This window comes from Actinopolymorpha pittospori (assembly GCF_014873875.1).
Classification (GTDB): Bacteria; Actinomycetota; Actinomycetes; order Propionibacteriales; family Actinopolymorphaceae; genus Actinopolymorpha; species Actinopolymorpha pittospori.
Genome location: NZ_JADBEM010000001.1, coordinates 6,398,911 through 6,454,955 on the forward strand (window position 1 = coordinate 6,398,911; position 56,045 = coordinate 6,454,955).

Here is a 56,045-nt window from a genome sequence, read left to right on the forward strand (position 1 = left end):
TCCGACGGCTACTCCGGCATCACCGCCAACCCCGCGCTCGGCGCGGCCGCCGACCTGCTGGTCGCCCACGGTGGGACCGCGGTGTTCGGTGAGACGCCGGAGATCTACGGCGCCGAGCACCTGCTGGCCCGCCGGGCCGCGACCACCGAGGTCGGGGAGAAGCTGATCCGGCGCATCCACTGGTGGGAGGACTACACCGCGAAGCACTCCGGCTCGATGGACAACAACCCCTCGCCCGGCAACAAGGCGGGCGGGCTCACCACCATCCTGGAGAAGTCGCTCGGCGCGGCCGCCAAGGGCGGCACCACCAACCTCGCCGACGTCGTGGAGTTCGCGGAGGCGATCACCGCCAAGGGCCTGGTGTTCATGGACACCCCGGGCTACGACCCGGTCAACGCGACCGGCATGGTGGCCGGAGGCTCGCAGGTCCTGTGCTTCACCACCGGGCGCGGCTCGGCGTTCGGCTGCAAGCCGACCCCCTCGGTCAAGCTCGCCACCAACACCGACGTCTACCAGCGGATGACCGACGACATGGACATCAACTGCGGCGTGATCGCCGACGGTGAGGCGTCCGTCGCCGAGATGGGTCGGCAGATCTTCGACCACGTGCTGGAGGTCGCCTCCGGCAAGCAGACCAAGAGCGAGGAGCTCGGCTACGGCGACGAGGAGTTCGTGCCGTGGCAGCTGGGCGCGGTGATGTAGTGATGCGGGCGACTTTGCGTAGGACCGTGCGAAGGACCCTGGAGAGAACGCAGGAGGTGGGCGGACGATGACGCCGACGACGAGCGAGCCGACCGGGCTCGGACCGTTCGAGCGGGTACGAGACCTGGCGCCGCGGGCGCCGTTCCCGCGGCTACTTCCGGTGCGGCAGCACTACGACGTACCCGTCGAGGACGACGTGGCCGCCGCGACCGCTCGCGAACTGGAGCCGCTGCGAGCCCGGATCCGTCCGGGCATGAGCGTCGCGGTCACCGCGGGCAGCCGGGGCATCCACGACCTGGCCCGGGTCGTCCGGGCGGCGTGCGACTGGCTGCGCGCGGCCGGCGCCGAGCCGTTCATCGTCCCCGCGATGGGGTCCCACGGTGGTGCGACGGCGGCTGGCCAGCTCGCCGTCCTCGCGTCCTACGGCGTGACCGAGGAGACCATGGGCGTCCCGCTGCGGGCGACCATGGACACGGTGGTGCTCGGCAGGGTGCCGGACGGGCCGGAGGTCCACCTGGACGCCAACGCCGCCCAGGCCGACGGGATCCTGCTGGTCAACCGGATCAAGCCGCACACCGACTTCCACGGCGACGTGGAGAGCGGCCTCGCGAAGATCGCCGCCATCGGCCTCGGCAAGCAGCGCGGCGCGGAGGGCATCCACATCTACGGCTCGGCGGGGCTCGCTCGCTGGGTGCCGGCCGTCGCTCGGCACATCCTCGACACCGGGCGGGTGCTCGGGGGTCTCGGAATCGTGGAGAACGCCCACGAGCACACCGCACGGGTGGCGTTCGTCGAGCCCGACGGGATCGCGGGGCCGGCCGAGACCGCGCTCCTGCGCGAGGCGGGCCGGCTGCTCGGCCGGCTGCCCTTCGACGAGATCGACGTGCTGGTCGTCGACGAACTCGGCAAGGACAAGTCCGGCTCCGGCATGGACACCAACGTCATCGGCCGGATGTGGATCGCCGGTGTCGCCGAGCCCGAGCGGCCGCGGATCACCAACATCACCGTCCACGCGATCAGCAAGGCCTCCTACGGCAACGCGGTCGGCGTGGGCCTCGCCGACTTCGTGCCCTTCCGGGTTCTCGAGGACATCGACCTGAACGCGTTGTACGTCAACGCGATGACCTCCGGGATCGGCGGCGTACGGCGCGCCAAGATGCCCATCGCGCTTCCCACGGACCGGGACGCCCTGGCCGCCGCGATCCTCATGTGCGGGCGGCCCGATCCGGAGAACGTCCGCCTGGTCCGGGTGCACGACACCCTGGACACGGTCCAGCTACTCGTGGCCGAGAGCATGCGCGGCGAGGTCGAGGCCCAGTCCAACCTCGAGATCGTCGGCGAGCCGGTGCCGTTCGCCTGGACCTCCGAGGGGGCACTGCCGGACTGGCCGACCATGAGCTGACCGGCCCACCCCGAATGCGGCGACTTCCTTCCATGTCACCCGATTGGGGTGAGAAAGGGACAAATCGCCTTCGCCGCTGAACCACCTGCTCCCGTGCCGCGTGTCATGAGGGAACATCGGCAGGACTCATGACCCGACGGAGGAACACGTGGAGACATCGAAGCGCGACACGCCGGAGAACCTTGGCCCGCTGACGCGCCGACGCGTCCTGAGTGGTGTTGCCGCGGTTGGTGCCACCGTTCCGCTCCTCGCGGCATGCGGCGGAAGTGACACCGGCGCGGGCAGCGGCGACACAACAACCACGACGGACGACTCGAGCCCCACGCAGACGCCGAACGACGCGGCCGCGCCGGGCGACGACGCGACCAAGGGCGGTGGTGGTGACGCGCTCGCCACCACCTCGCAGGTCCCCGTCAACGGCGGCATGGTGTTCAAGGACCAGAAGGTCGTCGTGACGCAGCCCAGCGCGGGCACCTTCAAGGCGTTCAGCGCCGTCTGCACCCACATGGGCTGCACGGTCGCGGGTGTGCAGGACGGCACCATCAACTGCCCGTGCCACGGCAGCATGTTCAGTGCCGCCGACGGCTCGGTGAAGGGTGGCCCGGCGACGAAGCCGCTCGCCGCCGTCAAGATCCAGGTCGACGGCGACTCGATCAAGCTGGCCTGACACCAGCCGGCCGCCGGCTTCGTCACCGTTCGGCCGATCCGACCCGGAAGGTCGTGAACTGTCCGGTCCGAAGCACCGGACGGTTCGCGGCCTCCGCGGCGATCCGCCCCGGCTCACTCCGCAGAACGAGGCGTGGGCCGGCCTCCGGTCGGGGGTGGCGTCGCCTAGGCTCGGAAAAGTGGCAGATCCCGCGACCTATCGACCCACACCCGGCTCGGTTCCCGACGCGCCGGGCGTCTACCGATTCCTCGACGCCCGCGGCAGGGTCATCTATGTCGGCAAGGCCAAGAGCCTGCGTTCCCGGCTCGCGTCCTACTTCCAGGATCTCGCCGCCCTTCACCCCCGCACCCAGGCCATGGTCCAGACGGCCGCCAAGGTCGAGTGGACGGTGGTCAACACCGAGGTGGAGGCGCTGCAGCTCGAATACTCCTGGATCAAGGAGTTCGACCCCCGCTTCAACGTCAAGTACCGCGACGACAAGAGCTACCCGTGGCTCGCGGTCACGCTCAACGAGGACTACCCGCGCCTGCAGGTGATGCGCGGCGCGAAGCGGAAGGGCGTCCGTTACTTCGGGCCCTACTCCCACGCCTGGGCGATCCGGGAGACGCTCGACCTGCTGTTGCGGGTCTTTCCGGCCCGCACCTGTTCGAAGGGCGTCTTCAAGCGCGCCGGTCAGATCGGCCGCCCGTGCCTGCTCGGCTACATCGGCAAGTGCTCCGCTCCCTGCGTCGGTCGGGTGAGCCAGGAGGAGCACCGCGAGATCGTCGAGGACTTCTGCGACTTCATGGCGGGCCACGCGGCGCCCTACATCAAGCGGGTCGAGCGTGAGATGAGGCAGGCGTCCTCCGAACTCGAGTTCGAGCGGGCGGCGAAGCTCCGGGACGACCTCAAGGCGCTCGAGCGGGCACTCGAGAAGAACACCGTGGTCCTGGCCGACGGCACCGACGCCGACGTGATCGCGCTCGCGGAGGACCAGCTCGAGGTCGCCGTCCAGGTCTTCCACGTCCGGGGCGGCCGGATCCGCGGCCAGCGCGGCTGGGTGGCCGACAAGACCGACGACGCCGAGACCGGTGAGTTGGTCGAACGCCTCCTCACCCAGCTCTACGGCGGCGAGGCGGGTGAGTCGGTTCCGCGCGAGGTGCTGGTCCCGGCCGTGCCGGCCGACGACGAGGCACTGGTCACCTGGCTGAGCGAGCGCCGGGGCGCCCGGGTCGACCTGCGGGTCCCGCAGCGCGGAGACAAGCGCGGCCTGCTGGAGACCGTCGCGCGCAACGCGACCGAGGCCCTCGGCCTGCACAAGACCAAGCGGGCGAGCGACCTGACCACCCGCAGTCGGGCCCTCCAGGAGATCCAGGAAGCGCTCGGCCTCGACGACGCGCCGCTGCGGATCGAGTGCTACGACATCTCCAACCTGCAGGGCTCGGACGTGGTGGCCTCGATGGTGGTTTTCGAGGACGGCCTGCCTCGCAAGGGCGACTACCGCAGGTTCACGGTGAAGGCACGCGGCCGGGGCGATGGCTCCAACGACGTCGCCTCCATCCACGAGGTGATCACCCGCCGGTTCCAGCGCTACCTCGACGAGCGGGCCGAGACCGGTGAGCTCGGCGGCGGAGGACCCGAAGGCGTCGGCGACGCCGACCCGGCGGACGCGGAGGCCGCCGGTGCCGAGGTCAGCGATACGGACGTCAGCGGTACGGACGTCAGCGGTACGGACGTCAGCGGTACGGACGTCAGCGGTACGGACGTCAGCGGTACGGACGTCAGCGGTACGGACGTCAGCGGTGAGACGGTCAGCGGCGCTGGGGTGACTGACAGCCGGGGAGCCGGCGTCGCGGCGTCCACCGGGAGCGCGGCCCGCACCGGGGTCCCCGAGGCGCGGGACGCGAGCGATGGCGGTGCCACCTCGGGCGTGCCTGTCGGCATCGACCCCGAGACCGGCCGGCAGCGGAAGTTCTCCTACGCCCCCGGCCTGCTGGTGGTCGACGGCGGCCCGCCACAGGTCGCCGCCGCGCAGCGGGCAATGGACGAGCTCGGCATCGACGACGTACCCGTGTGCGGGCTCGCGAAGCGGCTGGAGGAGGTCTGGCTGCCCGGCCAGGAGGACCCGGTGATCCTCCCTCGTACCAGCGAAGGTCTCTACCTTCTGCAACGGGTCCGTGACGAGGCGCACCGGTTCGCGATCACCTTCCACCGGCAGAAGCGCTCGAAGTCGATGGTGGAGAGCCTCCTCGACGAGGTGCCCGGCCTGGGGGAGACTCGGCGCAAGGCCCTGCTCCGGAAGTTCGGCTCACTCCGGCGGCTCCGGGCCGCGACCGTCGAGGAGGTCTCCGAGGTGCCCGGTATCGGTGCCCGCACCGCCGAGGCCGTGGTCGCGGCGTTGCAGGGCGTACGGCGTACGTCGCGTCCGGCCATCAACACCGCGACCGGCGAGATTCTCGAGGAGGAGGACCCGCCGTCGACCTCCTCCGACGATGAGGGCAGTATGCGACCTCTCGCACACACACGGGGAGCAAGCCATGGCGACACGACCACCTGAGCTGGTACTCGTCTCCGGCATGTCCGGCGCCGGGCGCAGCTCGGCGGCAGACGTGCTGGAAGACCTGGGATGGTTCGTCGTCGACAACCTCCCGCCGGAGCTGCTCCCGACGATCGTGAAGCTGGTCGGGGGAGGTGACCGATCGGTCTCGCGCATCGCGGTGGTCGTCGACGTGCGGTCCGGTTCGTTCTTCGCCGCGCTGCAGGGTGCGCTGGAGGCGCTGCGCGCTCGTGGCGTACGTCCGATGCTGCTGTTCCTCGAGGCCGGTGACGAGGTGCTCGTCCGCCGGTACGAAAGCGTCCGCCGACCCCACCCCCTGCAGGGCGACGGCCGAGTCCTGGACGGCATCGCCCGCGAGCGCGAAGCCCTGCGCGAGCTGCGGGCCGACGCCGACCTGGTCATCGACACGTCCACCCTCAACGTCCACCAGCTCGCCGCGAAGCTCGTCAACGCCTTCGGAGGCGAGGACGACCACGCGCTGCAGGCCACCATCGTGTCCTTCGGCTACAAATACGGCATCCCGGTCGACGCCGATCTCGTGGTCGACTGCCGGTTCCTCCCCAACCCGCACTGGCAGCCCGAACTGCGCGGACAGACGGGCCTTGATCCCGACGTCCGCGAATACGTCATGAAGCAGGACGACGCGATTCCCTTCCTCGACCAGTACGAAGGTCTGGTCACCCTGCTGGCCCGTGGCTATCTGCGGGAGGGCAAGCGGTTCGCCACCATCGCGGTCGGCTGTACCGGTGGCAAGCACCGCAGCGTGGCCATGGCCGAGGAGCTGGGCACCCGACTGCGCGCCCGCGGCATCGGCAACCTCGTCCTGCACCGTGACCTGGGGCGCGAATGAGCGCGCCGTACGCCGAGTCCGCCGGGCCGAAGATCGTCGCCCTCGGCGGCGGGCACGGGCTGGCGGCGTCGCTCTCGGCGTTGCGGCAGGTCACCGAGCGACTCACCGGGGTGGTGACGGTCGCCGACGACGGCGGTTCCTCCGGGCGGCTGCGTTCGGAGTTCGGCGTCCTGCCGCCCGGCGACCTCCGGAAGGCGCTGGCGGCGCTGTGCGGCGACGACGAGTGGGGCCGCACCTGGGCCGAGGTGCTCCAGCACCGGTTCACCAGCGACGGTGACCTCGCCGGCCACGCGGTCGGCAACCTCCTCATCGTGGCGCTGTGGGAACGCCTCGCGGAGCGCGCGACCGGGCCCCTCGCCGACAGCCACGTCGCTGGGCTGGACTGGGTGGCGAGCCTGCTCGGCGCCCGCGGCCGGGTCCTTCCGATGTGTTCGGTGCCCCTCGAGATCACCGCCCAGGTCGAGGGGCTCGACCCGACGGACCCCGCTGGGGTTCGCACCGTGCGCGGCCAGTCCGAGGTGGCCCGAACCACCGGACGGGTCCGCAGCGTGGCCCTGGAGCCGTCGGACCCGCCGGCCTGTCCGGAGGCGGTCGAGGCCATTCGCGGCGCGGACGGGGTCGTACTCGGGCCGGGGTCGTGGTTCACCAGCGTGCTCGTCCACCTGCTGGTCCCCGAGCTCGCGAAGGCCTTGCACGAGACCAGGGCCCGCCGGGTCCTGACCCTCAACCTCGCCCCACAGGCGGGGGAGACCCGGGGCTTCTCACCGGAGCGGCATCTGGAGGTCCTGGCCGCGCACGCGCCCGACCTGCGCATCGACGTCGTGGTCGCCGACGACGCGTTCGTCGCCGATCAGCCTGCGCTCGCCGCGGCCGCCGCCCAACTCGGGGCCGAACTCGTGGTCGCGGACGTAGCCTGGGCGGACGGCTCCCCTCGTCACGATCCGCAACGGCTGGCGCGGGTGTATGCCAAAGTGTTATCTGGGTGACTCTCCGTGGCCGATTTGATCCCAAGAAGACTCACCGGCTCGACCCATTCGCGGTAAGGATTCCCCATTCGTGGCAGGATCGGGCCATGGCGATGACGGCTCATGTCAAGGCGGAGCTTACGAGTGCGACAGTCACAAAGCCCTGCTGCCGCAAAGCGGAGGTGTCGGCGACCCTGCGTTTCGCCGGCGGCCTGCACATCGTCAGCGGCCGGATCGTCATCGAAGCCGAGCTCGACACCGGGGCGTCCGCGCGCCGACTACGCAGAGAGATCGCCGAGGTTTTCGGGCATCCCAGTGACGTGCTCGTCCTCGCTCCCGGCGGCCTGCGCAAGTCGAACCGATTCGTCGTACGCGTCGTCAAGGAGGGCGAGGCACTCGCCCGCCAGACCGGTCTGCTCGACGGACGAGGTCGGCCGGTCCGGGGTCTTCCGCCGCAGGTCGTCAACGGCTCCACCTGCGACGCCGTCGCCGCCTGGCGTGGCGCGTTCCTCGCGCACGGCTCGCTGACCGAGCCGGGGCGCTCCGGAGCGCTCGAGGTGACCTGCCCCGGCCCGGAGGCGGCGCTCGCGCTCGTCGGCGCGGCCCGCCGGATCGGGATCGCCGCGAAGGCGCGCGAGGTGCGTGGCATCGACCGGGTGGTGATCCGCGACGGTGACGCGATCGGCGCCCTGCTCACGCGGCTCGGCGCACACGAGAGCCTGATGGCCTGGGAGGAGCGCCGGATGCGGCGCGAGGTCCGGGCGACCGCCAACCGCCTCGCCAACTTCGACGACGCCAACCTGCGGCGTTCGGCCCGGGCCGCGGTGGCCGCCGGGGCGCGGGTGCAGCGGGCGCTGGAGATCCTCGGCGAGGAGGTACCCGATCACCTGAAGCTGGCGGGTCGGCTCCGCCTCGAGCACCGCCAGGCGAGCCTGGAGGAGTTGGGCCAGATCCACGAGCCGCCGCTGACCAAGGACGCGATCGCGGGTCGGATCCGGAGACTCCTCGCGATGGCGGACAAGCGCGCCACCGATCTCGGGATTCCCGGGACCGAGGCCAACCTCACCCCGGAGATGATGGGTTCCTGACCTGCGGGTCTGTGGCTGGTCCGCCCCCATGAGGGCTGGTCACGTTGGGTTGGGAGAGACGAGATAGTCTCCCGTTCGGGATATGCCTCGGCGCACGCAGGGAAAGCCCGCCAGGCGATGAGGCCAGGCCCCTGTCCGCTGCGCGGATGCAATATGAGCAACGACCCATGCGAGGGAGCGTCCTGTGACCATTCGGGTTGGAATCAACGGCTTCGGCCGGATCGGCCGTAACTTCTTCCGGGCGGTACTCGCCCAGGGTGCCGACATCGAGATTGTCGGGGTCAACGACCTCACCGGCAACGACGTGTTGGCCCACATGCTGAAGTACGACTCGGTGCTCGGCAAGCTTGACGCCGACATCAGCTACGACGACACGACCCTGACGGTCGACGGCAAGTCGTTCCGTGCGACCGCCGAGACCGACCCGGCCGCGCTGCCGTGGAAGGAGCTCGGTGCCGACATCGTCATCGAGTCGACGGGCCGGTTCACCAAGGCCGAGGACGCCCGCAAGCACGTCGCCGCCGGGGCCAAGAAGGTGATCATCTCCGCGCCGGCCACCGGTGAGGACATCACGCTCGTGCTCGGCGTCAACGACGACAAGTACGACGCGTCGAAGCACACGATCATCTCCAACGCGTCCTGCACCACCAACTGCGTCGCGCCGATGACCAAGGTGCTGCTGGACAACTTCGGGATCGTCAAGGGCCTGATGACGACGATCCACGCCTACACCAGCGAGCAGCAGCTGCTCGACCAGATCGCGGTCAGCCGCAAGGGCGCGGTCAACCTGCGCCGCATCCGCGCCGCCGCGATCAACATCGTCCCGACCACCACGGGCGCCGCGAAGGCGACGAGCCTCGTGATCCCCGAGGTCAAGGGCAAGCTCGACGGCATGGCCTTCCGGGTGCCGGTGCCGACGGGTTCGGTGACCGACCTCGTGGTCGACCTCGAGCGCGAGACGACCAAGGAAGAGGTCAACGAGGCGTTCAAGGCCGCCGCCGATGGCCCGCTGAAGGACATCCTCCTCTACACCGAGGACGAGATCGTCTCCTCCGACATCGTCAACACCGCGCCGAGCTGCACGTTCGACTCGTCGCTGACGATGGTCAACGGCAACCAGGTCAAGGTCGTCGGCTGGTACGACAACGAGTGGGGTTACTCCAACCGCCTCGTCGACGTCGCCGGCCTCGTGGGTCGGTCCCTGTGACCGTCGCGAGTATCGACGATCTCGGCGATCTCCGCGGCAAGCGGGTCCTGGTCCGCTCCGACCTGAACGTTCCGCTCGACGGTGACAAGATCACCGACGACGGTCGGATCCGGGCCAGTGTCCCGACGATCCGTGCGCTCTCCCAGAAGGGCGCACGGGTCGTCGTCACCGCCCACCTCGGGCGGCCCAAGGGCGAGCCCGACCCGCGTTACTCGCTCGGTCCGGTGGCCGGGCGGCTCAGTGAGCTGCTCGGCGCGCCGGTCGCCTTCGCCACCGACCTGGTGGGCGAGAGCGCGCAGGCGACGGTTGACGGTCTCCAGGACGGCCAGGTCGCCCTCCTCGAGAACGTCCGCTTCGACGCCCGCGAGACCAGCAAGGACGACGCCGAGCGCGGCGCCCTCGCCGACGAGCTCGCGGGGTTCGCGGACGCGTTCGTCTCCGACGGTTTCGGTGCCGTCCACCGCAAGCACGCGAGCGTCTACGACGTCGCGCGCCGGTTGCCGCACGCGGCCGGTGGGCTCGTGCTCGCCGAGGTCGACGTCCTCCGCAGGCTGACCGAGGACCCCGAGCGGCCCTACGCGGTCGTGCTGGGCGGGGCCAAGGTCTCCGACAAGCTGGGCGTCATCGAGAACCTGCTCGGCAAGGCCGACATGTTGCTGATCGGCGGCGGAATGGTGTTCACGTTCCTCGCCGCGCAGGGACACGAGATCGGCAAGAGCCTGCTCGAGGCCGACCAGATCGAGACGGTCAAGGGATACCTCGCCCAGGCGGGCGACCGGATCGTGCTGCCGGTCGACGTCGTGGCCGCCACGGCCGTCTCCGGCGACGCCGACCACGACGTCGTTTCGGTCGACTCGATTCCGGCCGACCGGCTCGGTCTCGACATCGGCCCGGAGTCCGCTCGGCTCTTCGCCGACCGGCTCGCCGGTGCCCGCACGATCTTCTGGAACGGCCCGATGGGCGTCTCGGAGATCCCGGCTTTCGCGGAGGGCACCCGCGCCGTCGCCGACGCGCTCACCAAGGTCGACGGCCTGTCGGTCGTCGGTGGCGGTGACTCGGCGGCCGCGGTACGTTCCCTCGGATTCGCCGAGGACGCGTTCGGTCACATCTCGACCGGTGGTGGTGCGAGCCTCGAGTACCTCGAGGGCAAGACCCTGCCGGGCATCGCGGTCCTGGAGGACTAGACAGTGGCGACGAAGCAGGCCGGCCGCAGGGTTTTGATGGCCGGCAACTGGAAGATGAACCTCGACCACCGCGAGGCCGTCCACCTGGTCCAGAAGCTCACCTGGATCCTGCAGGACAAGAAGCACGACTACGAGCGGGTGGAGGTCGCCGTTCTGCCGGCGTTCACCTCGATCCGGTCCGTGCAGACACTGATCGACGGTGACAAGCTCCGGTTGCGGCACGGTGCCCAGGACATCAGCCAGCGCGACAGCGGCACCTACACCGGTGAGGTGTCCGGCGGCATGCTGGCGAAGCTGGGGTGCGCCTACGTCCTGGCCGGCCACTCCGAACGCCGGCAGTACCACGACGAGGACGACCAGGTCGTCAACGCCAAGGTGCAGGCGGCGTTCCGGCACGGTCTGACGCCGATCCTCTGCGTCGGCGAGGGCCTCGACGTACGCCGCGAGGGCCGGCAGGTGGAGCACACCGTCGGACAGGTGCGGGCGGCTCTGGAAGGTCTGAAGGCCGAACAGGTCGCGGAGACCGTCATCGCCTACGAGCCGATCTGGGCGATCGGCACCGGCGAGGTCGCCACGCCGGCGGATGCGCAGGAAGTGTGCGCCGCCATCCGTGCGGCCGTCGCCGAGGCGTACGACGCCGACATCGCCGCCGCCGTGCGGGTGCTCTACGGCGGCTCGGTGAAGTCGTCCAACGTCACCGGCATCATGGCGCAGGACGACGTTGACGGCTGCCTGGTCGGTGGCGCGAGCCTCGATCCGGAGGAGTTCGCCGGCATCTGCCGCTACCACGAGCTGCCGAACCTGCCGTCCTGACCGGCGGGTGATCGGCATGCCCCGTCGCCCGTACGTCGTCGCGAGTGCCGCGATGTCCGTCGACGGCTACCTGGACGACGGCGACGTTACCAGGTTGCTGCTGTCCAACGACGCGGACTTCGACCGGGTGGACGACGTACGGGCGAGTTGTGACGCGATCCTGGTCGGCGCGGAGACCATCCGCCGGGACGACCCGCGGTTGCTGGTGCGCTCATCGCTACGCCGGCAGGCGCGGGTCGCCGCGGGGCGGCCCGCCAATCCGTGGAAGGTCACCCTCACCGGAAGCGGCGACCTCGACCCGAACGCGGCCTTCTTCACCGCGGGTGAGGCGGGCCGGATCGTCTACGCCGCGGGCGGTACGGCTGGGTCGCTCACCGACCGGCTCGGCGATCTCGCCGTGGTCGTCGACCTGGGGGAGCGGCTGGACCTGTCGGCGCTGCTCGCCGACCTGTGGGTGCGCGGCATCCGGCGGCTCCTGGTCGAGGGCGGCAGCCGGATCCACACGGAGTTCCTGACCGCGGGCCTGGTCGACGAGCTACATCTGGTCGTCGCGCCCTTCTTCGTCGGCGATCCGGACGGTACCCGCTTCGTCGGCGCGGGAACGTTTCCGCACGGCCCCGACCAGCGGATGCGGCTCGCCGAGGTGCGTCAGATCGGCGACGTCGTCCTCGCTCGCTACCTGCTCGCCGCCGCCGACCACTTCTGGCTTCGCGAGGCGATCGAGCTGTCCCGCCTGTGCCCGCGTACGGAGTCGGCGTACGCCGTCGGCGCGGTGATCGTGGACGCGGAGGGACGCGAACTCGCCCGCGGCTACTCCCGCGAGACCGACCCCAACGACCACGCCGAGGAGGTCGCGCTGAGCCGGGTCCCCCCGGGCGACCCTCGGCTCGCCACCGCGACGCTCTACTCCAGCCTGGAGCCCTGCACCAGCCGGGCCTCCCGCCCCCGCCCATGCGCCGAGCTCACCCTCGCCGCCGGGATCCGGCGCGTCGTGATCGCCTGGCGGGAACCCGCGTTGTTCGTCGACTGCCATGGCGTCGAGCAGTTGCGGGAGGCGGGGGCGGAAGTCGTCGAGATCCCCGAGTTGGCTCCGCTGGTGCGAGAGATCAACGCGCACCTCTTCACCGCTGACCGCTGACCGTCCGCTGGTGGGCGCTGGCCGGCGTCGGTGCTGGTCAGTGTTGGTAGGTGCCGGTCGGTGATGGCCGGTCAGAACATGCCGTGCGGGTTGACCGGCGTCTCGGGGACCGGCTGTACGACGTCCCAGTGCTCGGCTATCCGACCGTCCTGGACCCGGAAGATGTCCACCGCTGCCACCTCCGGAGGCCGGCCGGGGACGATGCGGTGGTGGACGACGACGTACTCGCCGTCGCAGATCACCCGGCGTACGTCGGAGGTGGCAGCGAGCAGGGCCTGACCAACCGGGCCCTCGAAGAACGCGGTGAAGGCGTCGCGCCCACTCGAGGTCGCCGGGTCGTGCGGCACGCGTGGGTTGTGGGACACGAACTCGTCGTGCAGCAGGTCAGCCGCGCCGTCGAGGTCACCCGCGCCGAATCGCGCGAGCAGGTCGAGGACCAGGGCGCGGTTGTCGACCGGCCGTGCGCGATCGGTGCTCGTCGTCGGTGTCGAGGTCATGAGAGGTTTCCTTCCGTTCGGCCTGCCCCTACGACGGACGCCGTGTCGGAAACGTCACGCGTGACGTTCGCCGCGCCGCGAGCGTCGTAGGTGGGGCACCGAGACGAGGAGGGGGACGACCGTGGCGATGGTGGGACGGGACGGGATGCCGGACGAGGTGGTGGACGAGGTGGTCGAAGCGCAGGACGCACGGCCGCCAGGTCGGGAGGCGGAGGGGACGGACGTCGCGGGGGAGTTCGCGAGGCGGCGGGAGTCGCTGTTCGCGGTGGCGTACCGGATCCTCGGGACTCGTGCCGACGCCGAGGACGTCGTCCAGGAGGCGTGGCTGCGCTGGAGTCGGGTCGACCCCGGTGAGGTGGAGGATCCGCGCGGCTACCTGTTCCGGCTGGTCACCAACCAGGCGATCGACCAGCTCCGCCGGGTGCGGGCGCGCCGTGAGTCCTACGTCGGGCCGTGGCTGCCCGAGCCGCTGCTGACGGCCTTCGAGGTGTCTGACCCTTCTGGTGCGGACGGCGGTCCGGACGTGGGGCGTCAGGTCGAGCTGGCCGAGTCGGTGTCGATGGGGCTGCTCGTCGTTCTCGAGACGCTCGCTCCGGTCGAACGCGCGGTCTTCGTTCTGCACGAGGCGTTCGGGTACACCTACGCCGAGATCGGCGCCATCCTCGGGCGGACCGAGCGGGGCGTACGGCAACTGGCCTACCGCGCCCGTCAGCACGTGCAGGCGCGGCGACCGCGGCAACGTCCGACGGCGAGTCAGCACCGGGAGATCACCGAACGTTTCCTGGCCGCTGCCGTCGGCGGTGACCTGGGCGCGCTGATGGACCTGCTCGCTCCGGACGTCACCATGTGGGCCGACGCGGACGGCCGGTCGGAGACCCCGAGGGAGGCCCTGCACGGCGCGGTCGTCGTCGCCCGCTATCTCGCCTCGGTGCGGGAGTTCTGGCCCGACGGGCTGGGCGTCGAGGTCGTCGAGGTCAACACCGGGCCGGGTGCCGTGGTGCGCGCGAACGACCACCCGTACCTCGTGTTCGCACTGGAACTGGACGGGCAGCGGGTCCAGACGATCCGCGCCGTGCTGAACCCGGACAAGCTCGCCCACCTGCGCTGATGGGCGGTGTCACATGTCCCGGGACCAGGCTCAGCGATCGGTGTCGGCGTGGCCTTCGACGACGTCGGCCAGGGTCTGGGAGAGCAGCCCCGCGACCGGCAGTTGGATCCGGGCCGCGCGGGCCGCCGCCACGATCTCCCAGAGGTCCTTGCTCCACGGGCGGGAGTGGACGGGTACGTCGGCCGCGTCGTACGCACCGGTCACCCGGTCGAAGAACCCCCACTCACGGGCGACCCAGGAGTCGCCGGTGCTCGTGTGGGCGACCTCGAGCGCCGTCTTCGGGTCGACGTCGTAGGCCTCGGCGAGACGGAGCGCCTCGTGGGTGCCGGCGAGCGCGGCGAACATCATCAGCTGGTTGGCGAGCTTGGCGGCTGCGCCCGCTCCCGGTGGACCGACGTGGACGACATCCGCGGCGATGGTGTCGAGGTAGGGCGCGGCGCGCTCCAGCGCCGGTTCGTCCGCACCCACCATGACGGTGAGCGTGCCCTGCTCGGCGCGTTCCGCCCCGCCGCTCACCGGTGCGTCGAGGAAGGTGAGAGCCCGCTCGCGGCCGGCCTCGCCGAGAGCCCGAGCGGTCGCGGGCAGGACGGTGCTGTGGACGAGGACCACCGGGTCGGGGGCGAGTCGGTCGAGCAGTTTCGGCGCGTGGAGGGTGGCGGTGACCGTCTCGTCGTCGGGTACGGCGAGGGCGAGGACCTGGCACCCGGCGAGGGCGTCGAGCGAGTCGGCGCCGTCCGCGCCGGCCGCCACCGCCGCGTCGACGGCCTTCCGGCGGACGTCGTAGGCCGTGACCGGCCAGCCCGCCCGGACCAGCGCGGTGGCCATCGGGAGGCCGAGGTTTCCCAGGCCGACAAAGCCGATCCGGGCCGTGCGCTCGAGCGGAACCATGGCCGTCTCCTCTGGTAGCCGCCGATCGATTTGACTATTGTCTACAGCAGGCAAGCGTCTTCCACAACGCACGATTCGCAGGACGCACGAATCGCAGGACGCAGCAGCGCAGCACCCACACACGGCGTTCACCGCGCAGCAGTTCGCCCGACCACATCGCCTCGCGCGGCACCTTCGCCACGCAGTAGTTCGCCACGCATGAGTCGAGCCCGCGAGGAGTGGCGCGTGTCCGCAGCCGAGCAGGGAGCCGAGGCGGCATCGCGGCCCGGGCGTGGGGTGCTGGACCCGCCGAGCCTCGTCCAGCTCGCTGCTGAGGAGCTTCGCCGAATGATCCTCGCCGGCGAACTCGCGCCGGGGGAGCGCCTGATCGAGGAACGCCTCACCGAGCATCTCGGCATCAGCCGGCCGCCGTTGCGGGAGGCGATGCGGACGCTCCAGCACGAAGGGCTGATCGACCTCCAGCCCCGGCGCGGCGCGACCGTGACCCGGCTCTCCGACGACGACGTGTTCGAGATCCTGACGCTGCGGTCCGCCGTCGAACGCCTCGCGATCGAGCTCGGCGTACCGGTCACCGACGAGGCGCGCCTCGTGCGCTGTCGCGCCGCCCTCGCGGAGATGGAGCGCTGCGCGGAGCGCGAGGACCGTGCCCATCTCGTCCAGCGCGGTTACGACTTCCACCGGGCGATCGTCGGCCTCGCCGGGCACCGCCGGTTGGAGGGGGTCTACGACTCGCTGCACCAGCAGCTGTTGTTGTGCATGGCGATGAACCTCTACGCCCGCGAGCACTACTACGAGAACCTACGTACGCACGTCAACCGGCACCGGACGCTGCTCGAGGTGATCGAGTCCGGTGACCCCAAGGCCGTTCTGGCGGCGCTCGCCGCCCACGGGGAGCGGTCCTTCACCCAGGCGAAGCAAGGGATCAGGTGATCAACGGCAGGTCCTGACGCACCGAAAGAGGTGGACCGTGAATGCCCATTCCGCTCCTCGTGACGTCTTCGACGCGGGCGATGCCCGCCGAGACAGGTCCAGCTTCGACATCGCCCGAGAGCTTTCCCGGCGAGGCTTTCTGGCCCGCGCCGCCACCGGCGCGGCGGTGGCGGGCATTGGCGCGATGTCCGTCGCGTGTTCGCCCTTCGGCAACAGCGTGGACGGCGACAGTCCCAGCTCGACCAACCTGCGCTTCATCACCCCGGCCGACCTCGGCCTCGAACGCACCCTCTACAAGGGATATCTGCAGGACTTCGAGAAGGCCAACGCCGGGAGCACCGTCGGTGTCACCTTCGAGGCCTGGGACGACTACATGGCCAAGCTCCCGACCCTGCTCGCCGGTGGTGCCGTACCCGACCTGATCCACCAGCACATGAGCATCGTGCAGGACTACGGCCATCGCGGTGCCCTGCTCGACCTGGCTCCGCTGATGGAACGCGACGGCATCGGCCGGGAGACGTTCGTTCCGGAACTCATCGACGCGTTCTCCGACGGCGACAAGATCTACGGCATCCCGAAGGACTCCGCGGCCTGGGGTGTCTACTACAACAAGGACAAGTTCGACGAGGCCGGTCTGGACTACCCGAGCGACGACTGGACGATGGAGGACCTGCGGGCGACGGCCCGCGCCCTGACCCGCGACGATCGCGGCCGAAACCCGGACCAGGCCGGGTTCGATCCCAAGGGGATCAAACAGTGGGGACTGAACTGGGTGGCGCCAACTCCCACCGACTCCGAGAACAGCCGCGCCTTCGTGCGCGCGTTCGGTGGGGACTGGTACGACGAGGACTACCAGCAGACCCTGATCGACCAGCCGCCGGCCCGCGCGGACTTCGAACTCTTCCGGGCGATGCGCTGTGCGGACCTGAGCACCCCGTCGCCGGCGCAGGAACTCGGACAGGGTGACCCGTTCCGCTCCGGCCTCACCGCCATGTCGGTCAACCACCACTCCCAGGACTTCTTCCTGCGGGAGGAGAAGACGAAGTTCGCCTGGGGAATCACCTTCCTGCCCAAAGGTCCTGGCGGACAGTTCGTCCCGGTCGGCTGCAGCGGGTGGGCGATCCCGAAGGGGGCGAAGGACCAGACCGGTGCCTGGAAACTGCTCAAGCACCTGACCAGCCCGCAGGTCCAGCGTGGGTTCGCCGAGCAGCGCCGTTGGGCACCCAGCGTCCGCGCGGCGCTTCCCGCCCTGGTGCGCGAGAACCCGACCGACGGATTCGTCAAGGTCCACGTCGATCCACTGCGCGAACGCAGTGACCGCACCGTCATCAGCTTCAGGTTCCCCGCCAACCAGTCGCGGATCAAGGAGGTCTACGCCACCCACTTCGACCCGCTGTGGACCACCTGCGCCACCGACGACGTGGCCGGGGCCGCACGTAAGGCCAAGGAGCAGATCGACGCGATCCTCGCGCAGGGCTGAGGGTCGATGCTGACGCCGACGAAGCGACGAAAGGGCATGAGCACACGTCGCAAAGAAGCGCTTGACGGCTACCTGTTCATCGCGCCCTGGCTGATCGGTTTCGTGTTCCTCGTGTCGGGTCCGATGATCGCCTCCCTGGTGATGTCCTTCCTGAGCTGGGACCTGTTCAGCCCGCCCGTCTGGGTCGGGCTGGACAACTTCCGGGCGCTCCTGTCCGACCGGCTGGTCGGGATCTCGTTGTGGAACACCGCGTTCTTCACCGCGATCAGCGTGCCGCTCAACCTCGTGACCGCCCTCGGCGCAGCGCTGCTCCTGAACCTCCGGCTGCGCTTCCGGTCGGTGTTCAGGACGGCGTTCTACCTGCCGGCCGTCATGCCGGCCGCGGCCAACGCCATCCTGTGGTTCTGGATCCTGAACCCCGAGGTCGGTCTGGCCAACTCGGTCCTGCGCATGGTCGGACTGCCCGAACTCCAGTGGCTGCAGGACCCGGTGACGGCGAAGCCGTCGTTCATCCTGATGAACCTGTGGGGGATCGGCAACACCATGGTGATCTTCCTCGCCGGACTGCAGGGGATCCCGCAGTCGCTGCACGACGCGGCCGAGGTGGACGGCGCGAACTGGTGGCACAAGTTCTGGGCCGTGACGGTGCCGATGCTCTCACCGGTCATCCTGTTCAATCTCGTTCTCGGCGTCATCGCGTCCTTCCAGATCTTCACCAGCGCCTACCTGCTCGCCGGCAACGGCGGGCCTGAGCAGTCCACCCTCTTCTCGGTCCTGTACCTCTACCGGCTCGGGTTCGAGCAGTTCCGGATGGGCTACGCCGCGGCCTACGCGTGGGTCATCTTCGTGGTGATCCTGGTCTTCTCCCTGCTGCAGTTCCGGCTCTCCCGGTCCTGGGTGCACTACGAAGGGGAGGACTCCCGATGAGGGCCGTCGCTGTCGTACGCCGAGCCGCGTTGTACGTCGTGATGGTCGCGCTCGCGTTGGTCTTCCTGATCCCGATGATCTGGTTGGTGTCGACCTCGCTGAAGAGTCAGGGGCAGGTCTTCGCGTATCCACCGGTGTGGATCCCGGATCCCCTGCAGTGGGGCAACTACGTCGAGGCGATGAGCCGGGCGCCCCTGTTGGTGTGGCTCGCCAACACGGTGATGATCGCGGTGCTCGCGCTCGCCGGCACGCTGATGTCGAGTTCGCTGGTGGCTTTCGGCTTCGCGCGGCTGCGCTTTCCGGGCCGCCGGGTGCTGTTCATCCTGTTGCTGAGCACGATGATGCTGCCGGACGTCGTCACGCTCGTCCCGCAGTTCGTGCTCTTCCGCTCGATCGGGTGGGTCGACACGTTCCTGCCCTTGATCGTGCCGTCGTTCCTCGGCGGTGGCGCGTTCAACATCTTCCTCGTCCGGCAGTTCTACCTGACGATCCCGCGGGACTTCGACGAGGCCGCCCGCCTCGACGGTGCGTCGAACCTGCGGATCTGGTGGCACATCATCCTGCCGCTGTCGCGGCCGGTACTGGTCGCGGTCGGGATCTTCTCCTTCGTCTACCACTGGAACGACTTCCTGCTTCCGCTCATCTATCTACAGAGCGAGGGCAACAAGACGCTCGCGTTGGGACTGCGCGCGTTCATCAGCCCGACCGATGCCTCGTGGAACATCAGCATGGCCGCGTCGATGTTCCTCGTGATCCCGGTGCTGATCGTCTTCTTCGTGGCGCAGCGACAGTTCATCCGGGGTGTCGTGATGACCGGGATCCAGGGCAGGTGAGGCGTTGGGCTGGCCACGCCACGTCGGACGCGCACGCCGGGCGTCTTCGGGAAGTGATCGGGACGACGAAGGAGGTACACATGACCGGCGCGAGCCTGGCCGATCTGCGGGTGCTCGAGGTGGGTGTGTTCATGGCGGCGCCGTTCGCCGGAATGCAGCTCGCCGACCTGGGTGCCGACGTGGTGAAGGTGGAGCCACCCGGGCGCGGTGATCCGGCCCGACAGGTCGGGCCGTACCTGTCGGGGGAGAGTTCGCCGTTCGTCCGCCTCAACCGCAACAAGCGGTCGGTGGCGATCGACCTCAAACACGACGAGGGCAGGGCGGCGTTCGAGCACCTGGCGGCCTCTGCCGACGTACTGCTGCAGAACCTCCGGCCCGGCGCGATGGACTCGCTCGGCCTCGGCTACCCCCGGTTGCGCGAACTCAACCCGCGGCTGGTCTACGTCTCACTGTCCGGCTGGGGGCAGGACGGGCCGCGCGCGATGCTGCCCGGGCTCGACGTGATGGCGCAGGCCCGGGCGGGACTGATGAGCATCACGGGGGAGCCGGGCGGTGCGCCGGCGAAGGTCGGCGTACCCCTGTGCGACCTCACCTGCGGGTTGTACGCCGCGCTCGCGACCCTGGCGGCGCTGCGCACGCGTGACGTGACCGGCGAGGGCCAGCACGTGGACGTCTCGCTGTTCGAGTCCGCGGTGTCGTTCGGCATCTGGGAGGCCGGAAAGTTCTTCGCGACGGGGGAGATCGGCGGCCCGCTCGGCTCCGCGCACCAGAGCACGGCGCCCTACCAGGCGTTCGCGACCGCTGATGGCTGGGTCACGTTCGGTGCCGTCACCCCTCGGACGTGGCGGGCGGCCTGCGGCGTTCTAGACCTGGGCGAGATCGTGGACGACCCCCGGTACGCCGAGGCCTACGAACGGCAACTGCTACGGGAGCGCCTCGTCCCCGTGATCGAGGCGGCCACGCGACGTTGGCAGACCGACGCCCTGGTCGCCGCGCTGGAGGAGGCGGGCGTCCCGTGTGCGCCGATCGCCAACTACGGCGAGGTCTTCGACGACGAACACCTGCGGGCGCGCGACTTCTTCTGGGACGCGCCCCACCCCACCCTGGGCGACGTACGCCAGATCGGCTCGCCGATGCGGCTGTCGGACAGTCCGCCCGTACGCCGCGGGGCGGGGCCACGGCTCGGCGCCGACACCCGGGACGTGCTCGTCGGGGCCGGAGTCCAGGAGTCCGAGATCGACCGACTCGTGACGGCCGGAGCGATCCAGTGTGGGGAGATCGGGTCGGCCACGGGGGAAGCTGGCAAGAGTGGTTCGAGCGCCGGTCTGGCCGGCGAGACCACGGGGAAGGGCGGGAACGCGTGACCGACACCGGCGAGGACGCGGGCGACACACTCCGCATCGAGCGGGACGGTGCGGTCCTGCGGGTCACGTTCAACCGCCCTGCCAGGCGAAACGCGATGACCTGGGCGATGTACGACGGGTTGATGGACGCCTGCACGCGGGTCGAGGACGATCCGGAGATCCGGGTGCTGGTCCTGCGCGGCGCCGGCGGTGAGGCGTTCGTGGCGGGCACCGACATCGAGCAGTTCGGGGAGTTCGTCGGCGGTGCCGCCGGGGTGGAGTACGAGCGGCGGATGAGCGGCATGCTGGACCGGTTGGCCGGTGTCCGGGTGCCGACGGTGGCCGTCGTCACGGGCTACTGCATCGGTGCCGGCCTCGCCCTGGCGGCCTCGTGCGACCTGCGGATCGCGAGCCACGGTTCGAGGTTCGGCGTACCCATCGCCCGCACCGTCGGCAACTGCCTGTCGGCCGCCACGGTGGCGCTGCTCGTCGACCACCTGGGTCCCGGACGCACCCTCGACCTGTTGCTCCGGGCGCGGTTGCTCGACACGGACGAGGCGGCGGCCGCGGGCTTCCTCACCGAGGTGTGCGCGCAGGACGAGGTTGACGCCACGGCGAACGCGCTCGTGGAGCGGCTACTCGGCCATGCACCGTTGACGATGTGGGCGGCCAAGGAGGCCGTACGCCGGATCCGGGCAGCCCGGGTACCCGACGACAGCGACCTCATCCACCGCGTCTACGACAGCGCCGACTTCCGGGCGGGGGTACGGGCGTTCGTGGCCAAGGAGCGTCCGACCTGGACCGGGCGCTGAGTCCGCCCTGGACAGCCCCGTGGCCGGGCCCCTCACGGGACCCGGCCACGGATGGTGCCGACCTTTTGACCGGGCGATCATGCTGTGCCGGTCAGGCTGTGCCGGTCATGTTGTGTCGGTGTTGCTGGTGAAACGGTGGTTCGAAGCGGTCGAACCGCTCAGAGCTGGGCGTCGCCAGCAGCCGAAGCCTCGGACTTGGCCGCGGCACGCCGCTGGGCAGCCTCGTCGGCAACCTCGTCGGAACGGTCCTGCGCGACTGCCATCCGCTTCATCAGCGTCGCCGGAGCCTGGAGGTCGACGAACTGACCACCAAGGGTTCCGCGGACGCGGTTGTTCTCACCCGTCGGAGCCGGGTCGTTGCCCTCGCCGCTCAGGTTGCCGGCGATGATGTTGTTGCTCACCACGACGTTCGCGGTGTTGCCCGAGACGTCGAGGTTGCTGCCGAAGAAGCTGGCGCCCGTGCAGGGAGCAAGCGGTCCGTTGGCACCAATCTGCACGGTCTCGGAGTTGCCGGCGTAGCTGGCGTCGCCGTACACCTCGCTCTCGCAGAACACGCCGCCCTCGGCGTTGCCGGAGACGAGGAGCTTGCCCGAGAGAGTGGAGTTGTAGACGTCGGTGTAGCGGGTGCCCTGGCCGGTGACGTTGCCGCCGACCTGGGAACCGTCGATGACGACCTCGCCCGGAACCTGAGCGTCCAGCTTGCCCGTGACCTTGGAGTCGACGGCGTACACGAAGCCGTCGAACTCGGAGCCGGCGTCGGCCCTGGCGGTGACAGCGGCGCCGAGGTCACTGGAGTAGAAGAAGGAACCGAACGCGTCCTTGGTGCTCACGTTCTTCGCGATGGTGCTGTCCGTCGTGTCGACGTAGCCGTTCTGGAGCACCGTGATGGTGCCCTTGAACGTCGCGCCGTCGACCACCAGGTCAGCGCCCTCCTGGACGCGGACGTTTCCTTCGACGGTGGTGCCGTTGAGCCAGCAGGCCTTGCCGGCCGGGACGACGAGGTCGCCCGGAACGGTCACGGCCCCGCCCTCACCCACACAACGGGTGACGAGCTCGGCGCTGGCAGGAGCAGCGAAGGCAATGCCTCCAGCCGCCACCAGCGAGGTAGCGGCGATTGCGCTGCGCAGTCTCATGTTTTGCGGTCCTCCCCTGTGATGTGAAGCCCTAAGCGGTTGATCTGGGACACAACACACCCGCTTTGGTAGATGCAGGACTATCTTTCAGGAAAGGGAGCGAATCGGGACTGAAGTTTTGTACCCTTCCGGTTTCGGTCGGCGTTTTCTCACCCGCCGTTCACCTCACGGGACCCGAGCGCGCCATGCGGCCGTCCCGAACTTCGCTGTGACCAGCTCCTCGGCCTCCGCGAGCTCCTTCGACGTCAGGGAGTCGTTGACGAGTCCATACCGCCTGCGGAAGTGGCTGACCATCTTGTCGATGATGGCCTCGCGGGACAGACCGGTCTGCCGGCGAAGCGGATCGACTCGCTTCGCGGCGCTCGCCGTCCCCTTGTCCGACAGCTTCTCCCGCCCGATCCGCAGCACCTCGAGCATCTTGTCGGCGTCGATGTCGTAGGCCATGGTCACGTGGTGCAGGACCGCGCCGGTGGCGAGCCGCTTCTGGGCCGCCCCGGCGATCTTGCCGCCGTCGGAGGTGATGTCGTTCAGAGGTTGGTACCACGCCTTCACCCCGAGGTCCTCGTTCAGCGCTCCGAGCACCCAGTCGTCCAGGTAGGCGTAGGAGTCGGCGAAGGACAGCCCGTCGACGAGGGAGGCCGGTGCGTAAAGCGAGTAGGTGATGGTGTTGCCGGGCTCGATGAACATCGCGCCACCGCCGCTGATCCGGCGTACGACGGTGATGCCGTGCCGTCGGGCACCTTCCGGATCGACCTCGTTGCGCAGCGACTGGAAACTGCCGATCACGACCGCGGGGGCGCCCCACTCCCAGATCCGCAGCGTCGGCGGCCGGTTCTCGGTGGCGACCTCGCGGGCCAGCACCTCGTCGAGCGCCATGTGCAGCGTCGGCTCCTGGGGGCCCTCGTGGATCAGGTGCCAGTCGTGGTCATGCCACTCGCTCGCGCGGGCGAGCGCGCGGCGTACGGCGACGGCCACCGCCTGGGGGGAGAAACCGAGCAGGACGGCGTTCGGCCCCAGACCGGCCTCGACCCGCTCCGCCAGCACCCGTGCGTCGGTGGACGCGGGCAGGCCGGTGAGGGCGGCGTCCATGCGTTCGAGCGCCTCGTCCGGCTCGAGGAAGAAGTCGCCGCTGACCCGGACGTCACGCAGCATGCCGTCCTCGACGTCGAGGTCGACCACCACCAGCTTGCCGCCGGGAACCTTGTACTCGCCGTGCACCGTGCCACCCACCTGTCGCCACGCCGCCGGCGGGACCACCCCGCCGGTGGGACCTCATCACAACACGCGGCGGCGGCGATTCCTTTCCGACGCGCGCCCGGGTGGGTAGGCGCTGGCGTGCCGCGGGACACCAGCTAGGCACCCGCTCCCGTGAGTACGGAGTCGACCACGGCACGGGCCTCCTTCTGCACCTCGGCGAGGTGCTCGGGGCCCTGGAAGGACTCGGCGTAGATCTTGTAGACGTCCTCCGTGCCGGAGGGCCGGGCCGCGAACCACGCGCTGCGGGTCGTGACCTTAAGACCGCCGATCGGCGCGTCGTTGCCAGGCGCCCGGGTCAGCTTCGCGGTGATGGGCTCGCCCGCGAGTTCGGTCGCGGTCACCTGCTCGGGAGCCAGCCTGCCGAGAGCCGCCTTCTGCTCACGCGTCGCCGGTGCGTCGACCCGGGCGTACGCCGGGTCCCCGAAGCGCGCGGTGAGGTCGGCGTAGTGCTCGCTCGGCGAGCGACCGGTCACGGCCTGGATCTCCGAGGCGAGGAGCGCCAGCAGGATGCCGTCCTTGTCGGTCGTCCAGACGCTGCCGTCCGTACGGAGGAACGACGCGCCGGCGCTCTCCTCGCCCCCGAAGCCGACCGACCCGTCGAGCAGCCCTGAGACGAACCACTTGAAGCCCACCGGCACCTCGACCAGGCGGCGGCCGAGGTCGGCGGCCACCAGGTCGATCATCGAGGAGCTGACGAGCGTCTTGCCGACCGCGGCACCGGCCGACCAGCCGGCGCGGTTGCCGAAGAGGTAGGAGATCGCGACCGCGAGGTAGTGGTTGGGGTTCAACAACCCACCGTCGGGTGTCACGATCCCGTGCCGGTCGGCGTCCGCGTCGTTCCCCGTCGCGATCTGGTAGGCCTCGCGCTGGTCGATGAGGGACGCCATGGCGTACGGCGACGAGCAGTCCATCCGGATCTTGCCGTCCCAGTCCAGGGTCATGAACCGCCAGGTGGGGTCCGTGACCGGGTTGACGACCCTGAGGTCGAGCCCGTGACGCTCGGCGATCTCGCCCCAGTAGGCCACGCTCGCCCCGCCCAGCGGATCGGCCCCGATCCGGACGCCCGCCGAACGGATGGCGTCCAGGTCGACCACCGAGGGAAGGTCGCCGACGTAGGCATCCAGGAAGTCGTGCCGGTGGGTCGTCTCCGCCGTCCGTGCCCGGCTCAGTGGGATCCGGCGTACGCCGTCGAGCCCGGCCGCGAGCATGGCGTTCGCGCGATCCTGGATCCAGCGGGTGACGTCGGTGTCGGCCGGTCCGCCGTTCGGTGGGTTGTACTTGAAGCCGCCGTCCGAAGGCGGGTTGTGCGACGGCGTGACGACCACCCCGTCGGCCAGCCCGCTCGTGCGCCCGCGGTTGTACGTCAGGATCGCGTGGGACAGGGCGGGTGTCGGGGTGTAGCCGTCGCGGGCGTCGACGAGGACGGTGACGTCGTTGGCCGCGAAGACCTCCAGGGCCGTGGTCCAGGCCGGCTCGGAGAGGGCGTGGGTGTCCCGTCCGAGGTACAGCGGTCCGTCCACGCGGGCGGCCGCGCGGTGCTCACAGATGGCCTGGCTGACCGCCGCGATGTGATCGTCGTTGAACGACAGGTCCAGGCTCGACCCGCGGTGGCCGGACGTACCGAACGCCACCTGCTGGTCCGCCTCGCCCGGATCGGGGTGGCCGGCGTAGTAGGCGGTGACGAGATGCGGGACGTCGACCAGGTCGGAGACCTCCGCCTGCTGTCCGGCACGTCCGTCGACACTCATCTGATCGCCCCTTTCGGAACCGCGCTATGCGTACCCGCGCCGCTTCTCGTGGTGTGGCCGGTGGTGTGGCTCGTGATGCTTCCGGTGTGCTTCCGGCGTGGCTTGTGTGGTGACTCAAGCCTGCCAGGGCCGCTGTCGGCCGTACACCGCGACCTGAATTGACTGGTCATCCGGCGGCCTACCGCCGAGAATGTGGGTTCGTGACAAGTCCTCGTCCCGCCGAGGCGGCACCCGGCGGGCGAGGTCCCGCGCGCTGGCGCCGTCGACTCGCCGCCCTTCGCCTCGACCTGACGCCGCTTCGCACCTCCCGCGACTTCCGGTTGCTCTGGATCGCCGGCACCGTCTTCTACCTCGGCGGCATGGTCAGCTACGTCGCGCTGCCCTACCAGCTCTACCACCTCACCGGCTCCAACTTCGCCGTCGGCGCGCTCGGGCTGATCCAGCTGTTCCCGTTGATCGTCTGCGGGTTGTACGGCGGCGCCCTGGCCGACCGGGTGGACCGCCGCAAGGTCCTGGTCGGCACCGGCATCGGCCAGTGCCTGCTCACCGCCGTCCTGCTCCTGAACGCCGCGGCGCCGCAACCGTCGGTGGCGGTGATCTACACCGTCGGGGCGTTGCTCGCCGTCGCGCAGGCGCTGCAGCGGCCGAGTCGGGAGGCGTTGACCCCACGCGTGGTCCGACACGACCAGTTGCCGGCGGCGATCACCCTCTCCTCGATCGGCCTGCAGACCGGGATGCTCGCCGGCCCGGCGCTCGGCGGCCTGATCCTCGCGAGCGCGGGTCCGGCCTGGGCCTACGCGGTCGATGTCGCGGGACTCGCCATCGCCACCGTCTTCTTCGCCGCGCTGCGCCCGTACCCTCCGCTGGCGGCGAGCGTCCAGGCCGGGCTCGCCGGAACGGTCCGGGGGATCGCCGACGGCCTGCGGTACGCCGTACGGCGGCGGGACCTGCTTGGCACCTACGTCGTCGACCTCACGGCGATGCTCCTGGCGATGCCGACGGTGCTCTTCCCGGCGTTCGCCTCCGACGTGCTCCACGAGCCGACCGCGCTCGGCCTGCTCTACTCCGCCGGTACCGTCGGCTCGCTCCTCGCGACAGCGACGAGCGGTTGGACCTCGCGGGTCCACCATCACGGGCGCGCGGTGGTTCTCGCCGCCTCGATCTGGGGCGGTGCCGTGGTCCTGGCCGGCCTCGCACCCTCGGTGTGGCTCGCCGTGGTGGCGCTGGCGATCGCCGGGGCGTCGGACATGATCAGCGGCGTCTTCCGCAGCGTGATCTGGAACCAGACGATCCCCGACGAACGCCGCGGACGGCTGGCCGGCATCGAGATGTTGTCGTACTCCATCGGCCCGCTCGGGGGCGAGGCACGCGCCGGACTGGTCGCCGACGCGGCCAGCGTGCGGACGTCGATCGTGAGCGGCGGGGCGCTGTGTGTGCTGGGAGTCGGCCTGGTCGCCGCCTGGCTGCGAGACTTCTGGCGCTACGACGCACGCACCGACGAGCACGCCGTGCGGGAGCGCGAGCTCCGGGAGGCGATGTCGGCCCAGGAGGCGGCCGCCGTACCCGACGCAGTGCCCGACGCCGCGCGGACCTCCTCCTGAGCCCCGTCACCGGGTCCGTCGCCCGACCGGCCCTAACCTGCCCCGGATCGGGTCTGACCTGGCGGTTTGCTCTCAGTTGGACGTCTCGGCCAGCGGGAACAGCGGCCGCCACTCGCGGAGTTCGGCGATGTCGTACACGTCGGCGGGGGTGTAGGGGTCCTTGGCGAGGATCTCGCGCAGTTCGGTCTCGTCGGCCACGTCGTACACGAGCAAGGCACCCTTGTCATCCGCGAAGGGCCCTGCCGTGACAAGCTTCCCGGTCGCGCGCAGCGAGGCGAGATACTCGCGGTGCGACGGGCGGACCTCGAGGCGTCGGTCGTTGTTCTTGAACGTCAGCTGGACTGCGAAGATCGCCATTCCCGAAGGCTAACGGTGCCGGGGCACCCGTACTGCGTCGGTGTGTCGTAGTCTTGGGTACTCATAGCCGGTCGTCGGCTCCGTCAGACAAAGGGGTTCACCGGAACGTGGTCACCGCGCTTTCGATCCTGCTGATCCTCACGAGTCTCGTGCTCGTGCTGCTGGTCCTGCTCCACAAAGGGCGGGGTGGCGGCTTGTCCGACCTGTTCGGCGGCGGCGTGACGTCGAGCCTCGGCGGCTCCTCCATCGCTGAGCGCAACCTTGACCGGATCACGGTCGGTATGGGCATTATCTGGTTCGCCTGCATCGTGGCGCTCGGATTGTTGCTCAAGTTCAGCTAACCAACCCCGTCCACCCCCACCTACCCACGACGTAGCGCCCGACCGGTCCGTCGTATCCGTTTTCAGTGCCGATGTCCGAACTTCCCCATCCGTCGGCCCCGTCAGCCATTTCACTCGAGGGAGATCGTCCGTGGCAAGTGGCAGCGCCATTCGAGGCAGCCGGGTCGGCGCCGGTCCGATGGGAGAAGCCGAGCGCGGCGACACAGCGCCTCGGCAGCGGGTCACCTACTGGTGCGCCAATCGGCACGAGACCCGGCCCAGCTTCGCGATCGACGCCCAGATTCCGGACTCCTGGGACTGCCCCCGCTGTGGGCTCCCGGCCAGCGTCGACTCCGGCAACCCGCCGCCGGTCCCGCGCAACGAGCCCTACAAGACGCACCTGGCCTACGTGAAGGAACGCCGCACCGACGAGGAAGCCCGCCAGATCCTGGAAGAGGCCCTCCAGCAGCTGCGTGCCCGCGTCAGCCGGGGCGAGATCATCCTCTGAGTACGGCTCGCCAGTCCATCTGACCCCGCCCGTCGCCTGGCCGGCGGCGGTGCAGCTTGCACAGGTTTTGCTGCTAGTCCGCTCGGGACCTCCCTCGTGAACTCGCCGTAGACGCCCTCGCCGCTGCCATCTCTGCGCCATCCGACGCCGCCGCCTCCCAGCGGCGGCGTCGTGGTGTCGGGGCCACGTCGGCCTGCCGAATGTCCGGTCGCCGCGTGGTGTGGGGTCGCTCTGTGCCGCCGAGGTGGCCTGCTGATCTTCTGGCGCGGGCGTCCCGGGGCGGTGGCCGCTCGCGCACCGGTCGTGAGTCGCCCTGTCGCCGTGTGAGTACTCCACGGCGTGTCCTCTCGAGCCCCTCTTCGGACGATCGCTCTCGCGGCGTGGCGCGTGAGAGGAAGGCGTTCGGCCCCGGCATACGCGCCCGCACTCCCAGAGGCCTGCCCTTCATTCCTGCGTCACCTCTGTCAGGTGCTCAGAAGGGCGGCACGTCTGTGTCGTCGGTGTTGGACGCGGCGGCGTTGGTGGCGGGTGGTTGGGGTGCGGGATCGGTGAGGTTGGGTGGGTGGGTGTGGTGGTGTCTGCCGTGTGGGTTGGTGAGTCTGTAGTGGCCGGGGGTTGTTTGGTGGGGGGGCCAGGCTGATTCGGTTTTGGCGGTGTGGTGGTGGGGGCATAGGGGTGCGGTGTTGGCGGGCGTGGTCGGTCCGCCGGTGTGGTGGGGGGTGTTGTGGTCGAGGTCGCAGGTGGGGGCGGGTCTTCGGCAGGTGGGCCAGATGCAGTGTTGGTTGAGGGCGTGGACGAGTTCTGCTTGTAGTCCGCGTAGGAACCGTTGGGGTAGTGGGTGTAGGTGCAGTAGTTGTCCGGTGATGGGGTGGGTGACGCCGACGGTGTAGCGGGCGTGTCAATGGCCAAGTGCGTGTCCCCGCTGGTGGCCATCTAAAAGTCCCCGTTCCTCGGGTTTGATCAGCTTGTGGTGAGGCGTTCACCTCCTGGTGTGTCGGGCTTGTCGCATGCGGTAGCTCTCGCCGTCGGTGACCACGGTGTTGCAGTGGTGGAGGAGTCGGTCGAGGAGACTGACCGCCGTGGTCTGTTCGGGTAGGAACCGGCCCCATTGCTCGAAGGGCCAGTGCGAGGCCACGCCGAGGGATCGGCGTTCGTAGGCGGCGGCGACGAACCGGAACAGCAGTTGGGTGCCGGTGGCGTCCAGGGGTGCGAACCCGAGCTCGTCGATGATGATCAGGTCGTTGCGCAGGAGGGTGTCGATGACACGGCCGACGGAGTTGTCGGCGAGGCCTCGGTAGAGGGTTTCGACCAGTTCGGCCGCGGTGAGGTAGCGGACTTTGTGGCCTTGTTCGACGGCGGCGACGCCAAGCGCGACGAGTAGGTGCGACTTGCCGGTGCCGGCCGGTCCGATCAGGCAGGTGTTCTCTTTCGCACGGATCCATTCCAGGTTGGCGAGGTAGTCGAATGTTCCTTTGGGTACGGAGGAAACGGTCAGGTCGTACTCCTCGAGGGTCTTGACGAGGGGGAAGGCCGCGGCCTTGAGCCGGTTGCGGGCGTTGGAGGCCTCGCGGGCGGTGATCTCGGCCTCGATCAGCGTCCGGAGTAGCTCTTCTGGTGTCCAGCGCTGGGTCTTGGCCGTTTGGAGCAGCTCGGGAGCGAGTTTGCGGATCGCGGCTAGTTTGAGGCGGCGCAGTCCCTCGGTCAGGTCAGCGGCCAAGGTAGGCGGGCTGGACGCGGTCATGAGATGATCTCCCTTGCGGGGTTGGTGTTGCGGGGCTCGGCCGGAGTGCTGTGCTCGGCATCTGTGGTGAGGGCGTAGTCGGCCAGGGACCGGACCGGGACAGCGGGTAATGGCAGGATCAAGACATCACCGGGCTCGGCCGGTTCGGGCGCACCGGCGCCGGTGGCCAGGATGGAGCGGACGTCGGCGGCCTTGAACCGGCCGAACGCCACCGCCCGGTTCAGCGCGGCCAGCAGTGCCTGACGGCCGTGTGCTGCTTCGAGCGTGGTGATGTCGGCGAGCTCGGCGGCTAGGCGGGAGTTCCCGGCCGCGGCTGCGCCCTTGATGAACTCTTCGGCGACGTCCCCGAGCGCGCAGAAGTCTTTCTCCGCTTGGGTTTTGGCCCGCACCGCCCGCGCGGGCAGCTCGGGGCGAGGGCCGCCGTAGTGTTCGTCGAGTATGCTCGCCTCCCCCGGTGCGACCAGCCGATGTTCTGCCAGCACCTGCCCCGTGCCCGGTTCCAGGACCAGCAACCGGCCACCGACTCCGCCCGGCGCCGAGCCGGCGTGACAGATGATCTGCACGCTCGCGCCGATCGAAGAAGTCGGGACGGAGTAGCGGGCCGAGCCGTATCGCACACACGAGAGCCGGTCGACCTTCCGGAGGGTCGCCCTCCCCAGGCTCGGACGTAGCGAGGGCAGCTCGCCTAGCAGCCCTCGCTCGGCTGGCAGCCGCTCGGCCGGAACCGCGCAGATCTCGGCATGCCTTACCTGGTTGACCTCCCGGCACCACTGGGCTGCGGCCGTGTTGGCCGCAGGAAGGTCGGCGAACGGCGCCTGCGGGATGAGCAGGTCGCGCTTGGCGTAGCCGACCAGGTTCTCCACCATGCCCTTGGACTGCGGATCGGCGGCCTCGCAGAAGTCCGGGCGGAACCGGTAGTGCGCGGCGAACCGCACATACCCACCCGTGGGGACCACGGCATTCGCCACGACACCGGCCTTCAGACAGCCCATCCGGTCCGCGAGCACCACCTTTGGGACTCCGCCGAGGGATTCGAAGCACTCGGCCAGCAGCCGCAGCGTCGTCTCGGCCCGCTCATCGTGAGCGAACCGGACGAACCGGTACCGCGACCAGGCCAGTACCGCGCAGAACACGTGCACCCCGAGCTCGACACCCCAGTCGATCAGCAGATGCTGCCCCGGCGCCCACACCCCGGGCCGTCTGCCGCGGTGATTGTCCTTACGCCATTGGCCTTTCGCGTCCGCCACCAGACGCCGGAAGTTCCGCGCCGACCCGGCATAGCCTGCTGCGGCCGCCACTGGCAACAGCCGCTTGGCCGAGATCCTCCCGCTCGTGGCCTCCACCCGTCTGGCCACCAGGTCGCCGACCTCGTCATAGTTGTGCCCGCGCGGCTCCCGCTCCGAGGCCACGTCCCCGCCGGCCTCCTGCCGCTCGATCACCCGTTTCACGGTCTTGTGAGACACGCCGCACATCGCGGCCGCGCCCCGATACGTGCCTACCTCGCGGTAAGCAGCGATGATGTCCATACGTTCCCTCGCAGATAACAATGGGGAGCTCCCTGAGCGGTGCGGTGACTGGCTAGACACCGCCACCGTCACCGCTCAGGGCCACAACCCCCGGCCGACACGCGGGACCAGCAGCGAGGAAACGGGGACTTCTACCTGGCCACCAGTGGGGACCTAAAACTGGCCACCACTGGGGACTTTCTCATGGCCATGGACAGGGCGTCGGGGTTGGTGAGCTGGTTGAGGGTCAGCTGGCGGGCGACCTCGGTGAGGATCGGTCCGAACCCGCCGAGTTCACCGGGCCGCTGCGACAGTCCCATCAGCGTGGTGAGCGGAACGTTTAGCTGGATCCGGGCCCGCACCCCCACCCTGGGCGCACCACTCCCCCGACCGGCACTCGCGGCTGCATCGGCGGTGGTCGGATCGTCGGCGGGTTCAGCGGCACTGGCCGTGGCTGCGGCGATTGTGGGTGTGGCTGGTTGCGGTGCACGAGGTGCGGGGACCTTCGCCGCACCACGGCGAGCCTGATCACTTGAATCGCCAGCGGCCCCTGCCGCCGTCACCGTTGTCGCGGCCGCATGTGTCGCCGCCGCAGGCATCGTCCCCACAACCGCCGCTCTCATTGGTGTCGCCGGTCTCGTGCGGGTCAGGGCTGTGGGGGTCGGGGCTGTGCCGATCGCAGTTGTGGGTGTCGTGGGGGTCGGGGTTGTGGATGTGGGTGCGGCCGGAGAGCAGGCTGGTGGCGATGTCGGCGCGGAGCTGCCCGAGCCGGCGGGGGTCGCCTTCTTGTTTCATGGTGCGGGCGATCGCATCCACATACCCGTATGCCTCCGCCGCCTGATCAGCCGGGACACCACGCACCGCCAGATCCGCGGCACCATCGATCGCGGGATAGATCTCCACCTCCCGGTCCCGGACGCGGCGTCGATGCCGCGCCAGCGCGGCGTCGGGGTCGACCTTGATGACCTGCGCCTGCACCCGCATCCGCAACAACCCAGCGCGTAGCCCGAGAACGTCGGGGAACAGGGCGTCCTCCACCTTCCGCCTGTCCGCCCCAGTGCTGAGATCGGCGAGACGTTCGGCGATGACTCGGACCTCGCCGATCTCGAGGTCGCCTCGGGCAAGAGCCGTCCGCGTGCGCGGCAGTTCGGTCAGGGTCAACGCCAACGTGGCGTACCAGTCGGCGTGATAAGCAGTCCACCCTAGTAGCGGTTCCAACACCGCAGGGGTGTGTGGGTCAACGGGACCGACCCGCACGGCGGGGTCGTCGATCAGACCGGGTGGGGTGTGCGCCAACTCCACCACATCGCCCAGACACCCCTCCTCCAACCAACAAATCAACCTTCGCCGCGCACGAACCAACTCCTCGAGCTCGACCCCGTTACAGTCACCCCGCGACACCGACAACAAAGCCGACAACAACCCAGGACCCGGCAGCATCTCAGCGAATCCCGCAGGCAACGGAGACACCCGCACCGACACACCACCAGGCTCGCTCATACGTTCGATTCTACCGGCGATGACGAGTCGACGCGACCCAGAAACCCCTTGTTTTGTGGCGACAACCGGCGCCTGCCAGCCTGCGCGATCCATCGCAGAGGCGGCTCACGGAAGATGTGTCGAGGTGCGGATCTCGACGCAACAGAGCCTTGACGCTGCCGTCAACCAAACCTTGCCGCGACATCCTGAGCGGTCTCACGAGGCCGGTGGCGGCCCGAACAGTTGGTCCAGGTGTGCTTCGAAGACCGACAGTGCCACCTCAGGCTGGTAGTACTCGCCGATGACGTGGAGCGCGAGTCCTTCCACGAGGGCCAGCAGTCCGGTCGCGGCCTTGGTCGGATCGACGTCGCTGGATGCGGTACCGGCTGCCTGTCCGAGGCGGATCTGCTGCGCGAGGAACTCCCGAATCTGGGTCGTGTCCTCGCGGAGTCCGGAGGCGATCGCCGGCTTCACCGCCGCGTACGCGGAGAACGCGAGAGCGACGCGGCCTTCCTGCATGCGGGGCTCGTCGACTGGAAGGAGTTGGATCAGCAGGGCCCGAGCCAACTCGCGCGGCGCCGGCGAGTCGCCGAGAGTGTCGACGTCCGCGGCGATGCGAGCCTGGACGTTCTCATAAACCACCTCGAGGGCGAACATCATCATCTCGTCCTTGGTGCGGAAGTAGTGCTGCACCATGCCGGACGACACTCCGGCTTCGGTCGCGACGTGCCGAAGGCTGACCTCCTCGAGTCCGCGCTCGGCCGCGACGCGCATGAGCGCGTCCGCGATCAGGGTGCGGCGTTCGTGGTGGTCGACCTTCTTCGGCACCCCCGCATCTTTTCACATTGCAGTCGCATTGACACCGCCCGCGCCACCGTTTACATTGCAGGTGCAATGTAAAGCGGAGGTAAAGAGCCGCTGCTTGAGCGGATGTCCCATGCCCACCCGGCCGCCGGCCGACCGGCCGTCGTCGACGACCTGTGGAAAGGCACCCCATGGCCAACAGCACTTCGACCCGAGTCCTGCCGTTCGACCGCCCGGATCCGATGGAACCGCCGCCGGCCTACGCGGAGCTTCGTGAGAGCACCTCTGTCGCCAAGGTGAGCAACGCCGACGGACGACCGGCATGGCTGGTGACCTCGTACGACGCGGCTGGGGCCGTACTCTCCGATCCGCGCTTCGGGGTCACGCCGCCCGGGGAAGCGGGAGCCGAGGGAACGCTTCTGGACGACGGCCCCGGTCATGGCAGGCTCCGGCGGCTGGTGGGGAAGGCGTTCACGCCGCGAAGCGTCGCCGCGCTGCGCCCGCGAATCGAGGAGTGGGCACGCGAGCATGTCGCGGTGATGGCCGCGAGTGGGCCGCCCGCCGACATGGTGGCGAGTCTCGCGTCTCCGTTGCCGATCCTGGTGATCAGTGACCTGCTGGGCGTCGCCATCGACGAGCGCGATCTGTTCCGGGAGCTTGCCGACACGGCCAGTGCCGCCGATCCCTTCGCGATGGGTGCGGACGGGCAGGTGGCCGAGGGGACGGTGGAGGCGTGGACCGCGCTCGCGGGCTACGCCGCCGGTCTGGTCGCCGCCAAACGCGAGCGGATGGGCGACGATCTGCTCAGCGCCCTGATCGCCGTGCGAGATACACAGGACGGGCGCCTCAGCGACGAAGAACTCATCAGCCTGGCCACCACGATCGTCGCCGCCGGATACCTCACCACTCGTAACGCGATCTCGGTCGGCGCGATCCGGCTCGTCTCGGAGGGCCGGCTCGCCGAGCTGGCGGGCGATTCCGAGCCGGCCGAGCAGATCCTCGAGGAGGTCCTGCGGCTGCAGGCCGGGCTGACCGGTGAACCCTTTCCCCGTTGGGCCCAGCAGGCTCTCGAACTCTCCGACACACCGATCGCGAGGGGTGATCTCGTCCTCGTCCGTCTGGAAGCCGCCAGCCGCGATCCTCGCCACTTCGCCGAGCCGGACCGGTTCGACCCCCACCGTCGGGGTTCGGATCTGACGTTCGGTCGCGGGCCGCACTACTGCCTCGGTGCCGCATTGGCTCGCGTCGAGGTGGGCGCGGCACTCCGCGCCCTGGCCCAGCGACTGCCCGACCTCCGGATTCATGGAGCGGTCGAGGACGTTCCGTGGATCCGCAGCCACACCGACGCCGGTCCGACGATCCTTCCGGTCACGTGGTGATGACGATGGACAGGAGAATGATCGGAACGGTGCTGGCCGGCGTCCGGCACGGCGTTCAGTTCGAAGCCGCCATGTGGCGCAGCCTGGCCCGATGGCTGGCGCGCCGGCCCGACGTCCCCGCGGGCGGAACGCCGTTCGCCTACCGGAGTCCGATGATGGCGGCGCTCATCGTCTTCATCAACGTGTCGGTGCTCGAGGTGATCGCGTTCCATCTGCTGATCCCCTGGGAGGTGCCCCGCATCGTCCTCTTGGTGCTTGGCATCTGGGGCGTCATCTGGATGTTCGGGATGCTGGGCGCGGTGACCGTCCGCCCGCATGTGGTCGGACCGGACGCTCTGCTGGTGCGCAACAGTCTGAGTGTCGACGTCCTCATCCCTCTGGATGCCGTGGCGGGCGTACGGCGGCTCCGTGAGCGTCGCGAGGGCCGCTCGGTCCAGGTCGACGAGAACACCCTCCACGTCCTGGTCATGAACGAGTCCACCGTCGAGGTCACGCTCAACCGGCCGGTCTCCGTCCGGCTGTCCGAGACGCGCAGGCCGGAGGTCACCGCGGTGCGGTTCCACGCCGACGACGCCGGCGACGCCGGCGGCTTGGTGGCAGCCCTCCGAGCAGACCTCGCGTCAGGCGTCAGCCACGGACAGATCGGTGAACGAGCAGCGCGAGAGTCAGTGATCGACGCGCTGTCGAGGAGTGGATCGGACGACGTGGTCCAGGGCCGCGGCCACGTCGTCCGCGACGTGCGTCGGCCGGAACGCCAGGTCGGTCGGCCATGGCCGACCGAGGTGGAGCCAGACGCTTCGGAGACCCACCTCGACAGCGCCCGCGATGTCGTGTCGTGGAGCGTCACCGACCATCCAGCCGCCGTCCTCGAGTCGGGCGCCGACGACGTCGGCCGCGGCGGCGAAGATCTCCCGCTGCGGTTTGCGGTAGCCGACGCCCTCCGAGACGACCCAACCGGCGACCTCGGCGTCGAGGCCGCTGATCGCGATCTTGCGCTCCTGCTGGCGCACCCTCCCGTTGGTCACGATCACGCACGCCCAACCAGCCGCGGTCGCCCGCCGGAGTGCCTGCCGGGTGGACTCCTCGAGCACGACGTGGTCAGCCGCACCGGCGTCAATGAAGGCTTGCACCGCGTCGGGACCGAGCTTCGCGTAGCGCTCGAGGAGTGCCGTGGCCAGATCGGCGCGCGGCAGGTAGCCACTGGCGTCGATGTCCATCACCCACTCGATGTCGCCGGCGGGCAGGTCGTAGGTGAGCAGGAACTTCGTCATTGCCCGCCGAAACGCGGCGTCCCGGTCGAGGAGGGTGTTGTCGAGGTCCAGCAGTAGAAGCGCCACGCGTCGCAGGCTATCCGAACCCGCCAACGGTCAGCGTCGTATCGTCCGGCTTCGGCTCGGCGTGCTCTCGTGCTGGATCCGGTCGAGCGCGGTGACCACGTAGGTGTAGGTGCGGCCCTCCGCGGCGGTGGTGTCAATGATGGCTTGTCGGCGGTCCGTTCCGGCCCGCACGGTGGTGAGCAACGCGTGGGCGTCGGTGAGGTCGCAGGCGTCGACGTCGGGGCGGCCGTCGAACCGGTAGACCGCGTACGACGTGGCCGCGTGGGACGCGGGGGAGCGGTCCAGCCAGGTCAGCCGGACGCCGTTCGCGGCGGGTTCGGCGCCGGTGAGGACCGGCTGGTCCGGGGTCGAACCGCCGAGTTGTTCCGCGACCGGGACCAGGGCCGGGCGGGTGTAGTGGTCGGCGAGCACGATGTCCATGTGTCCCAACCGGTTGGCGCGCACGTCCTTCGCGCTGAAGTAGACGTCGCCGACGACCTGCGGATAGCCCTCGTTGAACGTCAGGTGCCGGCTCATCTCGTCGGGGTCGAACCACGCCGGGTCCTGCGTGGAGGTGCCTACCTTGTAGGTCGCCTGCCCGATGATGAGTTGGACGTCGGTGCCGGCCACCTCGGCCGACCACCACGGGACGAGCTTCGCGTAGTCGGCGGCGGCGAAGCCGATGTTCCAGTAGACCTGCGGGACGATGTAGTCGATCCACTCCTCCCGCACCCACTTACGGGTGTCGGCGCCCAGGTCGTCGTAGGTCTGCACGCCCGCGGTGGTGTCCGAGCCCTCCGGGTCGGTCGCCTTGTTGCGCCACACCGCGAACGGGCTTACCCCGAACTCCACCCAGGGCTTGGTCTCCTTGATGCGTTCGCCGAGTTCCTGGATCAGTCGGTCGATGTTGTCGCGACGCCAGTCGGCCTTGCTGGGGAAGCCGGCGCCGTAGCGCTGGTAGGTCGCCTCGTCGTCGAACTGCTCGGCGCCCACGGGGTAGGGGTAGAAGTAGTCGTCGAAGTGCACGCCGTCGACGTCGTACTTGCGTACCGCGTCGAGAATCGCGTCCTCGACGAAGCGGCGCACCTCCGGGATGCCGGGGTTGTAGTAGAGCTTGCCGCCGTACGACACGATCCAGTCCGGGTGCAGCCGCGCCGGATGCTCGGGCGCCAGTCTGCTGGGGTCCGCCTGCATGCTCACCCGGTAAGGGTTGAACCACGCGTGGAACTCCAGATTCCGCGCGTGCGCCTCGCGGACCGCGAAGGCCAGCGGATCGTAACCCGGGCTCTGCCCCTGGCGCCCGGAGAGCCACTCCGACCAGGGCTCGTACGGCGACGGCCAGAACGCGTCCGCCGTCGGCCTGACCTGGACGACGACGGCGTTGAACCGGTTGCGCTTCGCCTCGTCGAGCAACCGGATGTACTCCGCCTGCTGCTCGGCCGCCGAGAGGCCGGGCCGAGACGGCCAGTCGATGTTGGTGACGCTGGCGATCCACATGGCGCGGAACTGCCGCTTCGGTGTGGCCGGGTCCGGAGCCGGGCAAGACGCCGCGGCCGGTTCGTTGCGCGTGGGCGTGGAGGGCGTGGTGGGCGTGGTGGGCGTGGTCCGCCCGGTGGGATCGGTCCGGGACACCTCCGCCCGGGAAGGGGAGGTCAGGACGAAGGCGCCGAGGAGCGCGACCATGGCCGCGCAGACCGCGACTCGGGACAGGCGGGCACGAGACGAAGGCAAGGCGACCCCCTCCGGATGAGCGACAGGCTCCGAAGGAATTGTGCCGTCTCGGGGTGGATGCCGTCTATGGTTGACGAAGCGGAGAGCGACACGCGAAGCACGCTCGGCTCACCATCGTTGCGCCAGGCGACCTCGCCGTCGGGCGCGAAGACCATGCTCCGCGACCGACCCTCAGGCCAGCGCGGCGTAGTCGACGCCGGTGAGTTCGGTCGAGCGGTGCCACAGCTGGGCGGCGGTCGGCGGGTTGTAGGCCTTCGCCGACGCCTTGACCCGGGTGGGAAAGCCGCGCGAGCCACCGAAGGAGTCTGGCCCGAAGAACTCACCGCCACGAGCGTCCGTCATTGTCGCGGCGTAGAGCGTGGGGAGCGCTCCCTGCGCGGCGGACTGGGCGACGATCCGGGTCACCGTCTCACCCGCCTGCCGGATCCAGGCCTGTTTACGGGTCTGGAGGGCGGCGGTCTGCAGGTTGGTGGCGGCGTAGCCGGGGTGGCTCGCAAGGCTCGAGATACGCAGGCCCGCGCGGTCGACGCGCCGCTGCAGTTCGAACGTGAAGAGCAGGTTGGCGAGCTTGCTCTGGCCGTAGGCGCGCCACGGACCGTAACGGCGTTCGGACATGAGGTCCTCGAACGCGATGGAGCCGATGGCGTGCATCTGGCTGGAGACGGTGACCACCTTGGCGTCGGGTGCCGCCGCCAGGCAGGGGAGCAGCGCTCCGGTGAGTGCGAAGTGGCCGAGATGGTTGACGCCCAGCTGCATCTCGAAGCCGTCGGCGGTCTGCTGGCGCGGGATCGCCATGATGCCGGCGTTGTTGACGAGGATGTCGAGCACGCGGTGGGCGGTCTTCATCTCCGTCGCGAACGCGCGCACGCTGGACAGGTCGGACAGGTCGAGCTGGCGGAGCTCGACGGAGCTTCGCCCGACCTCCTGGCCGAGTTGCTTCAGGGCGGTCTCGCCGCGGCGCAGGTCACGGCAGGCCATCACCACCGTGGCGCCGTACCGAGCCAGCTCGACGGCGACGCGGAAGCCGAGACCGGAGTTGGCGCCGGTGACGACTGCCGTACGGCCGCTCAGATCGGGGATGTGGTCAGCCGTCCAGGAGATCGAGGCCATGCCCACCATGATTCCTTCCAGATACGACATTTGCCCAGCAAGCATCCGATCGTGGCAGGAACAGTGTCTCCTACCCCCCTGGGCATCACTGGAGGTGGCGGCCAACCTGCCGTCAGGCATACTCGGGTCCGTGAAGTGGAAGGCCCCCGGTTCCAAGCACGCCGATGCCGCAGTTGGCTACCTCCTGCGCGCCGGCATCGACGGCGGCGGCAACCTCGCCTCCGCCCGGAGGTCGGCCGAACGCGCGCTGGCCGCCACCGAAGATCCGGAAGCCGCGATCGACCGGATCATCACGACCCACACCAGCATCGCCGCCGCCGGCGGACTGGTCACCGGACTCGGCGGCTTCCTGACCCTGCCGGTCGCGCTGTCCGCCAACGTCGTCGGGTTCCACGTGCTCGCGACGCGCATGGTCGCCGCGATCGCCGCGGCCCGCGGCCACGACATCACCCACGAGGGTGTCCGGACCGCGGTGCTCCTCACCCTCACCGGCAACGAGTCCACCAAGGTGCTGTCCAAGGTGGGGATCGGCGTCGACGGCGTGGCGGCGTTCGCGCTGCAGAGCGTGTCGCCCGCTGCCCTGATGTTGGTCAACAAGGCGGTGGCCTTCCGGCTCTTCGCCCAACTTGGCCAGAAGGGCCTGGCGAGGTTCGGCCGTGTCGTTCCCGTCGTCGGCGGTCTCCTGGGCGGTGCGCTCGACGGCTATCTCATGCACCGGATCGCCGAGCACGCCCGCGCCCACTTCCCGCCCGCCCCGAAGGCGCTCCTGCCCGGTCCGTCGACTCATTTCGACGCCTCGGCCGACGGGCACCCCCTGTAGCGCCCTGTAGTCCTAGGTAGCCCTCGGTAGCAGTCGGTCGCTCTCGGGACCCGAGCAACTAGCAGATCAGGCCGCGCTTGCTCGCCGCGCCGTGTGCGGTAGGACTCGCTCCGACCCAGCGGGCGTCGACCGGCTCACTGGCGCGCTGGTAACGCAGGTCGCACGACAGCCGGACGCGGTCGGAGGTGTTGTCCAGGCTCGCGTGCAGCGTGTACATCGGGAACGTCACGACATCGCCCGCGCGGTACTCGCCGGTGACCCAGCGCAGGCCGAGGTCGGCGCGCAGCTGGACCGGGTCGGGGGAGACGACGCCGTTCCACCCCCAGCGCCCTGTCGTCGCGAGTTCGGCGGCCTCCTCGTCGTTCTCGCAGTAGGCGTCGACGTCGCGGGTGTGGTAGCCCCGGCGGAACTCCTCCAGTTGGTTCGACCTCTCCAACAGCATGAGGCCGCCGAGCCTCAGGTCGACGTCGCCGAGGGGGACCCAGGCGGTCAGCAGGTTGGGGGTGCCGCGGTTCATGAACACACTGTCGCCGTGCGGCGCGGTGCCGCGGCCCGGGCGGATCCCGCGCAGCCAGGTGAAGTCGAAGTGCCGGACCTCCTCACCGAACAGCCGCTCGTACAACCGCACCATCGCGCCGGAGTACAGCAGGCGCCGCAGCAGCCCGCTCGCCCGTGCGACGTCGTCGAGGACGCGATGGCTCCCCGCCGGTCCGGGCACACCGTCCATCGGATCCGTGTCGGGCGCGACCAGCCCTTCGTTGGCGAGCCGGGTCATGACGTCACGACGGGCGGCGAACACCTCCTCTCGGTCGAGGTATCCGGGCAGGTAGAGATAGCCGTCCTCCTCCATCCGCCGCCACAGCTCGGCCGGGGCTTCGACCACATCGTCGGAGCGCCGGAGTTCGCCGAGCGCGTTGGCGTCCGGGTCGAGGGTCTGGTCCTGTGCGCGCAGCGGCGGGAAGGCCGTGCTCGTCACCATGGTGGTTCCTCCGGTCGAGTGGATCCCTGACACGTCGCGTGCGCGTCCGAACGTGGCGAGTGGCACGCGGTCGCGGCTTCGAACGGGTGCCGTGGTTCGAAACCTTCGGCGACGACACCAGAATGGTGCGCTACGACAGTGACCGGCAAGACTCGGTCGTGATCGACCACGACCGGGTGCGGCCGACCTCCAAAGTCGACTTCGGAAGAGGTGGAGCCTGGATGGGCAGAGCCCGGGTGTGCGTGCTCGGCAGCGCCAACATGGATCTCGTGGTCTTCGCGGACCGGGCGCCGGCGAGCGGGGAGACGGTCGCCGGCCGGCGGTTCGTGACCATCCCTGGGGGCAAGGGCGCCAACCAGGCCATCGCGGCCGCCCGTGCCGGCGGTGAGGTGTCGATGGTGGGAGCGGTGGGAGCCGATCCCTACGGCGACGAGATCCGCGCCGTCCTGGCCGGGGCGGGCGTGGGCGTCGAGGGCGTGGCCCGGGTCGAGGCGACCACGGGTACGGCGCACATCCTCGTCGAGGACAGTGGTGACAACTCCATCGTCGTCGTGTCCGGTGCGAACGGCACCGTGCACGATCCCGTCGCGGGACTCGACGCCGCGCTGGAGGGTGCGGAGTTCCTGCTCCTGCAGCTCGAGCTTCCGATGGACGCCGTGGTCGCGGGGGCACGCGCCGCGCAGGCGCACGGTGTCAAGGTCGTCCTGACGCCGGCGCCGGCCAGCCCGTTGCCGCCGGACCTCCTGGACAACGTCGACCTGCTCGTCCCGAACGAGCACGAGGCCGGCATCCTCACCGGGAAGGACGCGCCCGAAGCCGCCGCGTCGGCGCTGCTCGACGTCGTGCCGGAGGTCGTGGTGACCCTCGGCGCGCGAGGGGCGCGATGGCTACGTCGCGACGGTGGGGGAGACCACCTGCCCGCGCCCAGGGTGGAGGTGCGCGACACCACCGCGGCCGGTGACACGTTCGTCGGCGCTCTCGCCGTGGCGCTCGGCGAGGGACGGCCGATGCCGGCCGCGCTGCGCTGGGCCGGCGCCGCCGCGGCCCTGTCGGTGCAGCGGGAGGGCGCGAGTACGTCGATGCCGACCCGCGACGAGATCGACCGGTTCGACCGGGACTTCAGCCGGAGTTCCGGCCACCAGGGCGGGCGGTAGCCGGTGACGCGGCCGAGCGTGCGTCAGCCGTTCGCGGAGTGGGCGTGGCCGCGCACGACGATGGTGTCGAGCAGGTCCTGCGTGGCCTTCGCGACCGCCGCCACGGCGGCGTCGAACGCCTCCGCGTTGTGCGCCGCGGGCGCGCGGAAGCCGGAGATCTTACGGACGTACTGCAGGGCGGCGGCCTGAACGTCGGTCGGTGTGGCGGACTCGACGTACGGCGCCCGCAGTGTCTTGATGCTTCGGCACATCGGCTTCTCCTTGCCGCGCTCACGGAACGGGTCCGGTCGCCGGATGGTCAGCAGCTGCGGGCGACGTGGCGACCCTTCGTACTCACCCCCTAGTACAACACCGGTTCGGGGCGCTCCGCATCCCGGCAGGCGGCGTCGTCGCGAGGAGGCCAACTGCTGCGAGCGTCAGGTCCGGGTGAGCGCGCCCAGCGGAACCCGTACGAACCGGATCTGCTCGTACGCCGACTCCGCTCCGGCCTCGTACAGCACCGCGACGTCCCCCTCGTCCGCGCGATCACCCGGGATCACCGCGAGATCGGAGTACGCCGAGGGTCCCGGCCAGATCACCAGCGAGTGATCCCAGGTCTGGCCGGCGTCCTCGCTCAGCCGCACGGTGAGACCCCGACGCCGCCCGGGGTCGGCGGGCCCGGAGAACACCAGGTTGGTGCCCACCGTGACGAGCCCGCACTGCACGACCGGTGCCACCAGCTGCGGAGCGGGCGCGTAGGGCCGGTCGAAGCTCTCCCCACCGGTGACGCTGGTGGTGTGGGCGCGGGTGGCGGCGTTCAGACCGCCGTGGTTGCGCGTGTTGAGGTACAGCCGACCGTCGGGAAGCTCGGCCGCCGCGGACTCGTTCGGTTTCACCTGGCCGGCGGTGCCGGGGTCCTCGGCGCCGATCCGCCACGACCGGCCGCCGTCGTCGCTCAGGAGCAGGTGGCCGCCGTATCCCGTCTCGGCCGTGGAGTGGTTTGCCGGGATCAGCAGCCGACCGGCGAAGAGTCCGGATCGCAGGGCGACGCCGTGTCCCGGCCCGGTGGCGTACCACCGCCACCCAGGTCGCTTCACCTGCGCGGTGACGTCGACCGGCGCACTCCAGTGCAGCCCGTGGTCCGAGCCGCGGTACGACCAGATCCTGCGACCGTCCGCCGCGCCGACCTCGCCGGCGAGGATGCGTTCCTCGGTCGCGTCGGCGCCCGCCCGGACGGTGAGGAGCACGATGTCGCCGCTCACCGGGTCGACCACGGGGCAGGGGTTCCCGACCGTGTCGTCCCCGTCGGTGGCGACGGTCAGGAGCGGCCCCCAGGTGCGGCCGTGGTCGCCGGAGCGCCGGAGTACGACGTCGATGGCCCCGGCGTCGCCCGGTCCGTTCCGGCGACCCTCCGCGAACGCCAGCAGCGTGCCGTCGGTGGCGCGCACGAGCGCCGGGATCCGGAACGTGTCGTATCCGTGCGTACCGGAGGCATACACCGTGACGTCGGCCACCGGGTCCTGGCCCACGGTGCTCGACGGGTGGGTTCCGCTCGTTCGAGTCATTCGAGTTCGGCCTCCTCGAGGTAGCCGCGCACGGCGGCGGTCTCGGCGTCGTTCAGCCCGATCATCGGGATGCTGGTGGTCGCGTCCGCGATCACGCCGCGGTGCACGAGCGCGGCCTTGAAGGCGCCGATCGCCGACGAGTAGCGACCCATCCGGGTGGGGTCCCCGACCTGGATCAGCGTGAACAGCCGGCGGAGGCGCTCCTGCTCGGCGGTCGCCGTCGCCCAGTCACCTCGCCGGGCCGCGTCGTGGAGCCGGACGTACCCGTGCGGGTCGACATTCCCCAGGCCCGGGACGATCCCGTCGGCGCCCGCGAGCAGAGCGAGGTCGGCGTGCGTCTCCGAGCCGGTGAACGCCGCGAACGAGGGAACGTCCCGGACCCGCGCGCAGGCCGCCCGGAAACCGTCGATGTCGCCGCTCGAGTCCTTGAGCCCGGCCAGGACCCCCTTGGCGGCGAGCTCGCCCAGCAGGTCGGCCGGCAGTTTCGTGTGCACCGCGCTCGGGATGTCGTAGGCCACCAACGGCAGGTCGACGGCGTCGCGGATGGTCTGGAAGTGCAGGGAGATCTCGGCCGGATGGGTCGGTGCGTAGAACGGGGCGGTCGCGACCAGGGCGTCCGCGCCGAGTCGCGCCGCGGTGCGGGCATGCTCGATCACCCGGTCGGTCGTCATGTCGATGACGCCCGCGAAGACCGGGACCTGCCCGGCGGTGAAAGCCACGACCGCGCCTAGGACCCGCGCCCGCATCGAGTCCGTGAGGTAGGCCGCTTCACCGGTGGATCCTCCGACGAACAGCCCGGACACACCCGCGTCGATCAGGAACTCGCAGAGGCGTTCGAGTGAGAGTGCGTCGAGTGCGCGGTCTGGCGTGAGCGGTGTGCAGACAGGTGGGACGCACCGCCTGCGAGCGGAAGACCATAACCAGGAAGCTCGGCGCCAGGGGAACCGGAGTCCAGGGGGTCGATCAGGTCGTCCAAGCCGAGTGGGTCCGCGGTCACGAGATCCTCCGTGGGGCTGGTCAGCGGGCTGACGTAGGACGTGGGATGTCTGGCCCGGCCGGGCGCTAGGCTAGCCGAGACGGCACCGATCCGAAAGGCGCGCCATGCCAGGAAGCGGTCGACACCTCGAGGGGCGCATCGTCGACCTGATCCTCGAACAGGGCCTGCGGGCGGGATCGGCCCTGCCTGCCGAGCCGGCACTGGTCGCGACGCTCGGCGCCAGCCGCAACTCCGTCCGCGAAGCGCTCCGTGCGCTCCACACGCTCGGCATCGTGGAGATCCGGCACGGCTACGGCACCTTCGTCGGGCGCGCGCCGATCACCGCTGTGACGCCGGGCCTGTTGTTCCGAACCCGCCTCAGCGTCCGCGACGACCCGGGCGCGCTCGCCGATCTCGTGGAAGTACGCGAACTCCTCGAACTCGGGCTGATCGAGCAGGTGGCGACCCGGGTCGACGAAGCGCTCCTCGACGCCCTCGGCGCCGCCGTCGAGGCGATGGCCACGGCGGAGGACCAGGACGCGCTCGCCGACGCCGACCGGCGCTTCCACGAGGTGCTCTACGCCCCGGTCGGCAACGAACTGGCCACGCAGCTGATCGGTGTCTTCTGGGACATCTACCACCAGGTGGCGACCGAGCTGGAGCCGCCGCCGGGCGACCGGGACCAGGTGGTGGAGAGCCACCGCCGGGTGGTGGAGGCGCTCCGGGCCCGCAACGCCAAGCAGGCCAGGCGGGTCATGCGCTACCACTTCGCTGACCTGCACGAGCGTGTCGCCCGGCTGGTCGAGGCGGCTGGCACGTCTGCCGGCGAGTCGGCGCGGGCGTCGTACGGCGGCGAAGGCGGATCCAGCTGAGCCCGGACGGACTGCCCGCGGTCAAGGGAAAACCAGAAGCTGGCACGATGTGGCCGTGCCTCGCTCTTTCGACGAACTCATCGGCCTCTTCGACCTGGAGCGGATCGATGACAACCTGTTCCGCGGTCGCCAACCGGCGACCGGACTCCAGCGGGTGTTCGGCGGTCAGGTGGCCGGCCAGGCCCTGATGGCCGCCAGCCGCACCATCGAACCCGAACGGGTGGTGCACTCCCTCCACGCGTACTTCCTGCGGCCTGGCGACACCAGTGTCCCGATCGTGTACGACGTGGAGTTCACCCGTGACGGCCGGTCGTTCAACACCCGCAGGGTGGTGGCCCGCCAGCACGGCCAGACCATCTTCTACATGTCGGCGTCCTTCCACCTGCCCGAGCCGGGCTACGACCACCAGGACGCCATGCCGGGCGTGCCCGACCCCGAGGCCTGCCCGACCCTGGGTGACGTCCTCGCGAAGGTCTCCGGCCGTCCGAGCGCCGCCTGGGGGGAGGAGTGGGCTGCCCTGGACGTGCGCTACGTCGGCGACTCCCGGCGTGGCGGAGTGGCCAAGGACCCGGCGCACCCCGCGCAGGCGCGGGTGTGGTTCCGCGCCGCCGGAACGCTGCCCGACGACCAGGTCCTGCACCACTGTGTCCTCGCGTACTCCAGTGACCTCACGCTGCTCGGCGCCACGCTCGTCCCGCACGACACCTACATCGGCGCGCCCGACCTGCAGGCGACATCCCTCGACCACGCGATCTGGTTCCACCGACCGTTCCGCGCCGACGAGTGGCTGCTCTACGAACAGGCCTCGCCCTCCGCGGCCGACTCCCGTGGGCTCGCGACCGGCCAGATCTTCACGCGGGACGGACGACTCGTCGCCTCCGTCGTCCAGGAGGGGCTGATCAGGCAGGTCCCGCCTAGGGCAAGGTAGGCACCATGATTGTGGCCTTCAGCATCAGTCCGGCAGCCGGCGACGAGAGTGGCAGCGTGAGCGAGGCGGTCGCCGAAGCCGTCCGTGTCGTGCGCGAGTCGGGGCTTCCCAACGAGACCAACGCGATGTTCACCAACGTCGAGGGCGAGTGGGACGAGGTGATGGCGGTCGTGAAGCGGGCGGTCGACGTCGTCGCGGCGCACTCGCCTCGCGTGAGTCTCGTCCTCAAGGCCGACATCCGCCCCGGCCACACCGGTGAGATCACCGGAAAGGTCGAGCGGGTGGAGCGCCTGCTCGCCGACTAGGTCGCGGCCGGCGCGTCCGGGCCAGCGGTGGGCGTCGTTTCGGCCTCCAGCACCAGGACGTACTCCTCCACCTCGGCGCCGCGCCCGTGCGCGAACCCGCGGTCCTCGCCCTGGATCCGGAAGCCGCACCGCGACAGGACCCGCAACGAGCCGGCGTTGTCCTTCACGGCACGGGCGTAGAGCGGACGTGTCGTCGTGACCTGCACGATGAACTCCTGAAGCGCCCGGGTCGCGATTCCTCGACCCCAGTGGTCGGAACCGATCCAGTAGGTGACCTCGGTGTGCCCGGAGTCGACGTAGCTCGCCACGTGGCCGACGACCACGCCGTCAGCGAGAACGGTGCGGGTGGCGATGTCGGGGTCGGCGAGGTGCCTGGCCCAACGCTGCGCGAAGGCACCAAGGTCGGTCGGATCAGGCGAGGTGAAGGCCGCCATGTGGATCGCGACCGGATCGAGTTGGTGGGCGTGGAAGACCGGGATGTCGTCGTCCACGACTTCCCGCAACGTGATGTCGCTCATCGGTGCGGCTCCTGTCAGGACATGGCCTAGGCCGGCGGTGCGGAAGCGTCGTCCGTGGTCGTCGGAGGATAGCCGTCGGCCGGGGCCGGATCGAGCAGGGGACGGAGGCCGGCGACGAGCTGGGCGACCCGTTCGGGCGGGACGAGACGGGCGCGGACGGCTCCCGAGGCGAGCCGGCGGGTGAGCTGGTCGAGGGGGAGGGGCGCGTTCGACGCCACCAGGAGGACGTTGCCGTATCTCCGCCCGCGCAGCTGTGACGGCTCGGCGATCAGCACCACCTGGTTGAAGACCTCCCGCAGCGTGGCGGCCTCCGCGCGAGCGTGCCGCTGTTCGGTCCGGTCGGCGACGTTGACGACGTACGTCCCACCCGGCGCCAACACCCGGCCGACGTCCCGGGCGAACTCGAGAGTCGTGAGGTGCTCCGGCACCCGGTTGCCGACGAAGGCGTCCCGGATGACGACGTCCTGCGAGGCATCCCGGAGCGTTCCGATCCCCGCCCGTGCCTCCTCGGTCCGGATCCGTAGACCGCGCTCCCGCCGCAGGTCGAACGCGTCCCGCACGAGCTCGACGAGGGCGGCGTCGAGTTCGAAGACCACCTGCCGCGACCCCGGGCGGGTGGCGGCGACGTAGCGGGCGAGGGTGCAGCCGGCCCCGCCGAGATGCGCCACGCGCAGGGGGCCGGGCTCCGCGTGATCGATCACGTCTCCGATCCAGCGGACGTACTCGAAGTCCAGCCGGGTCGGGTCGTCGAGATAAACGTAGGAGCTCGGTACGCCGTTGACGACGACGAACCAGCCGCCCGGGTCGTCCCGGTCAGGGGCCAGCTCGACCTCTCCCGTGTCGATCGGAAAGGTCCCGGCACGCACCCGGTCGGTCCGGCCGGGCGGGGTGCCGCGGCGGGTGCGGGCGGGGGGACGACGATCGGGCACGGTCCAGCGTCCCACGCACCGCGGTCACCGGGTCGCGTGACCCCGCGTCCGGTCTGGCCCCGTGGTCGTCCGCGCTGGCGCAAGGTGTCCTTGACGGTGGCGGGTCCGAGTCGCCTGGGTCCGAGTCGCCCGGGTCCGAGGCGCCCGACACGGCCGTCGGGGCCGCAATCGCAACCTTTCAAGGATTGTGCGGGTTACGCTGCCGGCCATGAAGCGAGTCGCCGTGCTGGACGCTCCGTCCAATCTCGGCCTGGCGATGCCCGCTCCAGGGGTCCTTCCCGGCTGCTACAAGCTCCCCGGAGCCGTTCGCGACAACCGTCTCCTCACGCGGATCGGCGCCACCGACGCCGGATGCGTCGTCCCTCCCCGCTACGACGCTTCGGGCTGGAAACGCGGAGACGGTCTGATCAACGCCCCCGCGTTGGTCGAATACACGCGGCGGCTGGCCGATCGGATCAGTGAGCGGCTGGACGCCGGCGACTTCCTCGTCGTCCTCGGCGGTGACTGCAGCATCCTCCTCGGCCCCACCCTCGCCCTGCGCCGGCGCGGCCGCTACGGCCTGGTGTTCGTCGACGGCCACTCCGATTTCCGGCATCTCGGCGGCGAGGTGACCTACGTCGGCACCGCCGCGGGTGAGGACCTCGCTCTCGTCACCGGCCGGGGCCAGAACAACGTCGTCGACATCGACGGACTGCGGCCCTACGTCCGGGACCGGGACGTCGTCCTCCTCGGCATCCGGGACGACGATCTGTACATCCAGGAGCTCATCGAGCTCGGCATGCCCATCCGGACCGCGCTGGCGATCCAGACCGAGGGGCCGCGGCGGGTGGGCGTCCAGGCGGTGCAGTACCTCCGCGAGCTGGACGGCTTCTGGGTCCACCTCGACGCGGACGTCCTGGACGCGGAGGTGATGCCGGCGGTCGACACGCCCAGCCCGGGCGGTCTCGAGCACGACGAACTCGTTGCCCTGCTGGCGCCGATCGTCTCCGACCCGCAGTGTGTGGGCCTCGAGCTCACCGTCTTCGACCCCGACCTCGACTCCGACGGCAAGCTCGCCGTGAAGCTCACCGACACCCTGGTGGACGCGCTGGCGGGGCGAGCGCACGCCGGAGCCTGAAGTCGCCAGGCGTGGGAGACTTTCGGTAGCGAGCATCGGAGGTGGCTGCCGTGCCTGGCAAAGGACGAATCGCCAAGGGAGCGATCAACTACGCCGTGAAATACGGCCCGCTCGTCTACGAAGCCGTCAAGCACGGGCGGGAGCCCGCCCAACGCGCGGTGCAGAACGCACTGGCCCGCCAGAGCAACCGTCGGCAGGCACTCCGGCACGCGGGCACGGTGATCGACGGATCCGTGCTCCGGGTCTTCCACCACGGTGAGCAGGTGTGGGTCGTCTTCGCGGGAGAGAACCCGATCGCGAGTTATCCGCCGGTCGACAAGCCGCTGCCGGGTGTGCTCGAGCACGCCGACCTCAGCCTGCGGGTGCGTCCCGGCGAGAAGTCGCCCAAACGGATCCCCGACGTTCCCGGCGCGGTCCGAAAGGCCCTCGGCCGGGGACCGTCTTCCTAGCCCGCGGACCTCAGTGGTCCGGGCGCCGGCGCATCCGCTTGATGTCGGCCTGACGTTTCTTCGCCGACAGCCGGCGCTCGACCGAGCCACGTGAGGGGCGGGTACGTCGGCGGGGCTTCGGGGGTGGTGCCAGCGCCTCTTCCAGAACCGCTCCCAACCGGACGAGTGCGGCCCGACGGTTGGCGAGCTGGGAACGGTGTTCGGACGAGGTGACAGTGAGAACGCCGTCGACGAGGCGACCGCCGAGGCGGGCGAGAGCGCGGGCGCGCTGGGCCTCCGACAGGGCGGGCGAACGCGCCACGTCGTAGGAGACGGCGGCCCGCGAGTCGGTGGTGTTGACCCCCTGGCCTCCCGGCCCACCGGACCGGGAGAACCGCCAGGAAAGCTCCTCCGGACCGATGACGAGCGGTCCGACGCGGAGTGGTTCGGAGTTCATCGCCACACGGGTGTCAGCCGCTGCTCGCCGCGACGGTCGCCGCCGTGATCCCCGCCATCACGCCAGCGTTGACCGCCGCGACCGCCTTCTTCACCGCGTCGGCGGCCCAGGCGCCCTGGGAGATCTCCTTCGCCCGTCGCTTCACGGCTCGTTTGTCGTCGGCTCCGACCACCTTGGGGGCGGTGTCGATCGCCGACAGCAGCGAGACGAGAGCGCCCGTGCGCGCGTCGGGCGTCAGTCCCTGGACCAGGACACCGTTCAGTCGGGCCCGCAGTGCGTCTTCGTGGGAGGAGTCGCCGGCGGGCCACCTCGTGGTCGGGAAGATGCCGAGCACCCTGGCCTTCTCCTCCCGCAGAACACCTTGCGCGGCGAGATTGTCCAGCAGTCGCTCGCGTAGCCCTTTGGTGAGCTTGCCGAGGATGTTGGCCGGCTTGGTGCCTTCCTTGGTGCGGAGGACTTCGAGGGCGTCGTCGAGGACGGGGTTGTCGAGCGGGGCTCCCTCTCGGACCACGAGTCGGCCCGCGCGAACCTGCTCGCCGGGTCCGGCGATGTCAACCCTGCCTTGCAGCGTCAGCTCGAGCAGGACGGCGCCGGCCAGAGCGTGGTTCAACCTGACGCTGTCAGTGATCGCCCGACCACTGGAATCGTCCAGGTGTAGGAGGAGCAGGTCCTCGGCGATGAGCATGCTTGCTCCGTTCGTCGGTTCCGTCCGGTCCAGGATAGAGAGACGCTGGCCGGCACCGGTATCTCCCCGCAGGAGCTTGTGGATGACGTGGGAGACTCCGCTCTCATGGGATTCAGCGCTGCCGACAACCGTTATGAATCGATGCACTACCGCCGCTCCGGCGCCAGCGGGCTCAAGCTGCCCGCCGTGTCGCTCGGACTCTGGCACAACTTCGGTGACGACGTGCCTCTGGAGCGTCAACGCGGCATCCTGCGCCGCGCGTTCGACCTGGGGATCAACCACTTCGACCTGGCGAACAACTACGGTCCGCCGGCCGGGTCGGCTGAGCTGAACTTTGGCAAGCTGTTCCGGCAGGACTTCACCTCCTATCGCGACGAACTCGTCATCTCCACCAAGGCTGGCTACTACATGTGGCCGGGCCCGTACGGAGAGTGGGGTTCGCGTAAGTACCTCCTGTCCAGCCTGGACCAGAGCCTGTCCCGCATGGGCCTCGACTACGTCGACATCTTCTACTCGCACCGTTTCGACCCCGAGACGCCGCTCGAGGAGACGATGGGCGCGCTCGACACCGCCGTGCGTCAGGGGAAGGCGCTGTACGCCGGGATCTCGTCGTACTCCCCGGAAGACACCAGGAAGGCCGCGGCCATCCTCGCCGACCTGGGAACGCCGCTGCTCATCCACCAGCCCTCCTACAGCATGCTCAACCGCTGGATCGAGGAAGGACTGCTGGACGCCCTCGAGGACTCCGGTGCCGGTTGCATCGCCTTCTCGCCGCTGGCGCAGGGCATGCTCACCGACAAGTACCTCGACGGCATCCCGGCGGGGTCGCGGGCGTCGCAGGGCAAGTCCCTCTCCCCGGACCAGCTGAACGAGAAGAACCTCACCCACATCCGGGCGCTCAACGAGATCGCGGCCAAGCGCGGGCAGTCGCTGGCTCAGCTCGCGCTGTCGTGGGCACTGCGTGACTCGCGGATGACCTCGGTGCTCATCGGCGCGAGCAGCATCGCCCAGCTGGAGGACAACATCGGCGCGCTGGACCGGCTGGACTTCACCGCCGAGGAGCTCGACGCGATCGACCGGCACGCCGTGGAGGCCGGTATCAACCTGTGGGCGCGCTCGAGCCGGATCACCACCTCCTGAGCCACCGGTCCAGCCGGCGGGTCAGGGTGTGACTCAGGGTCGGATCCGGGCGTCACCGGACCGGTTTCGAGCCATACCGGGCGTAAAGTGTTTCGAAGGAGGTCACCATGCTTCGGATCCTGCTGATAATCGCGATCGTCTGGTTGGTGCTCAGCGTGATCGGCTTCGTGGTCAAGGGGCTGCTCTGGCTGGGTCTCATCGCTCTGGTGCTCTTCCTGGCCACGAGCGTATGGGGCTGGGTCAAGCGCAGTTCCCAGAACTGACCGACGGCGCCGCACGTCAAGCTCAGGTCTGTCCTGAACGGCAGACCTGAGCGCGTTCTTGCCAGGACCGGCGCGGCAGCGCACCCAGTCGAGGTGCCGCTGCCGCGCCGGTCTTGTCGTCTGTGCAGGCCCCGGTCAGGGCTCGATGCTCCCGGTCAGGGCTCGATGCCCTCGGTCTGGAAGCCGATGGTCGCGCTGGCTCGGCGTACGGCCCCCACCGGGTCGTGCGGAACGACGTCGTCGAGGAAGGAATAGTCCTTCGCGATGTCGCCCAGTCCGGGCACCCGCTTGGCCACCTGCCACCAGCCGGCGATGTCCGCCCAGCCGGGCGCGGACAGCGAGCCACCGAAGTGCTGCACCGACAGGGCCGCGCACAGATTGGCGAAGCGCAGCCGGTGCAGGAGCGGCCAGCCGGCCAGGGTGGAGGTGACGAACCCGGCGGCGAAGACGTCGCCCGCACCGGTCGCGTCCAGGGCCTCCACCGGAAGTGCCGGGACGTCGGCGTACTCACCGGTCTCGTTGTCGATCGCGAGCGCACCCTTGCTGCCGCGGGTGACCACGGCCACCGGAACCAGGTCGCCGAGCTTGGCGAGAGCCGCCTCCGGGGTGTCGGTGCGGGTGTAGGCGAGGGCCTCGGGGGTGTTGGGCATGAAGGCGTAGCAGGCGCTGAGCCGGTCCAGCAGTGCCGAGGACCACTGCTCGGTCGGGTCCCAGCCGACGTCGGCGAAGATGCGCGCCCCGTCGGCTCCGGCCTGATGGGTCCAGTCCTCCATCTCCGGGCCGAGGTCGACGAAGGCGGCGCGGGTGCGGGGGAGACCCGAGGTCCTGATCATCTCGTCAGCGGGCAGCGGTGGCTCGTGGGCGTGGGTGATCAGGCTGCGGTCGGCCTGGTAGGCAAGCGAGACGGTCACCGGTGAGTGCCAGTTGGGGAACTCCCGTGACGTCGACAGATCGACACCCTCCTGCTGTTCGAGGATGCGGCGGCAGAACGCGCCGTAGACGTCGTGGCCGAACGCCGCGGCCAGTGAGGTGCGGAGGCCGAGTCGGGACAGCGCGATGGCGAGGTTGGCGACGCCGCCGGGAGAGCAGCCCATGCCGTCGGTGTAGATCTCCGTGCCGCTGGTCGGTGGGCCGGCGAGTCCGGTGAAGATGATGTCGAGAAACACCGTTCCGGACAGGAACACGTCGAACGTCGGATCATCTGGCGTTCGCACCGAGGCGAGCGGATCGTGCGCCGGCCCACGTCCGACGACCCGACCCAGCTCCCATGGGGTGGTGGAAGTGGTCGCGTCCGGACCCGGCCGTCCTTCCGCCGTGTCCATGGGGTTCTCCCTCATTGATCACCGGTTACGGATATGGGGACCCACCGTAGCGTGCGGCGGGGCCTGGTCCGGCAAGGGTGTCAAGAGAGTCTTCCGATGATGGCCGAGATCGCGTGCATTCGTCACGTTACGTACGAGTGCCCCGGTCCGCTCGGGGCGGACCGGGGCACGTGTCTTTGGCGAGTGTGTCGCGCGGGTGGTGACGATCAGGCGGCGTTGGGGCCGACGAGGTCGGGCTCGGCGATCTTGCGCAGCCTGTGCAGGGCGTCACGCTCGAGTTGCCGGACCCGCTCCCGGGACAGCCCGAAGCGGTCGGCGATCTCGGCGAGCTTCCACGGCCGCCCGTCGTCGAGGCCGTAGCGCAGCCGGACGATCTCGGCCGACCGCGTGTCGAGTGTCTCGATCAGCGCGGCGAGCCGCGAGCTGGACTCGGCGGCCACGACCGTCTCGTCCGGACCCGGCATGACGTCCCGGGCGACCAGGTCACCCAGCGAGGTCTCGCCGTCGTCGTCGACCGTGACGTCCAGGGACACGTGGTCGCGTCCCCAGCTGACCAGCTCCTCCACCCGGTGCTCCCCGACACCCAGCTGGGCGGCGAGTTCGGCCGTCTCGGGGTCGCGACCCAGCTCACGTTCGAGGGCGCGTCGGGCGGCTCCGAGGGCGTTCAGATCCTCCACGACGTGCACGGGCAGGCGCACGACGCGAGCCTGCTGAGCGATGCCTCGGGTGATGGCCTGCCGGATCCACCACGTGGCGTACGTCGAGAACTTGTAACCCTTGGTGTAGTCGAACTTCTCGATTGCCCGGATCAGGCCCGTGTTGCCCTCCTGCACCAGGTCGAGGAGGGGAAGGCCGGAACGTCCGTAACGGCGTGCGATCGAGACGACCAGACGAAGGTTCGCCTCGAGGAAGTGGCGCTTGGCCCGCCGACCCTCGTCACTGATCCAGGTGAGTTCTTCGGTCGTCGATCCCGCCGGTATTTCTACCGGTGCCCCGATACGGTTGTCGTCGAGCAGCTGCTCGGCGAGCTGACCCGCCTCGATGGACTTTGCGAGCTCGACTTCCTGCGCCGCGTCGAGCAGCGGCGTACGCGAAATCTCGTCGAGATAGCGACCGACGAGGTCACGGTCTTCGACGAGGTCTTCGGCATGGCGGCGGCGCACTGGCAAGATGACTCCCTCCCGGCTCGGGCCGCGGACTCGGAAGGCTCCCGAGCTCCGCTCACACTGGTCAACGTCTCGGGCGGTCGGGCGAATTCCCGATACACGGAGTGTTCGTGGAGGGAAGGATGTCTGGTTCAGGACCTCTGGCTTCCCTCCGAACGGGCCCCGGCGTGGATCTCCCGCACTGTGTCGACGGTGTCGGCCTCCTCGGCCGTCTTGTCCTCGCGGTAGCGCAACACCCGGGCAAAACGCAGCGCCATTCCGCCGGGATAGCGGCTCGAGGTCTGGACGCCGTCGAAGGCGATCTCGACCACCAGCTCCGGCCGGACGTGGACCGTCCAGCGATCACGGTGCGTCTCCAGTTCGAGCAGGCGTTCGGTCTGCCAGCGCAACAACTGGTCGGTCAGGCCCTTGAACGTCTTCCCGAGCATGACGAACTCGCCTGTTCGCGGGTCGCGCGCGCCCAGGTGGAGGTTGGACAGCAGTCCGGTACGCCGGCCGTGACCCCATTCGACCGCGAGGACCACCAGGTCGAGGGTGTGTCGCGGCTTGACCTTGATCCAGGCGGCGCCGCGGCGGCCGGCGTCGTAGGGCGCGGTGAGTGACTTCACCACGACGCCCTCGTGACCTCGACGGACGGCGTCGGCGAAGAAGTCCGCCGCCTCGCCCGGATCGGCCGTGACCAGGCGCGGAACCACGAGATCGTCGGGAAGCGTGGCCGAGAGGACCGACCATCGTTCCTGTCCCGGCGCCGCCAGGAGGTCGCGGCCGTCGTGGTGGAGCACGTCGAAGAAGAACGCCCGGAGCGGAACGGTGGCGCGCAGCCGGTCGACGTCGGTGCGGGAGCCGACCCGGCTGGCGGTCACCTGGAACGGGCGCGGACGCTCGGCGTCGTCGAGGGCGATGACCTCTCCGTCGAGGACGATGGAGGTCACCGGAAGCGCCCGGACGGCCTCGACGACCTCCGGCAACCGGTCGGTGACCTCATCGAGGGTGCGGGTGAAGACGCGGATCGTGTCACCGGACCGGTGCACCTGCACCCGGATGCCGTCGAGCTTCCATTCGAGGGCGGCCGGGCCGGCGATC

At 69.9% G+C, this 56,045-nt stretch carries 56 protein-coding genes and 1 pseudogene (2 of these 57 only partly in view); 31 read left to right on the forward strand and 26 right to left on the reverse strand.

From position 1 onward, the window contains the following. The 11 genes from HEB94_RS29880 to HEB94_RS29930 form a co-directional block, all read left to right on the forward strand. Nucleotides 1-702, forward strand: partial view of a UxaA family hydrolase gene (locus HEB94_RS29880; protein WP_192752964.1) — the 3' portion only. 843 nt of this gene lie to the left of the window's left edge; only the last 702 of its 1,545 coding nucleotides appear in the window; the start codon falls outside the window, past its left edge; it ends in the stop codon at nt 700-702. A gap of 67 nt (nt 703-769) precedes the next feature. Then, the gene (locus HEB94_RS29885; RefSeq protein ID WP_192752965.1) at nt 770-2,104 is read left to right on the forward strand and encodes a nickel pincer cofactor-dependent isomerase, group 22; all 1,335 of its coding nucleotides are present in this window, start codon (nt 770-772) and stop codon (nt 2,102-2,104) included. A gap of 148 nt (nt 2,105-2,252) precedes the next feature. Further along, nucleotides 2,253-2,771 carry a Rieske 2Fe-2S domain-containing protein gene (locus HEB94_RS53770; protein ID WP_192752966.1) on the forward strand — a complete coding sequence of 173 codons (519 nt, stop codon included), beginning with the start codon at nt 2,253-2,255 and terminating at the stop codon, nt 2,769-2,771. Nucleotides 2,772-2,949: 178 nt separating this feature from the next. After that, nucleotides 2,950-5,307 carry an excinuclease ABC subunit UvrC gene (uvrC, locus tag HEB94_RS29895; protein WP_192752967.1) on the forward strand — a complete coding sequence of 786 codons (2,358 nt, stop codon included), beginning with the start codon at nt 2,950-2,952 and terminating at the stop codon, nt 5,305-5,307. Continuing rightward, on the forward strand, nt 5,288-6,157 hold the full coding sequence (gene rapZ / locus HEB94_RS29900) for an RNase adapter RapZ (RefSeq protein ID WP_192752968.1): 870 nt from the start codon (nt 5,288-5,290) through the stop codon (nt 6,155-6,157). The genes uvrC and rapZ overlap by 20 nt, the downstream gene beginning before the upstream one ends. Further along, nucleotides 6,154-7,143 carry a gluconeogenesis factor YvcK family protein gene (locus HEB94_RS29905; protein ID WP_192752969.1) on the forward strand — a complete coding sequence of 330 codons (990 nt, stop codon included), beginning with the start codon at nt 6,154-6,156 and terminating at the stop codon, nt 7,141-7,143. Before rapZ ends, HEB94_RS29905 begins: the two co-directional genes overlap by 4 nt. A gap of 86 nt (nt 7,144-7,229) precedes the next feature. Further along, complete coding sequence (gene whiA, locus HEB94_RS29910) at nt 7,230-8,210, forward strand: DNA-binding protein WhiA (protein WP_192752970.1); 981 nt, start codon at nt 7,230-7,232, stop codon at nt 8,208-8,210. 184 nt (nt 8,211-8,394) lie between these two features. After that, on the forward strand, nt 8,395-9,417 hold the full coding sequence (gap, locus tag HEB94_RS29915; RefSeq protein ID WP_192752971.1) for a type I glyceraldehyde-3-phosphate dehydrogenase: 1,023 nt from the start codon (nt 8,395-8,397) through the stop codon (nt 9,415-9,417). Continuing rightward, the gene (locus HEB94_RS29920; protein ID WP_192752972.1) at nt 9,414-10,601 is read left to right on the forward strand and encodes a phosphoglycerate kinase; all 1,188 of its coding nucleotides are present in this window, start codon (nt 9,414-9,416) and stop codon (nt 10,599-10,601) included. Before gap ends, HEB94_RS29920 begins: the two co-directional genes overlap by 4 nt. Before the next feature lie 36 nt (nt 10,602-10,637). Beyond that, nucleotides 10,638-11,414, forward strand: a complete 777-nt coding sequence (gene tpiA / locus HEB94_RS29925) for a triose-phosphate isomerase (RefSeq protein WP_202897480.1) — start codon at nt 10,638-10,640, stop codon at nt 11,412-11,414. Nucleotides 11,415-11,430: 16 nt separating this feature from the next. Continuing rightward, a complete protein-coding gene (locus tag HEB94_RS29930) occupies nt 11,431-12,552 on the forward strand; it encodes a dihydrofolate reductase family protein (protein WP_192752974.1) in 1,122 nt (373 codons plus the stop codon). A 71-nt stretch (nt 12,553-12,623) separates the two neighbouring features. Here the strand turns inward: HEB94_RS29930 and HEB94_RS29935 are convergent, their stop codons facing one another. Further along, a complete protein-coding gene (locus tag HEB94_RS29935) occupies nt 12,624-13,049 on the reverse strand; it encodes a nuclear transport factor 2 family protein (protein WP_192752975.1) in 426 nt (141 codons plus the stop codon). Between the two features lie 127 nt (nt 13,050-13,176). Between HEB94_RS29935 and sigJ the strand changes: the two genes are divergently transcribed. Next, on the forward strand, nt 13,177-14,157 hold the full coding sequence (gene sigJ / locus HEB94_RS29940; protein ID WP_238362705.1) for an RNA polymerase sigma factor SigJ: 981 nt from the start codon (nt 13,177-13,179) through the stop codon (nt 14,155-14,157). Nucleotides 14,158-14,187: 30 nt separating this feature from the next. Here the strand turns inward: sigJ and HEB94_RS29945 are convergent, their stop codons facing one another. Then, the gene (locus HEB94_RS29945) at nt 14,188-15,177 is read right to left on the reverse strand and encodes an NAD(P)-dependent oxidoreductase (protein ID WP_475554340.1); all 990 of its coding nucleotides are present in this window, start codon (nt 15,175-15,177) and stop codon (nt 14,188-14,190) included. A gap of 93 nt (nt 15,178-15,270) precedes the next feature. On the opposite strand from HEB94_RS29945, the gene HEB94_RS29950 reads away from it, so the two are divergent. The 6 genes from HEB94_RS29950 to HEB94_RS29975 all read left to right on the forward strand — a co-directional run bounded on the left by HEB94_RS29950 (nt 15,271) and on the right by HEB94_RS29975 (nt 21,370). After that, complete coding sequence (locus HEB94_RS29950) at nt 15,271-15,975, forward strand: GntR family transcriptional regulator (protein ID WP_337918049.1); 705 nt, start codon at nt 15,271-15,273, stop codon at nt 15,973-15,975. Nucleotides 15,976-16,012: 37 nt separating this feature from the next. Continuing rightward, nucleotides 16,013-17,455, forward strand: a complete 1,443-nt coding sequence (locus HEB94_RS29955; RefSeq protein WP_192752978.1) for an extracellular solute-binding protein — start codon at nt 16,013-16,015, stop codon at nt 17,453-17,455. Between the two features lie 36 nt (nt 17,456-17,491). After that, nucleotides 17,492-18,382 (forward strand): carbohydrate ABC transporter permease, encoded by an 891-nt coding sequence (locus tag HEB94_RS29960; protein ID WP_202896635.1) that lies wholly within the window; start codon nt 17,492-17,494, stop codon nt 18,380-18,382. Next, on the forward strand, nt 18,379-19,215 hold the full coding sequence (locus tag HEB94_RS29965) for a carbohydrate ABC transporter permease (RefSeq protein ID WP_192752980.1): 837 nt from the start codon (nt 18,379-18,381) through the stop codon (nt 19,213-19,215). The genes HEB94_RS29960 and HEB94_RS29965 overlap by 4 nt, the downstream gene beginning before the upstream one ends. A gap of 80 nt (nt 19,216-19,295) precedes the next feature. Then, nucleotides 19,296-20,579: a CaiB/BaiF CoA transferase family protein gene (locus tag HEB94_RS29970; protein WP_192752981.1), complete on the forward strand. Its 1,284-nt coding sequence runs from the start codon at nt 19,296-19,298 to the stop codon at nt 20,577-20,579. Beyond that, on the forward strand, nt 20,576-21,370 hold the full coding sequence (locus HEB94_RS29975; protein ID WP_192752982.1) for an enoyl-CoA hydratase: 795 nt from the start codon (nt 20,576-20,578) through the stop codon (nt 21,368-21,370). Before HEB94_RS29970 ends, HEB94_RS29975 begins: the two co-directional genes overlap by 4 nt. A 158-nt stretch (nt 21,371-21,528) precedes the next feature. Here the strand turns inward: HEB94_RS29975 and HEB94_RS29980 are convergent, their stop codons facing one another. The 3 genes from HEB94_RS29980 to pgm all read right to left on the reverse strand — a co-directional run bounded on the left by HEB94_RS29980 (nt 21,529) and on the right by pgm (nt 25,508). Beyond that, nucleotides 21,529-22,503: a hypothetical protein gene (locus HEB94_RS29980; RefSeq protein WP_192752983.1), complete on the reverse strand. Its 975-nt coding sequence runs from the start codon at nt 22,501-22,503 to the stop codon at nt 21,529-21,531. 165 nt (nt 22,504-22,668) lie between these two features. Next, nucleotides 22,669-23,733, reverse strand: coding sequence for a lipoate-protein ligase LplAB (locus HEB94_RS29985; protein ID WP_337918050.1), 1,065 nt, complete (start codon nt 23,731-23,733; stop codon nt 22,669-22,671). 122 nt (nt 23,734-23,855) lie between these two features. Further along, entirely contained in the window at nt 23,856-25,508 is a 1,653-nt protein-coding gene (gene pgm / locus HEB94_RS29990; RefSeq protein WP_192752984.1) for a phosphoglucomutase (alpha-D-glucose-1,6-bisphosphate-dependent), read from the reverse strand. A 200-nt stretch (nt 25,509-25,708) separates the two neighbouring features. Between pgm and HEB94_RS29995 the strand changes: the two genes are divergently transcribed. Further along, the gene (locus HEB94_RS29995; protein ID WP_192752985.1) at nt 25,709-27,109 is read left to right on the forward strand and encodes an MFS transporter; all 1,401 of its coding nucleotides are present in this window, start codon (nt 25,709-25,711) and stop codon (nt 27,107-27,109) included. 72 nt (nt 27,110-27,181) lie between these two features. Here HEB94_RS29995 and HEB94_RS30000 read toward each other — a convergent pair whose 3' ends face one another. After that, nucleotides 27,182-27,466, reverse strand: a complete 285-nt coding sequence (locus tag HEB94_RS30000) for a YciI family protein (protein WP_192752986.1) — start codon at nt 27,464-27,466, stop codon at nt 27,182-27,184. A 107-nt stretch (nt 27,467-27,573) separates the two neighbouring features. Between HEB94_RS30000 and secG the strand changes: the two genes are divergently transcribed. Both secG and HEB94_RS30010 read left to right on the forward strand, forming a co-directional pair. Then, complete coding sequence (secG, locus tag HEB94_RS30005; protein WP_092655586.1) at nt 27,574-27,807, forward strand: preprotein translocase subunit SecG; 234 nt, start codon at nt 27,574-27,576, stop codon at nt 27,805-27,807. A gap of 130 nt (nt 27,808-27,937) precedes the next feature. Then, complete coding sequence (locus HEB94_RS30010; protein ID WP_192752987.1) at nt 27,938-28,294, forward strand: RNA polymerase-binding protein RbpA; 357 nt, start codon at nt 27,938-27,940, stop codon at nt 28,292-28,294. Nucleotides 28,295-29,273: 979 nt separating this feature from the next. On the opposite strand, the gene istB is transcribed toward HEB94_RS30010, so the two are convergent. From istB to HEB94_RS30035, 5 genes are all read right to left on the reverse strand, one after another. Beyond that, entirely contained in the window at nt 29,274-30,035 is a 762-nt protein-coding gene (istB, locus tag HEB94_RS30015; RefSeq protein WP_192752343.1) for an IS21-like element helper ATPase IstB, read from the reverse strand. Then, a complete protein-coding gene (gene istA / locus HEB94_RS30020; protein ID WP_192752342.1) occupies nt 30,032-31,582 on the reverse strand; it encodes an IS21 family transposase in 1,551 nt (516 codons plus the stop codon). Before istA ends, istB begins: the two co-directional genes overlap by 4 nt. A 110-nt stretch (nt 31,583-31,692) precedes the next feature. Then, nucleotides 31,693-31,908, reverse strand: coding sequence for a hypothetical protein (locus HEB94_RS30025; RefSeq protein WP_192752988.1), 216 nt, complete (start codon nt 31,906-31,908; stop codon nt 31,693-31,695). A 160-nt stretch (nt 31,909-32,068) separates the two neighbouring features. Further along, nucleotides 32,069-33,040: a DUF222 domain-containing protein gene (locus HEB94_RS30030; RefSeq protein WP_192752989.1), complete on the reverse strand. Its 972-nt coding sequence runs from the start codon at nt 33,038-33,040 to the stop codon at nt 32,069-32,071. A gap of 195 nt (nt 33,041-33,235) precedes the next feature. After that, nucleotides 33,236-33,847 (reverse strand): TetR family transcriptional regulator C-terminal domain-containing protein, encoded by a 612-nt coding sequence (locus HEB94_RS30035; RefSeq protein WP_192752990.1) that lies wholly within the window; start codon nt 33,845-33,847, stop codon nt 33,236-33,238. 167 nt (nt 33,848-34,014) lie between these two features. Here HEB94_RS30035 and HEB94_RS30040 point away from each other — a divergent pair, with 167 nt between their 5' ends. Continuing rightward, nucleotides 34,015-35,202, forward strand: a complete 1,188-nt coding sequence (locus HEB94_RS30040; RefSeq protein ID WP_192752991.1) for a cytochrome P450 — start codon at nt 34,015-34,017, stop codon at nt 35,200-35,202. Between the two features lie 139 nt (nt 35,203-35,341). On the opposite strand, the gene HEB94_RS52800 is transcribed toward HEB94_RS30040, so the two are convergent. From HEB94_RS52800 to HEB94_RS30055, 4 genes are all read right to left on the reverse strand, one after another. Continuing rightward, a complete protein-coding gene (locus HEB94_RS52800) occupies nt 35,342-35,464 on the reverse strand; it encodes a hypothetical protein (RefSeq protein WP_273376757.1) in 123 nt (40 codons plus the stop codon). Nucleotides 35,465-35,867: 403 nt separating this feature from the next. Further along, complete coding sequence (locus tag HEB94_RS30045; RefSeq protein ID WP_192752992.1) at nt 35,868-36,539, reverse strand: HAD hydrolase-like protein; 672 nt, start codon at nt 36,537-36,539, stop codon at nt 35,868-35,870. 30 nt (nt 36,540-36,569) lie between these two features. After that, a complete protein-coding gene (locus HEB94_RS30050) occupies nt 36,570-38,249 on the reverse strand; it encodes a glycoside hydrolase family 10-like protein (protein WP_238361675.1) in 1,680 nt (559 codons plus the stop codon). 171 nt (nt 38,250-38,420) lie between these two features. Further along, a complete protein-coding gene (locus HEB94_RS30055; RefSeq protein ID WP_238361676.1) occupies nt 38,421-39,389 on the reverse strand; it encodes an oxidoreductase in 969 nt (322 codons plus the stop codon). A 100-nt stretch (nt 39,390-39,489) separates the two neighbouring features. On the opposite strand from HEB94_RS30055, the gene HEB94_RS30060 reads away from it, so the two are divergent. After that, complete coding sequence (locus tag HEB94_RS30060) at nt 39,490-40,179, forward strand: EcsC family protein (RefSeq protein ID WP_337918051.1); 690 nt, start codon at nt 39,490-39,492, stop codon at nt 40,177-40,179. Between the two features lie 58 nt (nt 40,180-40,237). Here the strand turns inward: HEB94_RS30060 and HEB94_RS30065 are convergent, their stop codons facing one another. Then, nucleotides 40,238-41,158, reverse strand: a complete 921-nt coding sequence (locus tag HEB94_RS30065; RefSeq protein WP_192752994.1) for a phytanoyl-CoA dioxygenase family protein — start codon at nt 41,156-41,158, stop codon at nt 40,238-40,240. A gap of 59 nt (nt 41,159-41,217) precedes the next feature. Between HEB94_RS30065 and rbsK the strand changes: the two genes are divergently transcribed. Next, nucleotides 41,218-42,312 (forward strand): ribokinase, encoded by a 1,095-nt coding sequence (rbsK, locus tag HEB94_RS30070; protein WP_337918052.1) that lies wholly within the window; start codon nt 41,218-41,220, stop codon nt 42,310-42,312. 23 nt (nt 42,313-42,335) lie between these two features. Here the strand turns inward: rbsK and HEB94_RS30075 are convergent, their stop codons facing one another. The 3 genes and pseudogenes from HEB94_RS30075 to HEB94_RS30085 all read right to left on the reverse strand — a co-directional run. Further along, complete coding sequence (locus HEB94_RS30075) at nt 42,336-42,563, reverse strand: DUF2277 family protein (protein WP_192752995.1); 228 nt, start codon at nt 42,561-42,563, stop codon at nt 42,336-42,338. 165 nt (nt 42,564-42,728) lie between these two features. After that, nucleotides 42,729-43,856, reverse strand: coding sequence for a sialidase family protein (locus HEB94_RS30080; protein ID WP_192752996.1), 1,128 nt, complete (start codon nt 43,854-43,856; stop codon nt 42,729-42,731). Beyond that, a pseudogene (locus tag HEB94_RS30085) lies at nt 43,853-44,743 on the reverse strand (dihydrodipicolinate synthase family protein); the annotation flags it as partial. The pseudogene HEB94_RS30085 and the gene HEB94_RS30080, both read right to left, overlap by 4 nt. Before the next feature lie 214 nt (nt 44,744-44,957). On the opposite strand from HEB94_RS30085, the gene HEB94_RS30090 reads away from it, so the two are divergent. Genes HEB94_RS30090 through HEB94_RS30100 form a run of 3 tightly spaced genes read left to right on the forward strand, consistent with a single transcriptional unit; the run spans nt 44,958 to nt 46,937 of the window. Beyond that, the gene (locus HEB94_RS30090) at nt 44,958-45,704 is read left to right on the forward strand and encodes a FadR/GntR family transcriptional regulator (protein WP_192752997.1); all 747 of its coding nucleotides are present in this window, start codon (nt 44,958-44,960) and stop codon (nt 45,702-45,704) included. A gap of 55 nt (nt 45,705-45,759) precedes the next feature. Then, nucleotides 45,760-46,632: an acyl-CoA thioesterase II gene (gene tesB / locus HEB94_RS30095; protein ID WP_192752998.1), complete on the forward strand. Its 873-nt coding sequence runs from the start codon at nt 45,760-45,762 to the stop codon at nt 46,630-46,632. A 5-nt stretch (nt 46,633-46,637) separates the two neighbouring features. Next, a complete protein-coding gene (locus tag HEB94_RS30100) occupies nt 46,638-46,937 on the forward strand; it encodes an MTH1187 family thiamine-binding protein (RefSeq protein ID WP_192752999.1) in 300 nt (99 codons plus the stop codon). On the opposite strand, the gene HEB94_RS30105 is transcribed toward HEB94_RS30100, so the two are convergent. Together HEB94_RS30105 and HEB94_RS30110 are read right to left on the reverse strand one after the other, a co-directional pair. Beyond that, nucleotides 46,934-47,455: a GNAT family N-acetyltransferase gene (locus HEB94_RS30105; RefSeq protein ID WP_192753000.1), complete on the reverse strand. Its 522-nt coding sequence runs from the start codon at nt 47,453-47,455 to the stop codon at nt 46,934-46,936. The genes HEB94_RS30100 and HEB94_RS30105 overlap by 4 nt on opposite strands. Before the next feature lie 26 nt (nt 47,456-47,481). Beyond that, complete coding sequence (locus HEB94_RS30110; RefSeq protein ID WP_337918053.1) at nt 47,482-48,384, reverse strand: spermidine synthase; 903 nt, start codon at nt 48,382-48,384, stop codon at nt 47,482-47,484. 208 nt (nt 48,385-48,592) lie between these two features. Here HEB94_RS30110 and HEB94_RS30115 point away from each other — a divergent pair, with 208 nt between their 5' ends. Together HEB94_RS30115 and HEB94_RS30120 are read left to right on the forward strand one after the other, a co-directional pair. After that, on the forward strand, nt 48,593-49,501 hold the full coding sequence (locus HEB94_RS30115; protein ID WP_192753001.1) for an arginase family protein: 909 nt from the start codon (nt 48,593-48,595) through the stop codon (nt 49,499-49,501). Between the two features lie 50 nt (nt 49,502-49,551). Then, nucleotides 49,552-49,950 carry a hypothetical protein gene (locus HEB94_RS30120; protein ID WP_192753002.1) on the forward strand — a complete coding sequence of 133 codons (399 nt, stop codon included), beginning with the start codon at nt 49,552-49,554 and terminating at the stop codon, nt 49,948-49,950. Nucleotides 49,951-49,960: 10 nt separating this feature from the next. Here HEB94_RS30120 and arfB read toward each other — a convergent pair whose 3' ends face one another. Together arfB and HEB94_RS30130 are read right to left on the reverse strand one after the other, a co-directional pair. Further along, a complete protein-coding gene (arfB, locus tag HEB94_RS30125; RefSeq protein ID WP_192753003.1) occupies nt 49,961-50,386 on the reverse strand; it encodes an alternative ribosome rescue aminoacyl-tRNA hydrolase ArfB in 426 nt (141 codons plus the stop codon). 13 nt (nt 50,387-50,399) lie between these two features. After that, a complete protein-coding gene (locus HEB94_RS30130) occupies nt 50,400-51,071 on the reverse strand; it encodes a GOLPH3/VPS74 family protein (RefSeq protein ID WP_192753004.1) in 672 nt (223 codons plus the stop codon). Between the two features lie 105 nt (nt 51,072-51,176). Here HEB94_RS30130 and mgrA point away from each other — a divergent pair, with 105 nt between their 5' ends. Both mgrA and HEB94_RS30140 read left to right on the forward strand, forming a co-directional pair. Beyond that, nucleotides 51,177-52,211, forward strand: a complete 1,035-nt coding sequence (mgrA, locus tag HEB94_RS30135; protein WP_192753005.1) for an L-glyceraldehyde 3-phosphate reductase — start codon at nt 51,177-51,179, stop codon at nt 52,209-52,211. 107 nt (nt 52,212-52,318) lie between these two features. Further along, nucleotides 52,319-52,474 (forward strand): hypothetical protein, encoded by a 156-nt coding sequence (locus HEB94_RS30140; protein ID WP_192753006.1) that lies wholly within the window; start codon nt 52,319-52,321, stop codon nt 52,472-52,474. A gap of 155 nt (nt 52,475-52,629) precedes the next feature. Here HEB94_RS30140 and HEB94_RS30145 read toward each other — a convergent pair whose 3' ends face one another. From HEB94_RS30145 to HEB94_RS30155, 3 genes are all read right to left on the reverse strand, one after another. Beyond that, a complete protein-coding gene (locus HEB94_RS30145) occupies nt 52,630-53,796 on the reverse strand; it encodes a carbohydrate kinase family protein (RefSeq protein WP_192753007.1) in 1,167 nt (388 codons plus the stop codon). 206 nt (nt 53,797-54,002) lie between these two features. Then, nucleotides 54,003-54,959 carry a sigma-70 family RNA polymerase sigma factor gene (locus HEB94_RS30150; RefSeq protein WP_192756759.1) on the reverse strand — a complete coding sequence of 319 codons (957 nt, stop codon included), beginning with the start codon at nt 54,957-54,959 and terminating at the stop codon, nt 54,003-54,005. Between the two features lie 134 nt (nt 54,960-55,093). Further along, a protein-coding gene (locus tag HEB94_RS30155) for an ATP-dependent DNA ligase (RefSeq protein WP_192753008.1) crosses the window boundary here: on the reverse strand, nt 55,094-56,045 show its 3' portion. 608 nt of this gene lie beyond the right edge of the window; 952 of the gene's 1,560 nt are visible here — the last part of the coding sequence; the start codon falls outside the window, past its right edge; it ends in the stop codon at nt 55,094-55,096.

Excerpts from the sequence above, each read along its gene's own strand:
- HEB94_RS29885 (WP_192752965.1), top strand. The coding sequence starts at position 770 with ATGACGCCGACGACGAGCGAGCCGACCGGGCTCGGACCGTTCGAGCGG.
- rapZ (WP_192752968.1), top strand. The coding sequence starts at position 5,288 with ATGGCGACACGACCACCTGAGCTGGTACTCGTCTCCGGCATGTCCGGC.
- HEB94_RS29905 (WP_192752969.1), top strand. The coding sequence starts at position 6,154 with ATGAGCGCGCCGTACGCCGAGTCCGCCGGGCCGAAGATCGTCGCCCTC.
- whiA (WP_192752970.1), top strand. The coding sequence starts at position 7,230 with ATGGCGATGACGGCTCATGTCAAGGCGGAGCTTACGAGTGCGACAGTC.
- tpiA (WP_202897480.1), top strand. The coding sequence starts at position 10,638 with ATGGCCGGCAACTGGAAGATGAACCTCGACCACCGCGAGGCCGTCCAC.
- HEB94_RS29930 (WP_192752974.1), top strand. The coding sequence starts at position 11,431 with ATGCCCCGTCGCCCGTACGTCGTCGCGAGTGCCGCGATGTCCGTCGAC.
- HEB94_RS29935 (WP_192752975.1), bottom strand. The coding sequence starts at position 13,049 with ATGACCTCGACACCGACGACGAGCACCGATCGCGCACGGCCGGTCGAC.
- sigJ (WP_238362705.1), top strand. The coding sequence starts at position 13,177 with ATGGTGGGACGGGACGGGATGCCGGACGAGGTGGTGGACGAGGTGGTC.
- HEB94_RS29960 (WP_202896635.1), top strand. The coding sequence starts at position 17,492 with ATGAGCACACGTCGCAAAGAAGCGCTTGACGGCTACCTGTTCATCGCG.
- HEB94_RS29965 (WP_192752980.1), top strand. The coding sequence starts at position 18,379 with ATGAGGGCCGTCGCTGTCGTACGCCGAGCCGCGTTGTACGTCGTGATG.
- HEB94_RS29970 (WP_192752981.1), top strand. The coding sequence starts at position 19,296 with ATGACCGGCGCGAGCCTGGCCGATCTGCGGGTGCTCGAGGTGGGTGTG.
- HEB94_RS29980 (WP_192752983.1), bottom strand. The coding sequence starts at position 22,503 with ATGAGACTGCGCAGCGCAATCGCCGCTACCTCGCTGGTGGCGGCTGGA.
- pgm (WP_192752984.1), bottom strand. The coding sequence starts at position 25,508 with ATGAGTGTCGACGGACGTGCCGGACAGCAGGCGGAGGTCTCCGACCTG.
- HEB94_RS30000 (WP_192752986.1), bottom strand. The coding sequence starts at position 27,466 with ATGGCGATCTTCGCAGTCCAGCTGACGTTCAAGAACAACGACCGACGC.
- istB (WP_192752343.1), bottom strand. The coding sequence starts at position 30,035 with ATGACCGCGTCCAGCCCGCCTACCTTGGCCGCTGACCTGACCGAGGGA.
- HEB94_RS30030 (WP_192752989.1), bottom strand. The coding sequence starts at position 33,040 with ATGAGCGAGCCTGGTGGTGTGTCGGTGCGGGTGTCTCCGTTGCCTGCG.
- HEB94_RS30040 (WP_192752991.1), top strand. The coding sequence starts at position 34,015 with ATGGCCAACAGCACTTCGACCCGAGTCCTGCCGTTCGACCGCCCGGAT.
- HEB94_RS52800 (WP_273376757.1), bottom strand. The coding sequence starts at position 35,464 with ATGCCAAGCACCAAGAGGACGATGCGGGGCACCTCCCAGGGGATCAGC.
- HEB94_RS30055 (WP_238361676.1), bottom strand. The coding sequence starts at position 39,389 with ATGTCGTATCTGGAAGGAATCATGGTGGGCATGGCCTCGATCTCCTGG.
- HEB94_RS30065 (WP_192752994.1), bottom strand. The coding sequence starts at position 41,158 with ATGGTGACGAGCACGGCCTTCCCGCCGCTGCGCGCACAGGACCAGACC.
- HEB94_RS30075 (WP_192752995.1), bottom strand. The coding sequence starts at position 42,563 with ATGTGCCGAAGCATCAAGACACTGCGGGCGCCGTACGTCGAGTCCGCC.
- HEB94_RS30080 (WP_192752996.1), bottom strand. The coding sequence starts at position 43,856 with ATGACTCGAACGAGCGGAACCCACCCGTCGAGCACCGTGGGCCAGGAC.
- HEB94_RS30090 (WP_192752997.1), top strand. The coding sequence starts at position 44,958 with ATGCCAGGAAGCGGTCGACACCTCGAGGGGCGCATCGTCGACCTGATC.
- HEB94_RS30100 (WP_192752999.1), top strand. The coding sequence starts at position 46,638 with ATGATTGTGGCCTTCAGCATCAGTCCGGCAGCCGGCGACGAGAGTGGC.
- HEB94_RS30105 (WP_192753000.1), bottom strand. The coding sequence starts at position 47,455 with ATGAGCGACATCACGTTGCGGGAAGTCGTGGACGACGACATCCCGGTC.
- HEB94_RS30115 (WP_192753001.1), top strand. The coding sequence starts at position 48,593 with ATGAAGCGAGTCGCCGTGCTGGACGCTCCGTCCAATCTCGGCCTGGCG.
- arfB (WP_192753003.1), bottom strand. The coding sequence starts at position 50,386 with ATGAACTCCGAACCACTCCGCGTCGGACCGCTCGTCATCGGTCCGGAG.
- HEB94_RS30130 (WP_192753004.1), bottom strand. The coding sequence starts at position 51,071 with ATGCTCATCGCCGAGGACCTGCTCCTCCTACACCTGGACGATTCCAGT.
- mgrA (WP_192753005.1), top strand. The coding sequence starts at position 51,177 with ATGGGATTCAGCGCTGCCGACAACCGTTATGAATCGATGCACTACCGC.
- HEB94_RS30140 (WP_192753006.1), top strand. The coding sequence starts at position 52,319 with ATGCTTCGGATCCTGCTGATAATCGCGATCGTCTGGTTGGTGCTCAGC.
- HEB94_RS30145 (WP_192753007.1), bottom strand. The coding sequence starts at position 53,796 with ATGGACACGGCGGAAGGACGGCCGGGTCCGGACGCGACCACTTCCACC.